Genomic DNA, 56333 nt, shown 5'->3' on the forward strand with positions numbered 1-56333 from the left:
ACTGCAAGGCGCGATAGCCCGAAAAATACAGCAGCGGCGTAAAAGGCTCTGGAATCGCCGCGTCTTCTCGCAGCAATACCTGAAGATCTGCCAGCGCAGACTCGACGATCAGCGGATGGCTTTCTAGTACCGCGTACGCCTGCCAGTGCAGACGCATAAGGTATGTGCGATGACGCCAATGTCTCCGCGATAACAGCGGCTAGTGCCGAAGAAAAATCGCAATGATCAAGCACCGCGTGGCGGTAATAATCGGCGAGCATCGGCTGCGAGTGCGAGGCTTCAAGCGCGGCCGACCGAACGTCTTGCCACAATGCTTCGTGTTGAGCGTTAATGGTTTTGGCGGCTAAGCCTGCATTTGTGACCATCGCTGGCTTCCTCAAGCAGAAATTTGGGAAAAGCGTAGCAGGGTTCCACCTAACACTTCTGGCGGTATATCGATCTCGTTTTCAGTGAGCCGTACAAATGGAAGAGCGTGCTCACTCCAGTGTTGAATAGCCCTCTCGATATCATGACAAGCCAGCGTCAACGCCACGGCTCTGGCAGGTGTCGCGGGGATACCCCTTAATATTTCAAAGTGCTCGCTGATGGCTTGGCAGCTTAGCAAATGGCAGTTTCCCTTTTCCGTTTGAATCTTGAAACCACCTCGCTGAGGAGTCACTGCATCTTCGCCATGAATATGCCGAAAGTGATCTATATCATGGGCTGGATTATCTGAGACATACCAAACATCGGTTATCGACGTTGCCGTATTCGCGTGCTGTTCAAGAGTAGGATCGGTGCGAAACAGCTCAGGGCGTAATTGCTGACATAAAAATTGGGTAAGAAAGGGCTGTGCAGGGCTATGCAGAATATTTAATGCTACGCCCACCTCGACATCGCCACTGTCGAGATGCGCCAGTCGGCGAAACTCAATAGGCGAGTGGCCTTTAAAACCACGCGCAGACAACAGCGCATGATCCGTCGTCATAGCTTCACTCTCTAATGCCAGCATGGCGATCCCTTCGCCTATGGTTAATCGAGCCTCAACCACTTTCGCAAATTGAAAGCCATTAATATCGCGGTAATCCGTTAGCTCTGGATGAGCAATGCCAATCAACTCAATGAAGTTATGGCGTAAAAACAGCAGATGGTTATCGGTGCCCCAGGGATGGCTATGGCGCGGATTTAGGGTAAACCCCAGTGCTGTCGCGCGCTCGGCTGCCACATCTAAATCGGCTACCGCCACTAAGGGATGATCAATACCAAAGCTCATTGCAGTAACTCCTCACAGTGCCGGAGCGAAGCGCCCCAGCAGATTAGCCTAATACCCTCAGGTGCCGCTCGATAATCAACCGACACCACTGCCGTAACCAAACGCGACGCTGGCCTCGGGCGCGGTTTCCACCCAGACGCTTTGTGGCACGGTGTATTCGCGCAGGCCATCCAGGCCGCTGGAGCGGCCAAAGCCGCTGTCGCCAAAGCCGCCGAACGGCGACATGACGCTGATCGCTTTGTAGCTATTAATCCATACCGTACCCGCACGCAGTTGCCCGGCGACGCGATGCGCCCGCGCTACATCTTGGCTCCACACCGCACCCGCCAAGCCAAATCGCGTCTCATTGGCGAGTTGAATGGCCTGGTTCTCATCGTCAAACGCCATGGCGACCAGCACCGGGCCAAACACTTCTTGCTGGGTGATCTCCATATCCGGCGTGACATCAACCAGCACGGTAGGCGCGATAAAGTAGCCCTGGGCTTCATCTGGCAACCCTGCTGGGCGCTTGCCACCCGTCAAGAGCCGCGCGCCCGCGGCGACAGCGGCGTCAATCATTCGCGTCACTTGCTCAAACTGACGGTGGTTCTGCAGTGGCCCCATGCGGGTGCCTTCGTCGCTAGGTAAGCCCACTGGAATCTGCTCTGCTGCACGTGCCAAGCGGGTGGTGACCTGCTCAAACACCGAGCGCTCAATCAATAAGCGCGACCCTGCCACACAGCTCTGGCCAGCGGCGGCAAAAATGGCCGCCTGGGCACCCGCCACCGCTTCATCCAGTTTGGCATCGGCAAACACGATATTAGCCGACTTGCCCCCAAGCTCTAGAACGCTGGGCACCAGCCGCCGTGCGCCCGCCTCGGCAATCATACGGCCACTCTGGGGCGAGCCCACAAACACCAGCTTGCTAATGGCCAGGTGATCGGTCAGCGCCGCACCGGTCGTTTTGCCCAGCCCGTTGACGATATTGATCAGCCCTTTAGGGAGCCCGCCGCTTTCAAGTAACTTGGCAATCACCACTGATGAGAACGGTGTTAACTCAGAGGGCTTCAATACGGCGGCGTTGCCTGCGGCAATGGCCGGGGCCAGTTGCCAGGCGCAGGTAAACATCGGCGCATTCCAAGGAGTAATTTGCCCCACTACGCCGTACGGCACATGGCGCACATAGTTAAGGTGCGAGGTAGGTACCGGAATCACTTCGCCATGCTGTTTGTCGCACCAGCCCGCGTAGTACTCGAACATCTCGCGCACTTTGCCGACTTCAGCGCGGCAGTCTCGAATCGGCTTACCGGCAACGACACTTTCCAACTGCGCCAGCGCCTCTTCATGGCCCTCCAGACCGCGTATGGCGGCATTCATGCGTCGACCGCGCTCGCTGGCGGTCAGCGCCATCCATTCGCGCTGCCCACGCTCAGCCGCTTGGGCGGCACGCTCAATCAACCCAGCGCCTGCGTCTCGATAACTCACCAGCGTTTCGCCGGTGGCCGGGTTAGTCAGGGTGATCGCATCCCCTTCCCCCGCGACTAATTCACCATTAACCCAGTTACTCAGTGGCGTGGCAGCGGCTAACCCGAAACCTTCGAGCAGTTCGGTAAGATGATCACTAGCGTGTTGGCTGAGTGCGTTCATTGGTTGCCCTCCGCTTGAGTAGCACGTGCTAAAATCGGCGTGGTGATATGGTTAAAGTCGTCACTATCGGCGGGGTGATCGGCGTTCCCGTGCCAGGCATCAACAACGGCTTGTAACAGCAGCAGTGGAATACCCAGTTGCTCAGCGGCATCCCGCGCCAGACGCAGGTCTTTACGCATCAAGCCGGTGGTAAAGCCTGAGTCGAAACGTTCACTTAGCACCCACTCGGGGAAATTCACTTCGCTAACCGCGCTGCGTCCGGAGCCACTATTGAGCCCCGCCAAACAGGCGGCGGGTTCAACGCCTGCTTTGGCTGCCATGGCGACTGCCTCTGCTGTGGTCAACAAGTGCGCCGCACACAGGTAGTTATTGGCCAGCTTCACCACATGGCCGCAGCCTGGGCCGCCCACACGGGTGCGCTTGGCCGACATCGCTTCCAGCATCGGCATCACCCGCTTGATGGTAGCTTCATCGCCGCCCAACAACATACCAAGCTTGCCGCTGGCCGCGCCTTTTGGGCCGCCGCTGACCGGGGCGTCCAGCCACTCAAGGCCCGCTGCGATGACGCTTTCAGCCAGTTCGCGACTAACCTGAGGATCACTTGTCGACGTATCCACAATCACACTGCCTTTCGGCGCTAGGCTGAGTAAGCCCGGTGATTGCTCAATCACCTCGCGCACATGGGCGGAAGTCGGCAGCGACAGCAGGTACACATCGCTTGCAGGAAGTTCTTCGGGCGCCACGACTGGTACCCCCTGGGCAGCGAGGCGCGACCGCGCCTGCTCAAATAGATCGCTACCCGTCACTTCAAACCCTGCTGCTTTGAGGGTGAGCGCCATATTGCCGCCCATCTGCCCCAGCCCAATGACCGTAATGGTTAAAGACATCCTAAAACTCCCTATAGCGCTTTTTGGGTAACGTGGCGCCGTGTTCGGTGTTGATATTTGGCGTAGACGCTCCCCTACCCATTGGGCATCAGAGAGCGAATAACGCTGGTTGTTTAGGTTTAACGTTTGATTTAGACGAGCAGTGCGCTTACCAGCTCCACCCAGTAGCGTGCGCCTAGCGGCAATAGTTCATCGTTAAAGTCATAGCGCGGGTTGTGCAGCGACGCAGACGCCTCGCCGTTGCCCATCCAGATATAGGCACCAGGGCGCTCGGTAAGTAGAAACGAGAAATCCTCAGAGGCCATGCTGGGCGGCGGGTTACGAATCACATTCTCGCTACCGAGTATGCTCTCCAGTACCGTGGCGCAGTGCTGCGCGTTTTCAGGGGTATTGATAGTGGCGGGATAGCAGCGTTGGTAATCCAGCTCAACGGCCAAGCCATGAAACTCCGCCAAGCTGGCAATCGCCTGCTTAAAGCGCGCCTCCAAATGCTCTTTTAGCGTCATATCAAAGCAGCGCAGCGTGCCACGCAGCGCTACCTGCTCGGGAATTACGTTGAAGGTGTCCCCCGCATTGATACTGGTAATACTCAGCACGGCAGATTTGTCCGGGGGTGTTTCGCGACTCACCAGCCCTTGCAGCTGGCTGATCAGTTGGCAGCTCGCCAACACCGTATCAGTACCTAAGTGCGGCATCGCCGCATGGCAGCCTTTGCCGGTCAGCGTTAGGCTAAAGATGTCAAAGGCTGCCATCACGTCGGTATCGTGCACCGCGGCAACGCCTACCGGCAGACCCGGCCAGTTGTGTAGGCCGTACACCGCATCCATGGGGAAGCGCTCGAACAGCCCCTCTTCGACCATCACCCGCCCGCCGCCGGCATTCTCTTCAGCAGGTTGAAAGATAAACACCACACGCCCTTTAAAATCAGGCTGCTGCTTTAACGCCCAGGCGGCGCCCAGCAGCATGGTGGTGTGGCCATCGTGGCCGCAGGCGTGCATCTTGCCAGGTGTTTGTGAGGCGTAGGCCAGCGCCGTCTCTTCGCGAATATCCAGGGCGTCAATATCGGCCCGTAGGCCGATCGTTTTACCTTCTCCCTGTTGTCCATCCAGAGTGGCCACCACCCCCGTGCCAGCAATACCGGTGGTCACTTCAAAGCCCCACTCAGTCAGCAACTCGGCAATGCGTGCGCTGGTGCGGTGCTCCTCAAACGCCGTTTCCGGGTGCTGGTGAAAATCATGGCGCCACGCTTTGAGCTCTGCGCTATCCGGTAAGTCTACTGAAGCAGTCATCGTCTTATCCTTAAAGCATCATGTGGGCGACAACGGCAGAGCCAATAAAGGTGCCGGTGAAGACCAACAGGGCCACAATTACCAGCTTCCAGCCGGTTTGCTTGAACATGGCAAACTCACGGCCGGTCAGTGCCAGCCCGGCATAGGCCAATACCGGCGTCACTACCGCTAAGAAATCCACCTCAGCTAGCCGTGCGATGATCCAGCCATTACCCGGGAAGAAGGGCAACGTTGCGATAATGCTCACCAGCGACACCCAAGCCACACTGGGTAGATAAAAAGGGCAAAATCGCCCAATCACCAAACCGATAATGACCATCACATACAGAATCAGCATACCCGGCAGCGCATCTAACAGCGGCGAGCCGTTGACGATATTGCTAAACCACGCCGCCACACACACCGCTGCCAGTACCAACGCGGTTTTACCCAGCTGATTTTCTGGGCGTAGCTCTTTTAACGCCTCAGCGTCGAATTGATCGATCGGGCTCTCATGAGTTTTCATGGCTAACCTCCTGGCGCGAACCTTTTAAGCGCTTGTACATCCACTCGGTGATCGGTAGCGCGATAAATAGCGAGATATACAGACCGGTAGCGTAGGTAAGCAGGTTGCTTGCCCCGGCAAAGGCGAGTAGTTCGTCTTTGGATGCGGGTACCGCTTCGGCCAACGCAGCCGAACACGCCGCCACCATACTGCCGCTGCCCACCCCGCAGGCCATGGCCAAGGCACGAATATCGAGAATATCCAGCGAGGCGATATAGCCCGCCATTAAGGCAAAGTAGAGCGTACCGAACATGGTGCCCACGACGTAAACGCCCATAATGCCAATACCTTCAGGGCTTCTTAGCCCGTAACGGTCTGAAATAATGGCAATATTGGGCTCACGGGCGATAGAGTAGGTGGCACCGATCGCTTCACGGCCCATCTTGAGCACTAATACCGCAAAGGGTAGCGCGATCAGCATGGTGCCCAGATTGCCCAGTTCCTGGAGAATCAGCGCAGGGCCGGCAGCTATGATCTGCTCGATCGCTGGGCCAATGGTGGAACCGAATTTGGCGATAAACGGCAGGATGGCGATCAGGATGATCGGGCCGGCGGCGTTGCTGACCGGCTTGGGAATGACCTTGCCCATTGTCGAGAAAAGGTGGGGGTTAAACAAAACGCCAATCACAAAGGCGTAGAGCAGTGGTAGTAATAGCAGTGTTCCAGGCCCAAGAGGGATACGTACGATGCCGATCCACTCGGCAAACATCGACGTCACGATCACCGTTAGGTGAAGACGCCAGTCCAGCAGCAGTTTGAGATCCATAGGAGTGTCCCTGTTTTTTTTAGAGTCACCCCGAGTATCGAAAGGTTACTGTTTCAATCATAGGGCTTTAGTGCGCTATTTTTTAGAACACTCAACCGTTGAGCGCTGAGGTAGCGACATCCAACGCTCACACATTTATACTAAAGTCTAATAAACACCTATAAGAGCTTTTATGCCCCTATCTTTACCGCTTCGACGCCTTTGGACACTGGATAAATTCGCCTACAGCCTGCGCGTTTTTATAGCGTTCAGCGGGGCGTTGCTATTTAGCGGTTTAATGGGTGATGTGGCGCTGGTCATTCCGCTGTTTCTAGGCATTATCGCCTGTGCGCTGTCTGAAACCGACGACAGTTGGCAAGGCCGCCTTCAAGCGTTGCTGGTAACGCTGGTCTGCTTTACGTCAGCGTCCTTTATCGTGCAGTGGCTATTTCCCTGGCCGTGGCTGTTTGTTATTGGCCTAGGACTTTCCACCTTTACGCTGATTATGCTCGGCGCTATCGGCCAGCGTTACGCCACTATTGCCTCTGGTACGCTGATACTGTCGATCTACTCGATGATCAACATCGAGCAGCACGGCGGGGTGGATGAAGACGTCGCTGCGCGCCAGTTGCTGCTATTGGCGGGAGCGGTGTGGTACGGGCTAATTTCAGTGGTGTGGTGCGCACTGTTTTCGCGCCAGCCGGTCAAGCAGAGCATGGCGAGGGTGTACAAGGCGCTGGGTGAGTTTCTGATACTGAAATCGGCGCTGTTTGAACCGGTACGCGGTGTCGATGTGGAAGCGCGCCGGGTGGCCTTGGCACGCCAGAACGGCAAAGTGGTCGATGCGCTCAATCAAGCCAAAGAGATGATTTTCCGGCGCTTAGAGGGTCAGCGTGGCGACCAAAAACTCAATCGCTACCTGCGCATCTATTTTATTGCCCAGGACATCCACGAACGCGCCAGCTCTACCCACTACCCCTATAGCGCGCTCAGCAAAGCATTTTTCCACCACGATGTGCTGTTTCGCTGTCAGCGGCTGCTGGATCAACAGGGGCGCGCCTGCCGCCAGCTAGCGAAATCGCTGCTGCTCAACCGCCCGTTTGACCACCAGCAGAGCGAAGAGGCGTTGGCCGACCTACACGCCTCGATTGAGAACCTACGTGATCGGGGCAAGCCCGAGTGGCGCCCGCTGCTTTACCCGCTGAGCGCGCTGGCAGAGAATCTGGCCACGCTGGAAAGCCAGTTGGCCAGTGCCCATAACCCCGGCGTCAGCGATGAGCGGCGCGACAGTTCGCTATATGACCGCTCGCCGTCAAGTTTGCTGGAAGCGTGGAAGCGGGTGCGTCTGAACTTTACTCTCGGCTCCCCCACCTTTCGACACGCGACGCGGCTCTCTATCGCGCTGATGATCGGCTATGGCCTCCTTCAGTGGATCGACCCAGAGCAGGGCTTTTGGATTCTGCTAACCACGCTGTTTGTTTGCCGCCCCAACTTTGCCACCACGCGGCGATTTTTGTCACAGCGGATAATGGGCACGATACTGGGCCTGACAGTAGGGTGGGCGTCGATCAGCCTCTTTCCGCACCCGCTTGTGCAGAGCATGATTGCCGTGGCCGCGGGGGTGTCCTTCTTCGCCAACCGCGAAAAGCACTATGTGATCGCCACCGCGTCCATCACGCTGCTCGTGCTGTGCAGTTTCAATCAGGTAGGCGACGGCTATGACCTGATTCTGCCTCGGCTGCTCGACACCCTGCTTGGCTCGCTCATTGCGGGCTTAGCGGTGTTTTTTATTCTGCCCGACTGGCAGGGACGCAGGCTTTACCGCGAGGCCGCCAACGCACTGAATAACCACCGCCGCTATCTTGAAGAAATTATTCACCAATACGAGGAAGGCAAGCAGGACGACTTAGCCTACCGTTTGGCACGGCGCAATGCCCATAACGCCGATGCAGCGCTCTCCACCCTGCTTACCAATATGCTCCATGAGCCGGGGCACTACCGAAAATTGGACGCGGACAACGGGCTGCGCTTTCTGGTGCTCTCCAACACCCTACTCAGCCATCTCTCTGCCTTGGGCGCCCATCGCCACCAGTTAGCAGACGATGAAGATGACGCCACGCTAGTGCCGGTAGCAAAACGTATTGGCGAGCTGCTGGGACAAATCGCCGAGCAATTAAACCAGCGCCAGCCGGTTGAGCCACTAGCGGATCAAGCCGCTGAACTGTTAGCCCAGCTAAATGAACAAAACGTGAAAGCTGAAGACGAACAGGCGGTTTCGCTTTATCGCCCTATCCAGAGTCAGTTACGCCTTATTACCGAGCAACTCGCCCCGCTGGGCGAGGCGGCGAATCGGTTGGTGGGAAGCGAAGATCACACGCCAAGCAGCGCCACCGCAAACGCCTAAACCTGCCCATACCGCCCCCCAGCCTCCCCCAGCCAGCGGCGCACCAATACGGCGGTGATGTCAGGGTTGCCCTGCAGCGTTTGCGCCATGGCCGTTACCCGCTCTAGCAGGTCGGCATCGCGCTCCAGGTCGGCAATTTTCATCTGCGCAAGGCCGGTTTGACGGGTGCCGAGGACTTCGCCGGGGCCGCGGATTTCCAGGTCTTTCTCGGCGATGCGGAAGCCGTCGGTGGTTTCGCGCATGACCGCCAAGCGCTGGCGGGAGCTTTTCGACAGCGGCGGATGGTAGAGCAGCACGCAAAAGCTTTCCGTGCTACCGCGCCCTACCCGGCCGCGAAGCTGGTGAAGCTGTGAAAGCCCTAGGCGCTCGGGGTTTTCGATAATCATCAGGCTGGCGTTGGGTACATCCACGCCCACTTCGATCACTGTGGTGGCAACCAGTAGATCCAGTTCTCCTTCTTTAAAGGCGGTCATTACTTCGGCTTTCTCGCTGGATTTCATGCGCCCGTGAACCAAGCCCACCGCCAACTCAGGTAAGGCGACGGTGAGCTCGTCGCGGGTGACTTCGGCGGCCTGACACTGCAGTACCTCGGACTCATCGATCAGCGTGCACACCCAGTAGGCCTGGCGGCCTTCGCTGCAGGCTAGCCGAATGCGCTCCACCACTTCCGGGCGGCGCTCATCGGGCACCACCACGGTTTTTACCGGCGTACGCCCGGGGGGCAGCTCGTCGATGACCGACACATCCAGATCCGCGTAGGCGCTCATGGCTAGGGTGCGGGGGATCGGCGTAGCGGTCATGATCAGCTGATGCGGCGTCAGACCGCCCGCCTCGCCCTTCTCGCGCAGCGCCAAGCGTTGGTGCACGCCAAAGCGGTGCTGCTCGTCAATAATCGCCAGCCCTAAACACTGGAAGTGAACGTCATCCTGAAACAGCGCGTGGGTACCCACCACCATGCGCGCGCGACCATCGGCGATCGCCGCTTTGGCATCCAGCCGCGCTTTGCCTTTGAGCTTTCCCGCCAGCCACGCCACTTCGATGCCCAGCGGCTCAAACCAGGCTTTAAACGACCGGTAGTGCTGCTCTGCAAGGATTTCCGTCGGCGCCATGATCGCCGCCTGGCAGTTGCCCGCCAGGGCGCTCAGCGCGGCCATGGCGGCGACAACGGTTTTGCCCGAGCCGACATCGCCTTGAATCAGCCGCAGCATCGGCGCCGGTCGGCTTAAATCGTGGCTGATCTCCTCCAGCACGCGGCGCTGTGCGCCGGTTAAGGCAAAGGGCAGTTGGGCCAAAAAGCGCGCCTGAAGACTGCGTCCGGAGGGTAGCGTCGGTGCGCCATCCGCCTGAATACGCAGGCGCACTTCGCGCAGGCTCAATTGGTGGGCGAGAAGTTCCTCCAGCGCTAGCCGCCGAGTGGCCGGGTGCTGGCCGCTGGTCAACTGCTCTATATTCACATCGGGAGGCGGCTGGTGCAGCAAGTGCAGGCTGGCGTGTAGGCCCGGCAGTTGGAAGCGCGTGAGAAGCGCATCGGGTATTACATCGGGCAAGGCCTCGGGGGCGTCATCCAGTAAACCAAGCGCCTGCTGCGCCAGGGCGCGTAGCCGCGGCTGGTTCAAGCCTTCGGTGGTGGGGTAAATCGGCGTGAAGTACTCTTCCACCGGGGTCTCACTACCGCCACTGAGCCGGTATTCCGGGTGGTAGATCTCTAAACCGGTCGCCCCGGCCCGCGCTTCGCCAAAAGCGCGCACCATGGCGCCAGGACGCATCTGTTGCTGCTGGGCCGGTGAGAAGTGAAAAAAGCGCAAGCTCAAAATACCGCTAGCATCACGCAGGCGCACCAGCAGGCTGCGGCGGCGCCCTTTGACCACGTCGCAGGCGGTCACTTCGCCCTCTATCACCGCCTCCTGCCCCGCGCGCAGCAGGCCAATCGGTGTCAGTCGGGTGCGATCCTGATAACGTAGCGGCAGGTGAAACAACAGGTCGCTTACCCGCTCGATACCCAACCGGCCAAGCTTTAGCGCCAGCGCTTCGCCTACGCCCTTCAGCGCGGTAATCGGCGCGGAAAGATCGCTCATGGGGCGCTTTTCACAACTTTGGCAGGTTGACGGCAGTGGCTGATCGCCTGAATCAGTGCCTCAATGGCCTTGGGGCGAGGAAAACTTGCCCGCCAGGCGATCGCCACGGTGCGCGAGGGCGCTGGGTCAACAAAGGGTCGGCTGGCCAGCATGGCATTTTCATACTGGTCGGTACCCAGAGCCGACTGCGGCAGCACCGTGATACCTAATCGAGAGGCCACCATATGGCGAATGGTCTCAAGCGACCCGCCTTCCGCAATCAGCGTATTGTTGGGGCTGTTGAGCTTTTGGGTAATCGCCGGGCAGGCTTCCAGAATTTGATCGCGGAAGCAGTGGCCTTCACCAAGCAGCAGCAGGCGCTCTTCGAGTAAGTCCTCTTTATTGATCGCCTCCCGCTCGACCCAAGGGTGATTGGCGGGGATGAGCACTTCAAAGGCTTCGTCGTAGATCGGCTTGGTCACTACATCGGTTTCGGTAAACGGCAACGCGACAATAATCACATCCAGCTCGCCGCTTCTTAGCTTGCCGCGCAGCGTTCCGGTCATGCCCTCTTCAATATACAGCGGCATTTGCGGGGCCGCGTTCGCCAGGGCAGGCACTAAATGGGGAAACAGGTAGGGCCCAATGGTGTAAATCGCCCCTATGCGCAGCGGGTTGGCCAACTGATCCTTGCCCGCACTGGCGAGCTGAAAAATCAGACTGCTCTGCTCCAGCACACGCTGGGCCTGAGCGACGATCTTTTCACCCAGCGGGGTAACCTGTACGGTGGATTTGGATCGCTCAAACAGCGGCGTTTCGAGCTCTTCTTCCAGCTTTTTTACCGCCACCGAGAGTGTGGGCTGCGAAACGTGGCAGCGCTCTGCCGCGCGACCAAAGTGGCGCTCCTGGGCAAGGGTTACGATGTAGCGAAGTTCTGTTAAAGTCATAGCGGTGCCAGTGGCATCCTCTCGTAGCAGCGTGCGACTAACAAAGTGGCAGTCAGCGGGATGGAAAGGACAAGCAAGCTCTGCCGTCGGTTTTCTTATCCGACAATCTCATATCTAGTAGAGACTTTGCATCTAATAGGGAATATTAATCAAGAGGAGTGAGCACGGTGAAGCTAACCGTACTGATTATCGGCTGTGGCGATATAGGGATCAACCTTGGGCGTGAGTTACTCGAGGAAGGACACGAGGTGATAGGCCTACGGCGTAATGTGGAAGCCTTAAAAGGCACCGGCATTAAACCGCTGGCGTTAGACCTGGATAGCCTTGAAGACGCCGCTGCCAAAAGCCTGCCCCAAGCTGACTACGTGGTTTATACCGTCAGCGCTGACCGTTTCGAAGAGAGCGCCTATCAAAGCGCCTACCCTGAAGGCTTAAAGCGCGTGCTAGGCGTGATGGAACAGCACAAAACACCTCCGCGCCGGGTGTTTTTTGTTTCTTCGACCAGTGTGCACGGCCAGCAGGAGGGCGAAGTAGTCAATGAAGAGAGCCCCACTGACTCCACGAGCTTCTCGGGCATACTGATGCGCGAAGCCGAACAGACGCTAATCAATCACTCCCTGCCCGGCACGGTGATTCGCTTTTCCGGCATTTATGGGCCAGGCCGCGACCGGCTGATTCATCAGGTGGCCGAAGGGCGTGTGGCCGCGATCACGCCTGTGGTTTACTCCAATCGCATTCACCGCGACGACTGCACCGGCATGATTGCGCACCTGATTCGCTATCAGGAGCGCGGTGAAACGCTGGCGGATATCTACCTGGGTAGCGACTGCGAACCGGTCACCATGCATAACGTCATGATGTGGCTGGCCGAGCAGCTCAAAGTAGAGGCCACTGAGACCATGCAGTCGCCTTTACGTCGGCGCACTAGTAAACGCTGTGATAACCAGCGCATATTGAGCACTGGCTATCAGTTCCGCTTCCCCAGCTACCGCGAAGGCTATGCACAGGTGCTAAAAGAGGGCGGTTTTCTAGAGCTAAATAAAGCCTAAATCGACCTAGTCACCGATAACCATTACCGCTTCCGCTTCCACTTGGCTGCCTTTGGGCAGCGCTTTAACGCCAACGGCAGCGCGGGCGGGGAAAGGAGCGGTGAAGAACTCTTCCATGACTTGGTTAACAATCGCAAAGTTATCCAAATCCACCAGATACAGATTCAGTTTAACGATATCACTTAGCGAGCCCGCCGCTTCTTCACACACTGCTTGCAGATTGGTGAAGACCTGGCGCGCCTGGGCTTCAAAATCTTCAGACACAATCGCCATGGTGGCGGGATCAAGCGGAATTTGGCCGGAGAGATACACTGTGTTGCCCGCTTTAATGGCCTGGGAGTAAGGGCCAATAGCCGCGGGGGCTTTGCTGGTGTTGATAACAGCTTTATTGCTCATAGGTTGGTTCGCTCCTGTAGTAGGTAATACTTAATTATTTGATACTGAAAAATAGCGATCGCTGCCAATTTTTTATCGGCATATCGTTATATACGCCGTTAATTGGCGAGTCGGGTTATCTTGCCAACGTTGGGAAGATTACGGATACGCTTAATAATACGCGCCAAATGCACGCGGCCTTTCACCGACAGGGTCAGATTGACGGTGGAAAGGCGGGCATCACGCTCTTCAATGCCAATCCGTTCAATATTAGCATCGGCATCGGTGACCAGCCCGGCAAGCTCTGCGACTAATCCGCGGCGGCTCTCAATCTCGATACGCAACGCAACCGGGAAGTCTTCATCAATAGTGTCCGACCACTCCAGCGCGAAGAGCTTATCCGGATCATTTTTATCGGCGAAGTTCTTATCCACCACGTTTTTACACTCAGCGCGATGCACCACCAAGCCTTTACCCGTGGAGAGGTGGCCAACCACCGGATCGCCAGGGAGTGGATGGCAACAGCGCGCAAAGTTGACCACCATGCCTTCGCTGCCGCTGATCATCACGGCTTTGCTACCGTCAACGCCTGCTGAAGGCTCATAGGTTTCATCACCATGGGCTGCATCCACCAGGCGACGAGCCACCACGTGGGTCATGCGATTACCCAACCCTAACGACTCCAATAGCGACTCTTCGGAAGTCACATCCAGCTCTTTGAAGGCCCGCTTGAGGACACTCTCATCCAGCTCTTCCAGGCTGGTATCGAAGGGCGCCAGTGCTTTATTAAGTAATCGCCGCCCCAGCATGATCGCTTCTGTCTGCTGCTGATATTTTAGCGCGTGACGAATAGCCGAACGCGCCTTTGCCGTGGTCACAAAGTTAAGCCAGGCAAGGTTTGGCTTAGCACCAGGAGCGGTAATAATTTCCAGTGTCTGGCCACTCTCTAAGCGTGTCGAAAGCGGTGCCAAGTGGCGATCAATACGGCAGGCGATGCAGTTATTGCCGATATCCGTATGCACGGAGTAGGCGAAGTCGATTACGGTCGCGCCCTGGGGGAGCTCCATAATGTCGCCTTTAGGCGTGAACACGTAGATATCGTCAGGAAACAGGTCGTTTTTAACGTGTTCGATAAACTCCAGCGAGTCGCCGGCGTGACGCTGCATTTCCAGCAGCCCTTTCACCCAGGCGCGGGCGCGGGCGTGACTGCCTTCGGCAATCGGATGCGAGGTCTGGCCCGCCTTGTAAAGCCAGTGGGCGGCGATGCCGTTATTGGCCATCGCTTCCATTTCGCGGGTGCGTATCTGTACCTCAATAGGCATACCCCGGGAACCAAACAGGGTGGTATGCAGGCTCTGGTAACCGTTAGCTTTGGGGATCGCAATATAGTCTTTAAAACGGCCCGGCACCGGCTTATAGAGGTTATGTACTACGCCCAGAATACGGTAACAGCTGGCCACGTCTTCGGTGATGATGCGAAACCCAAACACGTCCATAATTTCGGCAAAGGGTTTACGCTGATCGCGCATCTTTTTATAGATCGACAGCAGATGCTTTTGGCGGCCTACCACCGTGCCGTTAAGCGCGTCGTCATCCAGGCTCTTTTGCAGCGAAGACTGTATTTCGCGCATAGCGCTGCGCCGATGCCCCCGCGCACTGGCAACGGCGCGTTTGATACGCTCCGCACGCATAGGGTGAATCGCTTGAAAGGAGAGATCCTCAAGCTCAATACGAATCGTATTGATGCCCAGCCGCCCGGCGATTCGGGCGTATATCTCCAGGGTTTCGCGGGCGATGCGGCGCTTCTTATCAGGGCGCAAGGCACCCAGGGTGCGCATATTGTGCAGCCGGTCGGCCAGCTTAACGATGATGACGCGAATGTCCCGCGACATCGCCAGCACCATTTTCTGAAAGTTTTCCGCCTGGGCAACGGCTTTGTCTTCAAAGGTGATCTGGGTAAGTTTGGAGACCCCATCCACCAGCTCTGCCACCGGTTTACCAAACTGGGCCTCCAGGGCTTTTTTGGATACGCCAGTGTCTTCGATAACGTCATGCAGCATGGCGGCCATCAGGCTTTGATGATCCATGTGCATATTGGCAAGAATATTCGCCACCGCGAGCGGGTGGGTAACGTAGGGCTCACCGGAACGCCGCCGCTGGCCGTCGTGGGCCTGCTCAGCGTAGTAAAAGGCGCGTTTGACCTGCTGGATCTCATCCGGGGGTAAATAGCCGCCGAGTCTATCGGCCAGGTCATCAATGGTGAACATCTACCGCGCCTCTATCGGTTTCGTTGAAAACGTTAGTCGTCGATATGAGTAGGCGCCATCGCCGGGCGCGGACGAACAGCGGCTTCAACGGGCTCGTCGAGCACAGTGTGGTCGACCAGGCCTGCGGCAATTTCACGCAGCGCCATCACCGTCGGTTTATCGTTTTCCCAGGGTAGCAGCGCATCACGAGAGCCGCGTGCCAGCTGGCGAGCCCGCTGGGTGGAAATCATTACCAGCTTGAAACGGTTTTCAACATTTTCAAGACAATCTTCAACGGTTACGCGAGCCATGGGAGCCTTCCTGTTATGACGGAACCGGGCCGACGCCGTTAAAAAGTTGAAAACGGCATCGACCCAGCGGAAAAAACGCATTTAAAGCCGTATTAAAAACACGGTAGAACCGAATAGATTACTCGACCGTAGGCGCCTGTGACAAGAGCGCAGCCAACAGCGGCGCGTGACGCTCGCTCATTACCGGTAGGCTTAAGCGACGGCTGATCACCAGCGACTGTAACTCCTGCAGTGCTGTGGTGAAGTCATCGTTAACAACGAGGTAATCATATTCATGGTAATGGGACATTTCACTCACCGCATCGCGCATGCGACGGGCAATAATGGCATGCTCATCGGTGCCGCGGCTAGCGAGGCGCCGCTCAAGCTCGTTGCGGGAAGGCGGCAGAATAAAAATCGACACCGCATCCGGCATTTGCTCGCGCACCTGCTGGGCGCCCTGCCAGTCGATTTCGAGGATGACGTCCTGCCCCGCAGCCAGCAATACCTCTACCGCTTGGCGCGAGGTGCCGTAGTAATTATCAAATACTTTGGCATACTCGAAGAACTCACCCCGCGTGATCATCGCTTCAAACTCGGCCACATTGGTAAAATGGTAATTCACGCCATCCACCTCACCCTCACGCTTGGCACGCGTGGTGTGCGACACCGATACTTGAATCCCATCCAGGCTTTCGATTAGCTCGCGCACCAAGCTAGTCTTGCCAGCACCCGACGGGGCAGAAACGATAAACAGCGTACCTTGGGACATGAAGTACTTTCCCTTCAGTTAGCGAAAAATAAGTGGCGGAATAGAAGTAAAAGCAAGTTGAGCGACTGCATCAGAGCAGTAAAGCTGCGCAGTATCGCACACCCAGCGCGACGACTGTAGCGTTTGGCGATGACATACAGGGAGGTAGGCATGCGCAGTACGCTGTTTATTTTAGCCTTGATTGGCTTGGGCGTAGCCCTGCAAAAAGGCGTCATAGAGATTCCTCGCCACTGGGCGCCCTGGGCACCGCTGCATATTGATGACCCTATCACTCCGGTCACGCAACTTAAGCTAAGCCGCTTGGCGGATGACCGGGCAGGCTGTTTAGCTGCGTTAGATACCGCTCCCGAAGGCGAGTTACGCTACACGCCGCTAGCTGATTACAACCCCACAGCGAGTTGTCCGCTTTCCAATGTCGTGCGCATGCAGTCAAGCGATGTCGCGTTTAACCAAAGCTTCGTGGCTTCCTGCCCCATGGCACTGGCCTGGGTCATGTATGAGCGCCATGCGTTACAGCCTGCCGCCGAGGAGATTATGGGCAGCCGAGTAAGTCAGGTTAATCACGTGGGTAGTTTTGCCTGTCGTAATGTTTACGGACGCGAAACCGGACGACGTAGTGAACACGCTACTGCCGAAGCGTTGGATGTCGTGGGATTTCAATTTGAAAACGGCCAACGTATTACGCTGATTAATGACTGGGATGATAACGGCGAGGTGGGGGAGTTTTTACGCGCCGCACGGGATGGCGCCTGCGATACCTTCGGTAATGTATTGGGCCCTGATTACAACGCCGCGCATGCCGATCACTTTCATATGGGCATGCGCGGATTTCGGCTGTGTCGTTAATCGCTCAACCTCAACTTATTCGAGGTTGATGTCATCTTCGTCTGTGGCGGCACCGGTGGCAGCACCAACGCCACCGCCGATAACAGCGCCTTGAACGACGCTCCCCCCCGTTACCGCGGCGGCACCCGCTCCCACGGCAGCACCGACACCGGCGCCGCTCGTCGCGCGCTCGCCAGTGGAGGTACCGCAGCCTGCCAAGCCAATGGTTAACGCCATTACCGCGCCAAGTGTCACTATACGCATCGAATTCAATACCTGAATGTGCATGATCATCTCCTTATGGGGTTCTGCTCTTACACAGTAGAAAGGATTCAACGTTTTAGCCATATTAATTATCACTGTTCGATAACTAGGCAACGTCAGGCACGCTGCGTCACGGCGCCATAGGTGCGCTTTTCCAGCCAGCGCCCGCCGGCGAAAATCACCAGCCCGCAGAGCGCCAAACTAGCGCCTACTAAGCCGGTGCTGGACCAGCTAAAGCCCGCACTGATGGCCAACCCCGCCAGCCAAGCGCCTAACGCATTGGCACCGTTAAAGGCTGCGTGGTTAAGCGAGGCCGCCATGGTTTGGGCATCTTCCGCCACATCCATTAAGCGGGTTTGTAAAGAAGGCGCCAGCGCCATACTGGTACCCACTAGGCCGACGAACAGCAGTCCTGTCCAAACGTTATTGGCGGCAAAGTAAAACAGTCCCTGAACCACCCCACACCAGAGCAGGATGGTCGGAATCGCGCGCATCAGGTTTTTATCCGCCATGCGCCCGCCGATTAAATTCCCGGCAATCGAGCCCAGGCCGAAGATCACCAGTACCAACGGCCCCAGGGCTTCGCTCATACCTGCTTGCTGGGTCAATGTCGGCATCACATAGCTAAAAATAGCGAACATACCGCCGCAGCCAATGCAGGCGAGCGCCAGCGTAACCAAGACACGCTGCTTAAGCAGCGCTGTCAGCTCACGTACCGGGCTTGCGAGGTCATCAACGGGCTGCACCGGTACATATAGGCGAATCAACAGGGCGGTAAGCAACGCAATGCCGCCAACGCCTGCAAAGGCGATCTGCCAGCCAAACAGATTGCCCGTCCAGGTGCCTAGCGGTGCGCCAATCAAAATCGCCACGGTTAAACCCATCATCACGCGAGAGATAGCCCGCGCCCGTTGGTCTATCGGTACGGCGCCCGCGGCCACTAGCGCCGCGATGCCAAAATAGGCGCCATGGGGCAGGCCAGCCAGAAAACGCAGACCCACAAACGACCAGAAACCCGGCGCCATGGCACTGGCAATATTGCCCGCTGCAAACACCAGCATCAGGATAATTAATAGCAGCCGCCTTGGCACTCGTGCGGCCAGCGCTGAAATCAGCGGCGCGCCGACCACCACGCCCAGGGCATAGCTGCTTATTGCATAACCCACTTGAGGCACGGTCACCGCTAAATCACCCGCCACACGGTTCATCAAGCCCATAATAACGAACTCGCTGGTGCCAATCCCAAAGCCACCTAACGCCAACACAAACTCGGCCAACCGCGGGTTACGCGCCAGCCCTTGAGACGACGCCTGATCTTGAGATAACGATGTTGTCGAATCCTGCATGCTTAACTCCTTGGGATACCGCCCTGTCGGTATCTCGATTAGCGCTAAATGATCGCAGGATTAGACGAAAGTAGAAACACGCTGCGTTTAAAAAGTTAGCGGGCGAAGGGGCTCATCCAAATGGGTTTAATCCCATTAGTGTTCTAGCTTTGTTAGTGTGCTTTTTTATTTCTCAATACCCGAGACGTTCATGAACCTAGATGCCATTGAGCACGCCATGGCGGCACTTGCCAAGGCCGACCCGGATATCGCCCGTGCCCTGCCTCTAGTGGGGGCGCCCTCGCCTCGCCAGCGCGACCAGGGTTTTGCGACATTTTTCTCAACCATCGTTAGCCAACAGCTATCCACCGAAGCGGCCCGTGCGATTATGGGTCGTGTCAATACACTGCTGCCCGAGCTGCATGCCAAGGCAGTGATGGAGGTAGAGGATCAAGCGCTGCGCGATGCGGGGCTCTCCTGGCGTAAAATCGAGTATGCCAAAGGGCTGGCAGAAGCAGAGTTGGCAGGCACTTTTAGCGCCGCGGGGCTGGAACAGCTAAGCGACGACGAGGCGATTGCCGCGATTACCAAGCTGCGCGGCTTTGGCCGCTGGAGTGCGGAGATCTACCTAATGTTCTCGCTAAAACGCCCGGATATATTCCCCGCTGATGATCTTGCTCTGCGAGTGGCGCTTGGCCGCTTAAAAGGCATGGACAACAAACCCACGCCTAAGCAAGCCCGCCAGTTGGTGGAGCACTGGTCGCCCTGGCGCAGCGTGGGTTCGCTGTTTCTGTGGCACTACTATCGCGGCGAGCCGCTTTAAATACTAGGCATCCAGCCCGCCGAACTTACCGTTCTGATAGTCTTCGACCGCCTGAACGATCTCTTCGCGGGTGTTCATCACAAAGGGGCCGTGGGAGTAGACCGGCTCATCGATCACCTCGCCGTGGCCAAACAGCAAGCGCGCGTCGCTGCCGGCTTCAATGTCGAGGCTATCGCCGTCGCGATCTACTTCAATCAGGTGATGCGGCTTGACTGGCTTGCCGCCTACTGAGACATCGCCGTCTACTACGTAAAGAAATACCTGCCGTCCCGGTGCCACCGGTAGCTGTGCATGGCTACCGGCAGGCAGCCGCAACGTCGACATAAATATCCCCGTCAGCGTTTCAATCGGGCCTGTATCGCCCTGCCACTCCCCGGCGATCAGGTTTAGCTCACCACCACCCGGTAGCTTAATAGCGGGAATGGATTCTTGTTGCAGCCCTACGTAGCGCGGCTCGCTCATTTTCAAGTGCGACGGCAGGTTGACCCACAGCTGCAGAATCTCCAACGGGCCACCGTCGCGTAGAAACTCCTCCGGCGAAATTTCCGCATGCACAATGCCGCTGCCAGCGGTCATCCACTGAACCCCACCTTTATGGATCACGCTTTGATGTCTGGCGCTATCCGCATGGGCAAGCGAGCCTTCCAGAATAAAGGTCACCGTTTCAAAGCCTCGGTGCGGATGCGGGCCAAACGGTAGACCCTGATTGTTAGCCGGGTAGGTTTGAGGGCCATGGTGATTAAGAAACAGAAAGGGGTCTAGCTGCTCCAAACCAGGCCCCGGTAGCGGCCGACGAGTGGTTAAATCGCCAATATCATCGCGCTTGGCCGAGTGCTGGGCGATTACGCGACGCACTGCTTGGTTAGTATCTGATGGCATCACTTACTCCTTATCAATACCGACCAGCGTAAAACCTATAGCCGCGGATGAGGAGCGAATAATTTGCCCTGTTTCGTTGAAGTAAATTGTTATTAAACGTCTCAGCGGTTCCCTCAAAACTCGGTCACCACCGTCACGCCCGCCCCTTCGAACTTATCCATGTTCATTAACGCATCAATCGACTGCTCAAGATTGATTCGTTTGCCGATCAGCTTCTCAGGCGCCAGCTTGCCAGACTGGATCATCGCCAGCATGGCGTCATAACGGTGGGCCTGCATGCCATGACTGCCCAGAATCTCCAGCTCGTTGGCAATCACCTTGCTCATCGGTACAGCGGGGGTGCTGTGATCCGCCAGCATCAGTCCCACCTGGACATGCTTGCCACGCTTACGCAAATTGCTGATGGAGTTAAAGCAGGTCGTTGGGTGACCTAGCGCATCCAGCGAGAGATGGGCGCCCCCTTGGGTGATCTCGACCACGGCCTCGACCACATCGGCTACCTGGGTGGCATTCACCGTGGCCACAGCCCCCAACTGGCACGCCAAGGCCAGGGCCTGATCGGAAATATCCACCGCGACCACGTTCGCACCGGCCGCGCTGGCGATCATGATAGCCGACAACCCGACACCGCCGCAGCCGTGCACGGCTACCCACTGCCCGGCGGAGACGCGGCCCTGATCCACCACTGCCCGGAAAGAGGTCACGAACCGACACCCCAAGCTGGCGGCAGTGGCAAAATCCAGGGTGTCGGGCAGGGCGACCAGGTTCACGTCAGCGTAGTGAATGCCCACGTACTGGGCAAAGGAGCCCCAGTGGGTAAACCCCGGCTGGAACTGGCTATCGCACACCTGGTGGTGGCCTGCGTTACACTCCGGACAGGTACCACAGCCGCCTACGAAGGGTACCGTTACACGGTCACCGACCCGCCACTTAGCCACGTCTTTGCCCACCGCCTCCACCACCCCAGAAAGCTCGTGTCCGGGTACATGGGGCAGGCGGATATCTGGGTCGTGACCCATCCAGCCGTGCCAATCACTGCGACATACTCCGTTGGCCATCACCTTGACCACCACCCCATGAGGCGCTGGTGAAGGGTCGGGCACCTGCTGGATGCTGGGCGGGGCGGAAAACTGCTCAAACACAACGGCTTTCATGGGTGACTCCTGCGCGGTATTGATCTTTTTTAACTATAACCAACCACACCTGAAATTACTTTTCGAATCAATGGACATACACGCCAATTTTGCATCACTCTTTCTTTTATACGCATAAACATGAAAGAGATTTTCAAATGATCCCACTGGATAACGTAGACGCCCACATCATCGATAGCCTTCAAGCCGATGGACGGCTATCCATCGCCAAGCTGGCCGAGCGGCTGGGGATGAGCGAAGCCACCTGTTGGCGGCGCCATAAACGCCTGGAGGAGCTGGGCGTGATCGAAGGCTACCAAGCCACGCTGAACCGGCGAAAGCTTGGCGGTAACGTGCTGGCATTTGTGCAGATCACCTGCACTCAGCACAGCGAAGCGGCCACTGCAGAGTTTGAACGTATTATTCAGGCCAGCTCCCGGGTACTCAGCTGTCATAACACCACCGGCGAGGCGGACTTTCTCTTGCAGGTAATCGCCCGCGACCTCGATGACTACAGCCGCTTCGTGGAAAAAGTACTACGCCAGCTGCCGGGGGTATCGAGTATCCGCTCGAATATTTCCCTGCGGGAAATGAAGGCGACCAGCCACTTGCCGGTTGAGGAGTTACTGGGGCTATAAGCGAGCCAGTTAACGTGGGCTTTTTACCTGGTTCATTCCGCCAGAAAAAACGGCAACTGAACAACAGACTATTGAACGCTAACGCTAAGCCGCCCCACGACCTGAAACGAACCACCCGTTGGGCGTAACACAATCATCTCGCCAGAGCCCACACCACCGCCAACCAGCGCAGTGATATTCACTTGGTGGGTGACCAGCAGCAGGTTGCCCTCCCCCTGCCATGCTGCAATCTGTTCCTGGGCGGTCTGGGTAATTAGCGCCTGATCACCCTGCCCGCGAAAGAAAGAATCCAGCCAGGGGACAGGTTCTACACTGCCTAACGCCATTAGTTCAGCGGTATCCAACGCCCGGCACCAGCTTGATGAATACACCGCCGCAATGGGGATATCCCGCTCACGAAACGCGCGACCAGCAGCTTCTGCCTGAGTACGCCCAGCCGCAGAAAGATTACGCTGAGTCTCGCAGCGGCCACGCTCAAAGCCCGGCGGGTCGCCAATGCCAGGCGCCAGGGAGTGGCGCATTAGAATCACCAAGCCATCCTCTTTAAGCGCTTGCCAAGTGGCTTCGTTTGCCTGGGTGCTGATGGGCAGCAGCATACCCAGCACGCCGAGCAGCAAGATTAAGGTGAGGTGGCGTAGGGTGGGCATGGAGAGGCGTCCTTAAATCGGCAAAATTTGATATTGTTAGACCTAAGCCAGCCGCCATTCCGCTATGACGCCAGGGGGTAAGCCTATGACGGAGCAAAACCCAACCGCTTTTAGTCGCCTGGTTAACGCGATTACCCAACAGATAGAGCAGGCCCGTGGGCAGGTACGCCAAGCCGTGAATACGGCCATGGTACAAAGCTATTGGGAAATAGGCCGTTTAATTGTCGAGCACGAACAGCAAGGTAATCGCCGTGCCGAGTATGGTAAGCAGCAGCTACAGCAGCTCTCGCAACAGCTAACCGAGCGGCTCGGCAAAGGCTTTGATGTTCGCAACCTACGCAATATGCGCCAGTTTTATCAAAGCTTTCCAAAACGGAACGCAGTGCGTACCGAATTGAGCTGGACTCACTATCGCACCCTCCTGCGAGTGGAGAATCCCCAAGCTCGCGACTGGTATTTGCAAGAAGCCATCAACCAAAGCTGGAGCGCCAGAGCTCTAGAGCGCCAGATTAGCACCCTCTACTACGAGCGACTCCTGGCCAGCCAGGATAAATCCCTAGTGGCGGCAGAAGCCCAACAAAACACTCAGCCACTGGCGGAAAGCGCCAAAGAATACCTGCGTGATCCCTACATTCTGGATTTTCTTAATCTGCAGGATAAAACCTATCAGGAAAGCCAGCTAGAGCAGGCCATTATCAGCAACCTGCAGCAGTTTTTATTGGAGCTGGGCAAAGGCTTTGCCTTTGTGGAGCGCCAGCAGCGCATCCGCTTTGATGACGAGGATTTCTATATAGATCTGGTGTTCTACAACTTCAAACTGAAATGCTTTTTACTGGTGGATCTAAAGCTCGGCAAGCTCAGGCATCAGGATATCGGCCAGATGGATACCTACGTGCGCTTATACGATGAGCAGCGCAAGGGCAGCGACGATAACCCCACCATCGGCTTGGTGCTGTGCAGTGAAAAAAGCGAAGCCGTGGTGAAGTACTCAGTGCTGGCCGAACAAAAGCAGCTGTTTGCGGCGAAATACCTGCCGTATTTACCCTCAGAAGATGAGCTCAAACGCGAGTTAGAGCGTGAACGGGCTCAGGCAGTGGAACAGCTTCAGCAGCAGGGACTGGGCGATGAGTGATCAATAGCACACCCCCAAAAGTAGACTTAGCTAAGCACACTCTATTTCATTAGTATGGGGGTGATGAAGCAGCCGCGACAAAGCCAATTGGCAAAGATGTGGAGAGTAAATCTAATGACATCGCCCTATCCTCCCAGCAACTTTGGCTTTCTAGCAGAGCATGACGCGCTATTTGTCGAACTGGCCGCCGCAGCTGAGCATGCCTTTGTCAGCGACCCCAACACCACCTTGATCAAACTGCGCCAATTGGGGGAAGCGCTGGCCCAGCATATGGCGGCGCTCTCTGGGGTTGAGTTTGATAACCAAACCAGCCAGGCAGATCTGCTCTACCGCTTAAACCGCGAGCTGCACCTGGAACCCCAGGTAAAAGAACTATTCCACACCCTGCGTATTGAAGGCAATAAAGCCACCCATCAGTTTCGTACCCGTCACAAAGAAGCCATGGATGGCCTAAAGCTGGCCCGCGAACTGGCTATCTGGTTTCACCGCTCGTTTGGTAAAGCAGGCACCGCCTTCAAGCCCGGCCCTTTTGTACCGCCCGCCGACCCCAGCGCACAGCTGCGCCAACTTCAAAGCGATATTGAAAAGCTCCGCCACGAGCTTCAACACGCCAATAAAGCGCTGGATAGTAGCCAGCAGCTTAGCCAGCTGGTCGAGCAAGAGAAGCAGGAGTACGAGGCGCTGGCTTTGGCCATGGATGAAGAGTCCCGCGCCCTGGCAAAACAGGCACGAAGCCACGAACAGGCACTAGCCCAGCAGCAACAGGCTTACGAAGCCAAAATCCGCGCCCTGCAAACGCAACTCACCGCCCAGGGTGAAAGCAGCGTTAATCAGCAGCGCCAGCAGGTAGCCAGTAACACCAAAGCAGCCAGCGACACATTAGTACTGAGTGAAGAGCTAACACGCATACTGATCGACCAGCAGCTCAATGAAGCAGGCTGGGAAGCCGATAACCAAGAGATGACCTATCAAAAAGGCGCTCGCCCCGAGAAAGGCACTTACCGCGCTATTGCCGAATGGCCCACTCAGCCAGCGCATCAAACCCATGGCCCAAAGGAACGAGCAGACTACGTGCTGTTTTGCGGCTTAACGCCGATTGCCGTCGTAGAAGCCAAAAAAGAGAACACCAATGTCGCGGGCAAGATTGATCAATCCGAGCGCTATAGCAAAGGCCTGAAGGTTGAGCCACCACTGGTCGGAGCCTGGGAACTCGCAGGGCGAACCATTGCATGGCCCGCTGATGAAGAAGGACACTTCAAAGTACCTTTTGTGTACTCCTGCAACGGACGCCCCTATCTGCCGCAACTTGCTGAGCAATCGGGCACCTGGTTTCGCGATACAAGAGACCCCAGCAACACCCGTCGCGCTTTACCCCACTTTCATACTCCCGGTGGCCTATTAAACCTGCTGGAACGCGATATGGAAAACGCCGACAAGCTGCTCAAACAAGAGCCTTTCGGTTACCTGCGGCTCAGGGAGTACCAGCAAAAAGCAATTCTGGCGACGGAACACGCCTTGGCCCACGGCACCCGCGCTGCGCTGCTCGCCATGGCCACGGGCACTGGCAAGACCCGCACCATTATTGGCCTCATGTACCGGTTTTTAAAAACCGAACGCTTTCATCGCATCCTGTTTCTGGTCGATCGTACCGCCCTTGGTGATCAAGCGATTGATGCCTTCAACGAAGCCCCACTGGAGCAGAACCAAACCCTGAGTAAGATCTACAACGTGGCAGAACTGGGCGATATGGCAGCAGAAGCGGAAACCCGCGTGCAGGTCGCCACCGTGCAAGCCATGGTGAAGCGCATTTTTATGAGCGACCAGCCGCCGCCGATTGATCAATTCGACTGCATCATTATCGACGAAGCCCACCGCGGCTACACGCTGGATCAGGAGATGACTGAAGGCGAGCTGGCCATCCGCGACGCTAGCCAGTACCTCTCCAGCTACCGCCGGGTGCTCGACTACTTTGATGCGGTTAAAATCGCGCTCACCGCCACCCCGGCCAAGCACACCAGCGAGATTTTTGGTAAGCCGGTGTACACCTACTCCTACCGGGAAGCGGTGGCGGACGACTGGCTGATCGACCACGAGCCACCGATTCGCTATGAAACCCTACTGACTCAAGAAGGCATCGAGTTTGAGAAAGGTAAGCCCATCGAGATGGTCAACACCCAAACCGGCGAAGTCGATACCACCGAGCTAGAAGACGAGCTGCGCTTCGATGTCGACGCCTTCAATCGCCAGGTCATCAACGAAAACTTCAACCGCGTGATCTGTGAGCAGTTGGCCGAAGAGTTAGACCCTTTTGGCGACGAAAAAACGCTGATTTTCTGCGCCACCGACCTCCACGCGGACATGGTCAAACGCCTATTGGATGATGCCTTCAAAGCGCTTTATAACGGCAGCTATCAGCAAGCCGCGGTGGCTAAAATCACCGGCAAAAGCGACAAGGTCGACCAACTGATCCGCCGCTATAAAAACGAGCGCTACCCCAATATTGCGATTACTGTGGATCTACTCACCACCGGCATCGACGTGCCCAAAATTTGCCACTTGGTGTTTATGCGCCAGGTGCGCTCGCGAATTCTTTTTGAGCAGATGATTGGCCGCGCTACCCGTCGCTGTGACGAGATTGGCAAGACCGTATTCACCATCTACGACCCGGTAGATATCTACGCCGCTCTGGCGGAGGTCAACACCATGAAACCCCTGGTGCGCGACCCCAGTATCAGCCTTGAGCAGTTGGTAGATGAATTGACCGATGAGCACCAGTTGGAAAATGCGCTCAATAGCCCCGGCGAACAGCAGGGCGAAAGCCAAGCCGATGTCGTGTTAAGCCAGCTCAGTCAGAAAGTCATGCGCGTACTGCGCAAAGCCGAGACCAAAGCGGAAAACAAACCCGCTCTAAAACAAAAACTTAATGACTTACAAAACTTGTGGGGCGTGGAGCCGAACAAGCTCCATGAACATTTACATAAGCTGGGGCCAAGGGAGGCATCCAAGTTTCTTCGCCAGCATAGCGGCTTGATACACCAGCTAGCCGAGGTGAAGCACCTAGTGGGCAGCGAACGTATGCCGGTGATTTCCGAGCACGATGATGAGATACGCGAGCGTAGTCAGAGCTACGGCGTTCATAAACGCCCGGAAGATTACCTGGATAGCTTCAATGCGTTTATCAAAGAGCAGATCAACCAATCTGCTGCCTTAGCCGTGGTGGTTAACCAACCCCGCGACCTGACCCGCCAACAGTTGAAAGACGTCAAAGTGCTGCTGGATAACCACGGCTACTCGGAAGCTAACCTGCAAAGCGCCGTGCGCAACCACACCAACCAGGATATTGCCGCCAGCATCATCGGCCATATCCGCCGCGCCGCCCTGGGCGAGCCGTTAAAACCGTTTGAACAGCGCGTCGCCGATGCCATGGATCGCCTCTACACCCAGCACGACTGGACGCCCAACCAACGCAAGTGGCTAGGAAAGCTGGCCAAGCAGCTCACCAAAGAAGTGATTCTCGACCGGGACACCGTTAACCAGCTTCCCGCCTTTCAGGGCGGCGCCAAACAGTTGGAGAAAGTGTTGGGGGAGCAGTTGGATAGCGTATTAGACGAGTTGAATGAAGCGATGTGGCCAGAAACCGGCTGATTCCTCCTTGATACCACAACGCCAAAAGCGCAGAATCAACAAAATTCTGTTGAATATTGAAGAATATGATCAAAAACCTGAGCTTCAGAAATTTCCACAGCTTTGCCGATGATACCGTCATCGACTTTGCCTTGGGCAAAAAACCCACGCCGTCTGGCTACGATATCGATATCAATGGCGAACGCTACAACAAAGCCATTGCGGTCGTTGGTGCCAACGGCTCAGGTAAAACGCAACTCCTTAAACCGTTGGCATTTCTGAGCTGGTTTGTCTCTAAGTCTTTTCTAGGCAGCGACCCTGATCTTGATATTCCCTTTGCTGTCCATCGGTTACATGCTGACGAACCATGCCGCTTTGAGCTTGAGTTTATGATGGGCGGCATCGACTATCGTTACCAATTGGAACTGACGCCTAAAGAGGTCATTTTCGAAGCACTCTATGCAAGAACGAGTGCCCAATACAGCTATTTATTCAAGCGTGAAAAAACACAGCAAGGGTACAGTTTTAAACAACAAGGCTTTCCGTTTCCTAAAGCCCAAGCCGAGAAGCTGCGTGGCAATACGTCACTGATCAGCGCTGCCCACAGCTACGATATCGCTGAAGCGAAGCCCTTCATCGAGTTTTTTGACCGCTTTGAAACCAATGTGGTCAGCACGGGACGCCGCCATTTTCAGCACGGAGAGGTGATAGGGGCCGCCGCCAATTTTCAGAAAGCCCCCGAATTGCTCCAGCGCATGTCCGATGCCATGAGTACGTTTGATCTCGGCTTAAGCAGTGTCGAGATACGTAAGGAAGAAAACGTGTTTGTCCCTTTTGGCCTGCACAAAACGGATGATGGCCAAGCGTTTGAACTGCCTTTCTTCGAGGAGTCCAGTGGCACTCAGTCTGCGTTTGTGCTGCTTCAGCCCATTTTGAACGCCCTACACAAAGGTGGCATTGCCGTTATCGATGAAATCGACAATGACCTACATCCGCACTTGGTACCGCATCTACTGGGGTGGTTTGAATTTGACCACACTAATCCTCATCAAGCGCAGTTGATCTTTACCTGCCACACGCCAGAAGTATTGAATCTGCTGCAAAAGCATCAGGTCTACTTGGTCGAGAAACGCAACCAAAACAGCGAAGCTTGGCGATTAGACGATATGACAGGGTTGCGTGCCGACGATAATCTGTATGCCAAATATATGGCCGGGGCCCTTGGCGCCACCCCGGAGCTGTAACTGATCATGGCAAGGAAACATACTCCCCAGCGGCGCCATCGTCAGGCAAGTAAAACAGCCCTGTTGATTATCGGCGAAGGCCCAGACGATCAAGCCTTTATCAAACATATGCATCAGCTGTTTCGATCCGACTATTCAGACGTGAAGACGACGATAGAAAAGCAGTCAGGGGGCTCGCCCGGTAATATCATTACCAATGCCACCCGAAAATATGGACACCTGGCATTCGACCAACGCTTTCTTGTGCTGGATGCCGATGTGCCGCCTACCCAGCAGGATCACGACAAGGCCTTAAAATACGGCTACCAGATTATCCTCTGGTTGCCCACCTGCCTTGAAGGAGCCCTGCTAGAGGTACTGGGTGAACGAGTCATCGGCCATGAGACCGCTCAGCAGCTAAAAAACCGTTTACACCCTCGACTGGCTGGCCATCACACCCAGCCAGCAGCCTACGCGGTGCTATTTACCAGAGCCGTGCTTCAGGCATCAGACAATATCTCGGTCAATACCGTCCGCAACGCCCTTGCCGGACAACTTATTTAATCTCTCCGCTCATTCTTAAAGCGGGTTAAAAGGCGCCTTCATGACCCACAACGACATCGTTCAAAAACTCTGGAACCTGTGTGACGTACTGCGTGATGACGGCATCAACTACTCCGACTACGTCACCGAGCTGGTGCTGCTGCTATTTATCAAGATGGTGCATGAGAATACCGAAGCGGGCACCCTGAAGAAGCACCCGCTGCCGGAAGGGTGTCGCTGGACAGATCTGAACAATAAATCCGGCATTAACCTGCTGGACGACTACAAGCGCATTCTGCTCAGCCTCTCCAGCGGCCGCGATGGCACCGGCCGCTTGGTTCATACCGACCCGCTGATCAGCGCCGTGTACGCCGATGCGCAAACCCGCCTACGGGAGCCGCGCCATTTAGAGCAGATGATCAAAACCCTGGATCAGATCGACTGGTTTAGCGCGCAAAAAGATGGCCTGGGCGATTTATACGAAGGCCTGTTGGAGAAGAACGCCAACGAAACCAAATCCGGCGCGGGCCAGTACTTTACGCCCCGCGCGCTGATCAACAGTATGGTGCGCTACCTCAAGCCCCAGCACAGCGAACTTATTCAAGACCCAGCAGCGGGCACGGCAGGCTTTTTGACCGCTGCCGACCAATACATTAAAGAGCACACCGACGACCTCGCCGACCTGGACGCCCAGCAGCAGCTATTTCAGCAAAACAAAGCCTTTGTCGGCATTGAGCTGGTGCCCGGCACCCGTCGCCTGGCGTTAATGAACTGCCTGCTACACGGCATGGAAGGCGATGACGAAGGCGTGGTGCATCTCGGCAACGCCCTGGGCCAAGCGGGCGCAAGCCTCGCCAAAGCCGATGTAATACTGGCCAACCCGCCCTTTGGCACCAGCAAAGGCGGCGACGCCAGCATTACTCGCGACGACCTGACGTTCAAGACCAATAACAAGCAGCTCGCCTTTCTGCAGCACATCTACCGCAACTTGAAACCCGGTGGCCGCGCCGCCGTGGTACTACCGGATAACGTGCTGTTTGAAGCGGGCGTGGGCACCGAGGTGCGCCGCGACCTGATGGATAAATGCAATCTGCACACCATTTTGCGCCTGCCCACCGGCATCTTCTACGCCCAGGGTGTGAAGACCAACGTGCTGTTCTTCACCAAAGGTAGCGCCACGGATAAGCTCCAGGAAGAAGGTTGCACCGAGAACCTCTGGGTGTATGACCTGCGCACCAATATGCCGAGCTTCGGCAAGCGCACCCCTTTTGGCGAGCAGCACCTGAAGCCATTCGAGGCGGTTTTTGGCGATAGCTCTAACGGCCAAAGTGAACGCCAGGAAGGCGAGTGGTCGTTCAACGCCGACGAGATCGCCGTCGATGCCGAGGCCTCGGAAGAAAACCAGGGGGTGAGTGACGACCGCCTCGCCAAATCCCGCTGGCGTTGCTTCAGCCGCGAGTGGATTCGTGACACCAAGGGCGACTCGCTGGATATCAGTTGGCTCAAGGACAAGAACAGCGTGGATGCCGCCAACCTGCCCGAGCCCAGTGTGCTAGCCAGCGAAGCGATGAGCGAGTTGGTTCAGGCGATGGGAGAACTGGATAGCTTGATGCGGGAATTGGGCGCTGAGGAAGAAGCGGATGGGCAACGGGTGCTTTTAAAGGAAGTGCTGGGGGAAGTTAAGTGATGGAGTTTTCGCAAACACCTCCTAATTGGTTGCAGGTCAAGCTAGTCGAGATTGCTACCCTGAATATGGGCCAATCGCCGTCAAGTTCGGACGTAAATGATTTTGGAGAAGGTATAGCTTTTTTCCAAGGAAAGGCTGACTTTGGGAAGCTGCATCCCACCGCACGAAAGTTTTGTACCGCTCCAAAGAAAACTGCAGAATCCGGCGATATTCTGCTGTCGGTTCGAGCACCTGTCGGGCCGACAAATGTCGCAAATCAAAAAACCGCTATTGGCCGCGGGCTGGCTGCGATTAGAGCAGAAGCAAAATATGTCGAACCAAAATTCCTGATTCATTATTTCCGTTGCATTGAGCCGTGGATGAGCCAGCAGGGAACGGGAACTACATTCAAAGCAGTATCTGGAGCTTTTTTAAAAGAGCTCGATACTGTTTTCCCCCCGCTCATCGAACAAAAAGTCATCGCCAACAAACTCGACACCCTCCTTACTCAGGTTGAAAACACCCAGGCCCGCCTTGATGGCATTCCCAAAATCCTCAAACGATTCCGCCAATCCGTGCTGGCAGCTGCGGTGAGTGGGCGGTTGACGGAGGAGTGGCGCAAAAAACACTCAATTCATGACAAATGGCAACAAGTATCTCTCGGAGATCTTATTGAAAACGGCCCTCAGAATGGGATCTACAAGCCAAACAATCTTTATGGCTCTGGTTGCTTAATTATTCGAATTGATAGCTTTTATGATGGCCTAATTGCTAAATGGGAAGGATTGAAACGAGTTCAAGTGGAGCCTTTAGAGATTCAAAAATGGGGAGTTCGTCAGGGTGACATTCTGATTAACCGTGTAAATAGCATCGAATATCTTGGAAAGAGTGCACTCGTTTCTGAATTGATAGAACCAGCCATATTTGAAAGCAATATCATGCGACTGTCCCTTAGGAGAGAGCTGGCAGAACCCAGCTTTATCTCTCTATTTCTGAGAAGCCCAGTCGGGCTGGAGCGGCTAAGGGCCAATGCCAAACTTGCAGTAAATCAAGCAAGCATCAATCAAAACGATGTAAAAAGCTGCCTTTTGAAGTTACCGAAACTCGCTGAGCAAACCGAAATCGTCCGCCGAGTCGACCAACTCTTCGCCCACGCCGACCGCATCGAGCAGCAGGTCGATCAGGCCCTGGCGCGAGTCAATAACCTCACCCAATCCACCCTCGCCAAAGCGTTTCGCGGTGAGCTCACCGAGCAGTGGCGCAAGGATAACCCCGAGCTGATCAGCGGCGAGAACAGCGCCGAGGCGTTACTGGAGAGGATCAAGGCAGAACGGGCGGCGAAAGCGCCAGCAAAACGTACAAGGAAGAAGGCAACGGCATGACGTCCCACCCTACGGCTTCAACCACACAGGCCGAGCGCATACTTTCGTTCTGGCACAAGGTCGAGTTTTTCGAATCCGCCGAGCTCAAGGGCATCGACCACGGTAAGGGCGCCATTCACTACCGCAGTGATGAGTTGCTGGAAGCACCGACCTGCCTGCCGTGGCTGGACTCTGAAAAGGTCAGGCGCGCAGGTAAGGAGTACTGGCCCGGGAAAGCGTATCGCTTCAAACTCTACCTGGGCGTGTTTGCGCGCAGCGAAATTTTCCGCGTGGCCCGCGAAGCGTACCCAGAGAAAACCGACGCCTGGGTGGAGCGCAGCCGCGATGAGGGGCTAACCTGCTCGATGAGCGTGGCGGTGAAAGAAGATGGCTGCATCGATCAAGAAAGTTTTGAGATATCGACCGCCCCCTGGATGCTAGGCGCATTGCAGCAAGGCACGCTGGATGATGCCACGCTGGATGCGTTTGAAACGGCCACGGAGCTGTTTCGCGAGCGGCTCACCACGATTCTCACCGTGGCCGATAACCTCAAACGCGAGCACGGTCTACCGCCCAAGCTCACGACGTTCGAGCTGATCGAACTCCTCAAGGCGATGCAGCGCTGGACTACCTTTGCGCCGGAAAGCGAGTCGCCAGCGTTGGTCGTGCAGCTGTTTTCGTCCACCAAGAACGTCACCGAAGACCCGCCCCAGAGCGAGGTTTTAGAGTGGTCTGCGCTGGGCGATCTTACCCATCGGCTGGAAACGCCAACTCACGACGCTGCCGTTGCGACAGAAGTGTCTGCCGAGTCAGGCGACGCAGCGGTGTCGATCAACGAGATCGCCATTCTCAACAGTTTCTTTATTCGTGACCTAGAAGCGGTTATGAAACATATGAAGACTCAGGGGCTTGCCCCCGGTTCGCCCCTGGCGTGCTATCTGACAGGGGAGAGCCAGCGCCACCCAGACCTTCTGCGACCAGAAGGACGTGAGCTGCTGATGAGCACATTGGCTCCCGAGCGCATGCCTGATGGCCGTTGGCCGGATAAAGACGAGCATTCAATGAGTCTGATGCAACAGTTCGCCATCAACACTATCGATGACACGCTGGCAAAGACCGGGCTTTACTCCGTTAACGGCCCACCTGGCACCGGCAAGACTACCATGCTGCGCGACCTAGTTGCCCGTAACATGGTCAAGCGTGCCGAGGTGCTGGCCTCTCTTTCGTCACCAGAGGCAGCGTTCGGCGAGAATCTGCATGCCAACATTGATGGCGACACCATTATTAAAACGCTGATCCCCGAGCTGACCGGCTTCGAAATGGTGGTGGCTTCCAGCAACAACGCGGCGGTAGAGAACGTCACGCGAGAATTGCCGCAAACCAAGGCGTTGGGCGAGGCCTATCGGGACTTAGCCTTTTTGAAGCCGGTGGGCCAGAAGCTCGCAGCCCCCCACACGCAAAAAGCGGGGACTGAGTTGCATGTTAAAACACTTCCGCCAGAGAAAGATTGCTGGGGACTGATCGCCACATCACTGGGCAAGAAGCGCAATCGCAACACGTTTGGCGAGCGGGTCTTTTTCAAGAAGATTGATCAATGTGTGGCGGAAGGCGAAGCGGCAGACTACTCAACGTTAGTGCCTATGCTCAAGGCACGTGCCGAAGGGCGGGATACCCAGCAGGATTTCCGTGCGGCGCAGCGTGCTTTCCAAGCAGCGTATCAAAGTGTTCAGGCCATTCAAGCCGACCTTGAACGCTTGCAGGCACTGAAACGCCTGGAGGCACAAACCGACGCCGCGCGACGTCAGCTCGAGCACCACAAAGGCGTTGCCGCCCGGCTATCGCTTTGGTTGAGCAACCAGCAGGCCAAGCGGGTGCCCTTCTGGCCGCTAAACGGCTACTGCGCACATCGAGAACGCATCAAGCAAATCAAGCAGCGTGTACAGCGAGCCGAACGGCAGCTGGCCGTCAGCCAGCAGCGCCAGGACTCCTTGGAACGTCGCCTGGAGGCAGAACATCGCGAGTGCGCCCCGCTGAAAGAGCAGTACCGCGACGTGCGATTAGCGGATGACACGCCGGATTTGGAAGCCCCCGACGTGCAACGCACCTCGTTTGGTCACGGCTACGTGTTAAACCAGGCCCGTTCGCAGCTAACGGCACGAGCATTTGAGCTACACGAAGCTTGGCTCGTGGCCGCTTATGATGGTGGCAACAAGCTTTGGCCAACGTTGAAATCGCTCATGCCGGTACTCAACGGCGGCGTTCAGGATCGCGAAGCCGCCAAAGCCGTGTGGCAGATGCTTTTCATGATCGTGCCAGTGGTGTCATCTACGTTTGCTTCGGTGGCCAATCAATTCAAAGCCCTCAAGGAAGGTGAGATAGGCTGGCTGTTTATCGATGAAGCCGGGCAAGCAACGCCGCAACAGGCGGTTGGGGCACTATGGCGAGCCAAGCGCGCAGTAGTCGTAGGCGACCCGCTCCAGATCGAGCCGGTATTTACCGTACCAGCAGGCCTGGTCGAAGCGATGGCGAAGGGCGAATTTGACCGTGATTGGTACAAGTGGTCGCCCACGGTATCGTCGGTTCAAGTCGTGGCAGATCGTGCCAACCCTTACGGCACTAACGAGATCTCTGAAGCATTCTGGGTAGGCAGCCCGCTGCGCGTGCACCGGCGCTGCGATGAGCCGATGTTTAGCATTGCCAATCGCATCGCCTACAACGACAAAATGCTTCACGGCAGCGACACTCTATCGCCCGGCCCAGGCGACAGTCGCTGGTTTGACGTCGAGGGCGACCTTGAAGGCAAGCACTTTGTCCCCGCACAGGCCGAGCGGGTCGCGCGCATGTTGAACCGGCATATGAAAGATAAAAATGAACTGCCCAGCGTCTACATCATCTCCCCATTCAAAGCGGTGGCCCAAGGCCTTCAAGACCACTTATCCAAACACCTTGATGCCAATGCTTTCGGCGACCGTGACGCGCTGAGGGAGTGGCTGAAAGAGCGCGTGGGTACGGTGCATACCTTCCAGGGCAAGGAGGAAGACAATGTCATCATGGTACTGGGGCTATCCGCAGAAGACCCCGGCGCCGCCGAGTGGGCATCCAGCAAGCCCAACTTGCTGAACGTCGCCGTGACGCGCGCTAAAAAGCGCGTATACGTCGTCGGCAGTACCGATATATGGGCAGGTAAGCAGTATTTTTCCGATGCCAAGGAGCTGCTGGCCCAAGAAACGGCATAAATGCTCAGGGCATGGTTCTATTGGACACCTGCCATGCCCCCTCTTCGAGTCGCTACGATCATCTTACTGCGGGAATGGCAATACATCCGCTCGTCTCGACCGTCCAGACCTTGCCGTCTCACGCTTGAGCTTGAGCGGCACTACGTTATCTCCGGCGTCAGGGTGAACGCTTAGGTAACCTGGGCGTAAATTACACAGCATCTCAATCGTCTCTGGCGGCAAGCCAGTCTGGTGAACTAGCTCAGTTCGTTCAAAAATGCCGCTATCTACCAGAAGGTGCGCGCCACGCATCATCAGCTTGGGTTGCTCAAAATCGAGGGCATCATCGCCTGGCTCGCCTTTCGTCCATTTGCGTGCCGAGCGCCCTTTCCATACCCTTAGCTCTAGCTGTTCAGTCAGCAATGACAAATCACGGCAGCGCACAATCATTGATGCTACCGAGACTTTCCAGCGCGATTTGAGTGAAAGCAGGTTATCCAGCGTTGGCCATACGACCTCTTGGGCAAAGCTCTCAGGCGGCATCAAGAAAGCACTGGCAAAGCGCTTGCGCTTCGAGCAGATCATAAAGCTCTTTTTTAGCGTATTGCGCGGCCGGTATTTTGGAGTGCAGCACTACATGCCCAAGTTCGTGCGCGGCGTCAAAGCGGTTACGGATCGCATTGGCTTTGTCTTCAGCGATTAGCACATAGGGTCGGCCATCCAAAACGGAGACATGGGAAACACCGTCCATTTTGACGTGCCCCAGGGTGGCGCGAGTGCAAATAATCCCCGCATTTTCCATTACTTGGATCACGTTTGGGATAGGCGCAGAACCCAACTTCCAAGCCTCTCTGCACTCTCTGGCGATGTCTTCTATTTCTTCATCGCTGATCAACCGGCAGTCGTCTGCATCCAACATCGGGACATTGACTTCTGGCCACTCCATCGCATCCTGGAAGAAGTCAGACCTCTCTTGCAGCCACACTAAATAGAGCTGTGGTCTGTCACGCGCCTGTTTGTGAACAGAGGCTTGAGAACGGAAAAAATAAGGCCGCAGGCTTTCCTGAACGGTAGAAGGAACAGGCTTCAAAAACCACATGCGCGATACTTGAAACACGTGACAAAGGCGCTCAAACGACTCGGCCTCCGGTAGCTGGGTGCCTTTTTCCCAGGCCGACACCGTGCTGGAAGAGCGCCCTAATTGCTCTCCCAGCTCCGCGAGGGTCAGATTTTGGGCCATGCGCAGTTGGTTCAACCGCTGACCTTGAAAGCCATCCCCCCCTGTTCTCATGTCACTCGTTTCCACCTTCACGTTGATCCAGACTCTCGGCGCGACGCATCCTATCACGCAGGGTCGGATAGGCAATATCAACTACCTCATCGCCTGCTTCACTGTAGTACTGCCACAGCTGGCCTACCTCAATATACAAATGAAACCCTGCTGTGGGATCGCTATAGGGAACTGCTATCGTCACACCGATTGGGCTACTGTGATCACTTTTTGACCATTTTTTTGTGTGTGGCAGTAATAAAGCATGTAGAGCGTCTTGGCTTGGCCCTAAAGGTGACGCTGAAATCTCAGAAAGGTCACGTTGCTGCCTTCAAGTTTGGCCAAAATATCATCTTATAAATTGCTTTTAAAGAAAATAGCAACTAATGTGTTGCCATAGACTAAAAAGCAACTTATTTGACGACATCACTATGCCGCTACTGGATCAGATCAAAACGCGCCGTGTTGAGCTGGGTTTCAAGCAGAGTGACATGCAGATGCGGGTGGGAATGTCGCGCCAGCAGTATCAGCGCCTTGAAGCCAGTGGTAACCCACGCCTCAGCACGTTAGAGCTGGTGGCTAAAGGGCTGAATAGCGAGATTATGCTGATCCCCCGTGAGAAGCTCGACGCCGTGTTGGCTCTACTCGCGAGCCATACAACAGACGCAGCGGCTCCCAGTGAGGAAGATACCCGCGATAGCGTCATCGATAATCCATGGAAAGGCTTACTAGAGGATGATTAACCGTACGAAGGGAGCTAAATGGATCGTTTGAGCATTCTGCAGCTTTCTCTGCATGAGAGCGTGGTGGGTCATCTTGCGGGTTACTCCCATGGCAAGAATATCCTGCTGTTCGATGATGAGTTTCGCCACAACCCTGAGCGTCCAACGCTCAGCCTGATTACGCATCCTAATTTCCCTAACGCTGAGGAAATTTTAGCGAGAGACTGGTCGAAGCACCAACGGTTGCATCCTCTGTTATCTAATCTGCTGCCTGAAGGTGCACTGCGTGAACTGCTCGCGCATAGCTTGAAAACCCATATTGACCATGAGTTCTCGCTTCTAGCATGGCTTGGTCTTGACCTCCCCGGCGCACTCATCGCGCGTCCACTCTCGCCAGATAACATCCCCGCGAAGGTACTGGCTCGGTTGCCACACGCACGGCCTGAAACAATTGAATATCCGTCGGTACTAATGCCTGGTAATAAATTCTCGTTGGCTGGCGTACAGATGAAGTTCTCCATGAAGGAGAAAGATGGCCGTTACAACCTGATCCATAGCGCCGTTAATGATGGCAATGAGGAGTTGGGTGAGTGGATTATCAAAACGCCCTCCACCCAGCACGCTTACGTTCCCTTGAACGAATTCTCGGCAATGAAACTGGCGTCCCTTGCAGGCATCGATATGCCGGAAACACGCTTGGTCGCGCTTGATACGTTAGACAACCTGCCTGCTATCCAATTGCCAGAAGACCCCCTGGCGTTTGCTATCAAGCGTTTTGATCGCCAGCGCGGCGTGCAAGGTACCGAGCGCGTTCATATGGAGGATTTTGCTCAAGTCTTGGCGAAATATCCCCATGAAAAGTATGGCTCGGCTAGCTATGATCAAATCGGCCGTATTTTGTACCAGTTTTCCGGTGATGCTATTGCGGATGTCCAGCAGTTTGCCCGACGCCTGCTGGTAAACATTTTGCTTGCCAATGGCGATGCTCACTTAAAAAACTGGAGCCTTTTGTACTCTGATCGCTACACGCCAAGGCTATCACCCGCTTACGACATTGTGACTACCAGCGTATATATGGAAAACGAACGTACTACTGCGCTCAATTTGGCGGGCCAAAAAGTGTGGTATCAAACCTCCATGGAAAGCTTTCAGCAGTGGGCCAAAAAAGCCGATATTCCCTGGCGCTTAATCAAGCCTCACTTGGATGACACCCTTGATAAAGCCCGCACCTTATGGCCTCAAGCACTGACGGAGCTACCAATGCATGAGCCCCACAAGCAGGCACTGCGCGAACATTGGCAGCGTCTTCATACTGATTTTCGTCTGTCTAGCGGTTAACGGCGATTTTTAATAGCGGGAAGCATCACTCAATATTCTGAATCTGCTCCCGCATCTGCTCAATCAGCACCTTCAACTCCACCGCGCAGCGGGTCGTCTCAGCGACCACAGATTTTGATGAAAGGGTGTTAGCTTCGCGATTGAGTTCCTGCATCAGGAAATCCAGCCGGCGGCCTTTGGGGCCTTTCTGGGCGAGCTGGTGGCTAACTTCTTCGATATGCGCCGTTAGGCGATCCAGCTCTTCATCCACGTCGGCTTTTTGCGCCACGAGTACCAGTTCAGCTTCCAGACGCTGAGGGTCGAGTTCAGTTTTGGCGATCTCAAGGCGCTCCAACAGCTGGGCGCGTTGGCGCTCCAGAATCTGTGGCAACAGGCTGCGCACGGTAGCGACCTGTTCACTTACAGCTTCCAGGCGGGTAGTAATCATCTCAGCCAGCTTTTCCCCTTCACGGGCGCGGGCGTCAATTAGTTCATCCAGTGCTTGGTCAAACAGCGTTTTGGCGGCGGCTTTTATGGCGTCTTGGTCAAGGTGCTGGGTTTCCATTACACCGGGCTGGTTGAGAAGCGCAAGTGTGGTGGGCGGCACGGCGCTGGGCACTTGCTGCTGAATGGCGGTTAGCGCATCCGCAACGGCGGCTAGGCGGACGCTGTTAACGGCGGGGGCTTGGGCGGTTTCGGCGCTCTCAAACCTTACGCTGCACTCCACTTTTCCACGGGCCAAGCGGGTGCGTAGCGCTTCACGCAGCACCGGCTCTAAGTCACGCAGGCTTTCATGCAGGCGGAAGTGAGGCTCTAAATAACGCTGGTTCACCGAGCGAATCTCCACCTGCAGCGTGCCAAACGGGGCTGCCTGCTCGATTCGGGCAAAGGCGGTCATGCTGTGTACGCGGCTGGAAGTGGCCATGGCTCATCCTAATAAAGAGTAACGGTGTATAAAGCATTACCAACAGTCTACCCGATAGGCCCATCAGAGCACGCCTAGACGTGTACAATGGAGGGCTTTTCCTTGTTACGTGTTAATTGAGAGGTACTATTTGTGAGCAGTGCTAAGCGTCCTGATGTTGTGCGCCCCAGCGGCCGCGAAGCCGACCAGCTCCGTGAGATTCGCCTGACTCGCGACTATACCCGCCATGCGGAAGGCTCGGTGCTGGTGGAGTTTGGCGATACCAAAGTGCTGTGCAATGCCAGTGTAGAAGTCGGTGTACCGCGCTGGCTACGCGGTAAGAATCAGGGTTGGGTCACCGCTGAGTACGGCATGCTGCCCCGCGCGACCCACACCCGGAGCGGCCGTGAAGCGACCCGCGGTAAGCAAGGCGGCCGTACGCTGGAGATCCAGCGTTTGATTGGCCGCAGCCTGCGCGCGGCGGTTAATTTGAAGAAGCTGGGCGAGTTCACCATTACCGTGGATTGCGACGTGATCCAGGCCGACGGCGGTACCCGTACCGCAGCGATCACCGGTGGCTGCGTGGCGCTGATGGATGCGATCCGTTACTTGCAGCGCGAGAAGAAGATTAAAAGCGATCCTTTCAAGCAGCTGGTAAGCGCCATTTCCGTGGGCATTTATAAAGGCGTGCCGGTACTGGATCTGGACTACCCGGAAGACAGCAAAGCCGATACTGACCTAAATGTGGTAATGACCGAAAGCGGCGAGCTAATCGAAGTACAGGGTACCGCCGAGGCCGGCGCCTTTACCCGTGTGGAGCTGAACGCAATGCTTGATCTGGCCGAAAAAGCCGGTGATGAGCTGCGCGAGAAGCAGCGCGAAGCGCTGGATATTCGCGGGTAATGAAAGTGAGGTGTGAGGTGTAAAGCGTAAAAAAACAACAGGCCAGCACTTAGCTGGCCTGTTGTTTGTCACCCCGGCTAATCAGCAAGGGTGACAGGCGACGCGGGAAAAGTTCGTTGCCTAACGCTTAAAGCGCCAGGTCGTACTCAACGATTAGCGGTGCAAACTCTGAGAAGGTCGCATCGTAATCGATCCACGCGTCGACCACATGGCGGCGGAAGTTGGGGCCGACTAATTGATAGTCGATCCGCCAGCCTTCCTGACGCTCACGGGGTACGTCTTGGTCAAGCTTCGGCCACCAGGTGTATTCACCTGCATCGCGGTTGATTTCGCGGAAGGTATCGATAAACCCGGTAGGGCCAAGCACCTGATCCATCCAGGCGCGCTCTTCCGGGCGAAAACCCGAAGTGAGCTGATTGTCCGACCAGTTGGCCAAATCGACGGTTTTATGGGCAATATGCCAAGTACCGCAGAGGATGTATTCGCGACGTTTGCGCGACATCTTCGTCAGGTACTCTTGGTACTGATCCATAAATGACTGTTTGGCTTTTTGGTCACTTCCATCAGGCATCAAGAAAGAAACGATACTGAAGCGTTCATAATCCGCCTGCAGAAAACGTCCTTCATGGTCACACTGAGGAAACCCCAGGCCATACATAATCGCCTTGGGAATTTTGCGGCAATAGAGTGCCACACCGGAGAAACCATCCTCTTCGGCATCCAGGAAGTAGCCTTCATAGCCTTCCGGATAGAGAATGTGGTCACCCAGTTCAAAACTTTTTGCCTTGATGTTCTGCACGCAGACCACGTCGACATCCTGCTGAGCCAGCCAGTCCAGGAAGCCACGATCGACGGCATCACGAATACCATTGACATTGATGCTGGCAATTTTCATAAATCGTCCCTTTTGCGTCGCTGCTGTATGATACCCGACGTTTAGACGTTTGGGTAAAGGCAGCAGCTAAAACTTGCCATTTACCCTACTTTTATTGTTGCTTTCGTGCCGATTTAAACCTAAGGAGCCTCTGATTAATGTAATGAGCGCAGGCCAGACAAGGCAAAAATCAACGAAAAAGCGGAGTTTACGGGGTGTAAATGAGCATTTTGAGGCGATTTTTAACGCCGTATGGCCAAGCGTAATAGTTAATCAGAGGCTTCCTACCGCCTAGTGAGGAATACCGTGGCTACCACTCTACAACCCTACCAGCGCGATTTCATTGCCTTTGCCATTGAGCAGGGCGTGCTTAAGTTTGGCGAGTTTACGCTTAAATCCGGCCGTGTTAGCCCCTACTTTTTCAACGCCGGCTTGTTTCAGACCGGCCGCGCGCTGGCCAAGCTGGGTCGTTTTTACGCCCAGGCGATTGTCGATAGCGATTTGAACGCCGATGTGCTGTTTGGCCCAGCCTATAAAGGTATTCCGCTGGCGGCCGTTACAGCGGCGGCCTTGGCCGATCATCACGATCTGGATATGCCCTACTCATTTAACCGTAAAGAGGCCAAAACCCACGGCGAAGGCGGCAATATCGTGGGTGCGCCCTTAACAGGTAATATTTTAATCATTGATGATGTGATTACTGCAGGCACCGCGATTCGCGAAGTGATGACGTTGATTGAACAGAGTGGTGCCCATGCCGCGGGCGTTATTATCGCCCTGGATCGCCAGGAGCGCGGTCAGGGCGAGCAGAGTGCTATTCAGGAAGTCCAGGCTCAGTACGGCATGCCGGTGGTCAGTATCGTCACCTTAGAGCAAGTGCTCACTTACCTTGAAGAGCACGCTGGAGGTGAAATGCTTGCCTACGCTGAAGCGATCAGAGCGTATCGCGACCGCTACGGCATTACTCACTGATTAGGCTTGCCCTGCGCCAGCAAAACCTTGCTGGCGCCACGCCTCGTAGCTCACAATAGCCACGGCGTTGGAGAGGTTCAGGCTACGGTTGTTGGGCTGCATGGGCAGGCGCAGTTTGTGCTCAGCGTCTAGCGCTTCGTGTACCTGGGGTGAAAGCCCGCCGGTTTCCGAGCCGAACAGCAGTACATCGCCTGGGGCAAAGTCAGCATCGCTGTAGGTGCGCGTACCTTTGGTGGTGATCGCCCAGATACACCGCCCCTGCATCGCCGCTTGAAAGGCGCTAAAATCCGCGTGGCGAGTGACGTTGTCCAGGTCGCGGTAATCCAGCCCGGCGCGACGTAGCTTCTTCTCTTCCAGGTCGAAGCCCAGCGGCTCAATCAGGTGTAAACGGCAGCCATTATTGGCCACCAAGCGCATGATATTGCCCGTATTGGGCGCCATGCGCGGTTCAAAAAGCGCTACTTCAAACATCGCCACCTGCCTATTGTTCGCCCATTATGCATTGACCAAGCGCCGCCGATTGTAATCGAAAACGCCTAGCAACACTCGCAGAGGATCATCTTCGCCATGACGCCCCCAACGCCCAAGAGCATTCTTAGTCGCATTAAAGGGCTAAACCCACGCCAGCAGGAAGCGGTGCGCTATATCGATGGCCCCTGCTTGGTATTGGCGGGTGCAGGCTCCGGTAAAACCAGCGTGATCACCACCAAGATTGCCTACCTGGTTCAAGAGTGTGGGATGAGCGCGCGTAAAATCGCCGCGGTGACCTTTACCAACAAGGCCGCCCGTGAGATGAAAGAGCGTGTGGGTCAGATGCTTCACGGCAAAGAGGGCCATGGGCTAACGGTCTCCACCTTCCACACCCTGGGGCTGAACATTATTCGCGGCGAGCTGAAAACCCTGGGCTACAAACCGGGCTTTTCCCTGTTTGACCCGGAAGACGCCAAGGCGCTGCTGCGCGATTTGATGAACAAAGACGCCCAGGTGGACGCCGAACAGATCAACGCCGTGCAGAGCAAAATCTCCACTTGGAAGAACGACTTAGTGCTGCCCAGCGATGCGCTCTCGTTTGCCTCGGATGACGATGAGCACTTCGCTGCCCGGGTGTACGAAGCCTACGTGCGCCACCTTAAAGCTTACAACGCGGTGGATTTTGACGATCTGATTTTGCTGCCAGTGGTATTGCTAAAAAACGATGCTGAGGCGTTAGAGCGCTGGCGACGCAAAATCCACTACATGCTGGTGGATGAGTACCAGGACACCAACGTTTCCCAGTACCTGCTGGTGAAGCTACTGATGGCGGAGCGCTCCACCTTTACCGTGGTGGGTGATGATGACCAGTCGATTTACGCTTGGCGTGGCGCCCGGCCTGAAAACCTGATTACCCTGGGGAAAGATTTCCCGCGCTTGAAAGTCATCAAGCTAGAGCAGAACTACCGCTCTACCGCCACAATACTGCGCGCCGCCAACACGCTGATCGCCAATAACCCCCACGTTTACGAAAAGACCCTGTGGTCCGATATGGGTGACGGCGCGCCGATTCGGGTAATCGTGAACCGTCATGAAGAGGCCGAGTCTGAGCGAGTCGCCAGCGAGATGCTTACCCGGCGTATCAAAGAGAAGGCCGAATGGCGGGACTTTGCAGTGCTGTATCGCGGTAATTTCCAGGCCCGTTTGCTGGAGCTTAAGCTGCAGCACTACCAGATTCCTTACAAGCTCTCCGGCGGCACATCTTTTTTCTCGCGCAACGAGATCAAGGACACCATGGCTTACCTGCGTCTGCTAATTAACCCCGCCGACGACAATGCTTTTTTGCGCATCGTGAACGTGCCGCGCCGTGAAGTGGGCCCAGGCACGGTAGAGAAGCTTGCCAACTACGCCACCGAGCGCTCGATATCACTGTTTGCCGCCTGCCACGAGCTGGGGTTGGAACAGGTATTACCGACCCGAGCCGTGGAGCGGCTGTCGCGCTTTACCCACTTTCTCGACAGCGTGCGTAAACGCATGGATCAGGGCGATGCCATTGCCGCCATACGCGACATGCTGCGGGATATGGATTACGAAGCGTGGTTGTATCAAAACGCCAGCGCGCCCACCGTTGCCGAACGCCGCATGGCTAATGTATGGATTTTGATCGACCAGTTAGAGAAGTCGCTTAACCGCGACCCTGAAGAGAGTACCGACGCCACAGAGACCGAAACCGACAGCGTGGAAGCGGCTATTTCACGCCTGGTGCTGCGCGATATTCTCGAGCAGCAGGCGGAAGAGGATGACTCCGATCGCGTGCAACTACTCACCATGCATGCCTCCAAAGGGTTGGAGTTCCCCCATGTCTATTTGATGGGCTTAGAGGAGGATCTGCTGCCCCACCGCAACGCCATCGAAGTAGGCACCGTGGAGGAGGAGCGGCGGCTGGCCTATGTGGGCATTACCCGTGCGCGGCGCACGCTAACCTTGACCCTTGCCCGCCAGCGTAAAGCCTACGGTGAACTAATGGACTGTGCGCCCAGCCGCTTTTTAGACGAGCTGCCTGGTGAGGATTTGGAGTGGGAAGGCCGTGCAGATAAAGAGGATCCGGATAAGAAGCAGGCCCGTGGCAAAGATGCCATTGCCGGGCTGCGCTCGCTACTGGGCTGATTAAGCAGAAGTTATAAACGCAGGTTTTAGAAATGAGGCTTTAAAACAAAAATATCCACAGGGCGATCACTAAAACACCCTGTGGATAAATTTACCAAGCTAAATCAGTGCTGCTAAATGAAACGAATGAGTGCTACTGCGCTTCAGCCATTAAATAATCAACAACGGCCATCACCTCTTCATCGGAAAGATTGGGATTGCCGCCTTTGGCTGGCATAGCGCCAATGCCGTTAATGGCGCTGGCATAGAGCTCATCAGCCCCCTTCTCTAAACGCGCCGCCCAAGCTTCTGAATCGCCTTTGGTCGGGGCTCCAGCGACACCATTGTCGTGACAAGCCGCGCAGCCAGAGCTTGCGTATAGGGCTTCACCGTCTAAATCGCTACCGCCACTTGTCTCTTCAGAGGCGGCCACGCCCTCTTCACTCGCTGCGTCGTCATTTGAAGCCACTGCTTCTTCACTTGCCGCTTCTTCGCCCTCAGCAGCAGCGGTCTCTTCGCTAGCAGCCTCATCGGCGGCACCTTCGTCGCTAGACGCTTCGTCGTCTGCAGCAGCTTCGTCACCACTACTCAACTCGGGTACTTCCATCACCGGCTCAACCATATAGGCAACCGCCGCTTCCACTTCCTCATCGGAAAGGTTGGGGTTACCGCCTTTGGCTGGCATGGCGCCAATACCGTTAATGGCGTGGTCTAGCAGCGTGGCGAAGCCTTGTTCAGCACGTTCAGCCCAGGCCTCTTCATCACCACGAATAGGTGCTCCCGCAGCGCCCGATTCGTGGCAAGCGCTACACACATTGCCGTAGATGCCCTCACCGTCGATATCACCGCCACTGCTGCTATCGCTAGGAGGTGCCGCCGCGGTACCACAGTCTTGGCCTTGTAAACAGAGTTGCCCTACCGGCGCCAAACGCTCGGCAATCGCATCACGTGCGGCGTCATCTTGGGCATAAACACTGGATGTGCCCGCCATGAAGCCGAGGGCCGCCAGCCCGCTCATGATCAGCTTAGCTTTCACTCTCACCACCTCTTGAGTATTGTCATAAAACGTTTTTTATCAATCTCTGTCTCAACTGCTGTCTCAAACCCTATGTGCGGTAACGCCAACATCGATGATGCACCGCCGAGACGCCAAGACGTGCGTATAGAACTAGTATACCGGCAACGTAAAGCGCAAGAAAATGCTACTAAGCGCGCTTATGTGATCCATAGGTACTATCTAAGCCCTATTTTGGCTCTTCGCTCCTCTCTCCACCACCTTTCCACGCTAATAAACGCTGCTGGGCGTAACACACAAAACCGGCCTGCTGATAGAGCCGCTTGGCTGGTAAATTAACGTCATCAACTCCCAGCACTATTTCCGCTGCTCCAGCCTGCTGGGCAAGCTCCATGGCTGTGTTTAGTAGCGAACGGCCCAGGCCTATGCCGCGCCAACTCGGTGTTAGCCCCATTAACATTAGTTCCCAGCGGCCCAACGCCGGGCGAGGCGCCAGGAGTAGTACTCCCACTACGACATTTTGGAAACTAACGGAGTACCAGTGCTGTGGCGCTTGGGGAGCCTGCTGATAAAACCCGGCTAATAACTCCTTAATTGAAAGTATGTCGCGTAGGGGGCGACTATCCAGCGAACCCTCTCCCACTTCGGCCAACAGACTCAGTTGCTCCGCCTGAGAAAGCTCGCCAAACGGCTGCAGGGACAGCGGCATCGCTCCATTCATCGCTAAGCGGCGGTGGTTGCTAGCGTTTAAATACTCCAAACAGACTAGCTGCTGCATACCGTTTTTAAGTAACAGCCCTTGCGTTTCGGCGGCTTCGGAAGAAAGCTCCAGATGACATAGACGAATATTTTGTGTTTTCACCCACTGGCGAGCCGTATCTAACAGTAAAGGTGCGGGATCTGCCGCTTTTTGCGGTAGCCCTGTTTTTGGTAGCCATAGCTGCGCCATATTCATGGGCAGACGTTGTACCCAGATAGCGGCCGTTACCTGCCCCGCCTCAAGCGTTACCCATAGTCCTTCCCACTGAGTATCTGGCTGATTGTACATTGCCTTTACGGCAGCGCTCAGGGCCGATTGCTGAGCGGGATCATGGGCAGCAGCAAGCTTTAACAGTGCCTCGCGACGCTGGGAGGGTGGGCACTGCACGGTTTGAAGAGGCGTTATCTGCGCTGAAGTCATCAATACGTTACCTATTTAATGCTCGGTCAAACCGGGGATAAATATTTACCCAGCTTAAGTTCCCGTTAAGTTATCCCGCCCAGAGTGTCGGAAAACATGATGGAGATCATCCGATGGCTCGCCTACGTTCACTCCCCACAGCGCTAACAAGGCTGAATTGGCACGAGGCCCTCAATTGGCAGGAGCAAGCGGCGCTTCAGCAACTGATTCAGCAACGCTTTGCCCAGCAGCACAGCGCTCATATCCAGCATTTTCTGCCGCGCCTGTTTGGGCTCTGGCAAGCGGAACAGCCGCAAGCGGCAGTGGGACTGCGTCTTGCCAGCAGCGGGCCGCTCTTTCTGGAGCGCTACCTGGATGGCAAGGCCGAACAGGTTATTAACCATGGGTTTCAGCAGACACTTGCCCGTCGGGAGATTGCCGAAATAGGCAACTTGGCTAGCCTGCGCCCCGGCTTGCAGCGCCAACTGTTTATCTTCCTGGCCCATCAATTGGCGACTGAAGGTATCGCCTGGCTACTGTTTACCGCTACTCCCGAGGTTGCCAACGGGTTGCGCCGCCTAGGGTTATCCCCACAGCCTATCACCCCTGCCGACCCTACCCGACTGGGCGAAGAGTCGCATCTTTGGGGGCGCTATTACCAGCATCGCCCATGGGTCATGGCAGGCGATCTACGCAGTGCCATGCAGACACTTCAAGCGCAGCCAATCCTGGCTGACATGGTGGCAGCGGAGATGATGCATGCTCGACTTGCCTAACGCGCTGATGGTACGCCTCGACCACCACGCTAACCATGCTCCCCAGCGTACCGCACTTAGCGATGGCGAACAGCGTCTCTCGTATACCGCGGTCATTCATCACATTGCTCAGCGACGCCAACGGCTACGCACTGCTGGCGCACGGCGTGTTGCACTGGCGCTAGATAATGGGCTGGAGTGGGCTCTATGGGATTTGGCACTGATGATGGAAGCGTGTGTCGCGGTGCCTATTCCTGACTTCTTCAGCGACCAGCAGCGCCGCCATATCGTTGACCAGGCAGGCCTGGATAGCTGGATTGGCCACGGTGGAGAGGCCTACGGTTTTCAGCCCATTGGTGATGCGGTAATTGCCCAGCGCCAGGTCGAACTGCCGCCCCAGTTACCTACAGGCACCACGCGAATTACATTTACCTCCGGTACCAGTGGCTCCCCCAAGGGCGTGTGCCTGGATAATGCAGCGCTGCTAACGGTGACCGAGAGCCTGGCGGCGGTGGTCGAACCGCTCGCCATACACCGCCATCTGGCCATGCTGCCGCTCGCAACTCTACTCGAAAACATCGGTGGGCTCTATCTGCCACTGTGGTTAGGTGCATGCAGCGTGCTACCCAGTTTGACCTCACTAGGCTGGCAGGGCGCCAGCGGCTTCAGTGCTCCTATCGCCCTGGAATCTATCGCCCGCTACCAGCCTAACAGCATGATTCTGGTGCCACAGCTGCTGCAGGCGTTAGTTAGCCATGCTCCGACCTCCCCCCATAGTCTGAGCTTTGTGGCGGTGGGCGGGGCACCGGTAGCCAATACCCTGCTCGCCCATGCTCAGGGGGGAGGTTGGCCAGTGTTTGAAGGCTACGGTTTGTCTGAGTGCTCTTCGGTGGTGTGCCTTAATCGCCCTGGAGAGCCAAGCTGCGGCGTTGGCCGCCCATTGCCCCATGCTCAGGTACGTATTGATCAAGACGGCCAACTACACGTGAGGGGCGCCCTGATGCTGGGCTATCTCGGTGAGCCTCCCAGCGGTGATTGGCACGCTACCGGGGATACCGGCCAGTGGCAGGGCGATACCATCACCCTTAGCGGTCGTCAGCGGGAGGTGTTCATTACAGCCTATGGCAGAAACATCAACCCGCAGTGGGTAGAGGGCGAGCTCTGCACTCAGCCCGCCATTGCCCAGGCCATGGTATACGGCGAGACCCTGCCTGCTAACCGGGCGCTGATTGTTCCCGCCACGACCCAACTGACCGATGCTCAGATTGATGCTGCCATTCAGGCAGTAAACCTCACTTTGCCCGACTACGCCCAGGTACATGAGTGGCAGCGCGTGCCCCCCTTTACCCCCAATAACCAGCAAGTTACGGCCAATGGCCGCCTACGTCGCGAGGCCTTGCTAGCCGCTTATGGCCACTGGCTAACGGCTGCCGCGACTCTCTCACAAGAAGGAGCAATATCATGACCGCTTACCAACAGCTGCAAGACGCTACCCATGAAGCACGTACCTGGCTACTGGCGACCCCCATCGTCAACCGTGCCTTGGCGGGCCGTGTCACCCTGGAGGAGTATCTCGAATTTCTCGGTCAGGCCTACCATCACGTCCGTTTTACTGTGCCGCTAATGATGGCCTGCGGCGCACGGCTTCCCGACCGGCTCGACTGGCTACGCACGGCGCTGGTGGAGTACATCGAAGAGGAGCACGGCCACGAGCAGTGGATTCTGGACGATATCCGCGCTGCGGGGGGGGATGCTGAGGCCGTAACCACTGCCACGCCAGACCCAGCCACGCGATTAATGGTGGCCTGGATTCGCGACGCGGTCGAGCATGGCAATCCAGTAGCGTTCTTCGGCATGGTACAGGTACTGGAAGGCACCAGCACAGCGCTTGCCACCCAGGCCGCCGAGCACCTCCAGGCCAGCCTGTCGCTGCCTAAGAGCGCCGTGCGCTACCTTACCTCCCACGGCAGCCTGGATATTGGTCATCTGGCCTTTTTCGAAGAGCAGATAAACCAGTTAGGCGAGGATGATCTCGCCGTGGTGATTGATAGCGCCAACATGTTCTATCGCCTGTATGGCGCGATGTTTAGAGGTATAGAAGCGCGTTGCTCAGGCAGCAGTGCGGTGGAGGAGCTTAGCCATGCACTGGCCTAGCAAACGAGTTTTTCCTGGCGGGTGGGCGGCACAGCGGGTGCTGATCACCGGTGCCAGCGGCGGCATCGGTCACGCTCTTGCTGAAGTGTTGGCACAGCGCGGCGCACAGTTGCTGATCAGTGGGCGTAAGCAAGAGGTGCTGACGGCTCTGGCTGACCGTTTTCCCGACCACATCACTGCCGTTAGTGCCGATTTGACCAGCACAGACGACCGTAATCGCCTGATAAATGCAGCCCAGTTGGCGGACTGCAACATGCTGATTAATGCCGCCGGCAGCAATCAGCAGGGCTTCTTCGACTCCACCAGCGACAGCGATATCGAAGAGTTGGTAGCGATTAATCTGACTGCCACACTGCAGTTGACTCATGCGCTACTTCCTCAACTGATGGCCTGTTCCCAAGCAACGATTATCACCATTGGCTCGACCTTTGGGCGACTGGGTTATCCAGGCCAGGTTACCTACTGTGCAACCAAGTTCGCGCTACGCGGTTTTAGCCAGGCGTTACGCCGTGAGCTGGCCGATACCCGCGTGCGCGTCATGTATATCGCCCCCAGGGCAACCCGTACTGCCATGAACTCAGCACAAACCGAGGCGCTCAATGCAGCGCTGGGCAACACTGTCGACTCTCCTGACGCCGTCGCCCTAGCGATTGTTAGCGCCGTAGAGAAGCAGCGCGAGGAGTTGCAGATTGGACTGCCGGAACGTTTTTTTACCCTTCTCAATACACTATGGCCAGGCGCTGTTGACCGCGCCCTGTTACGTCAACTGCCTGTCATTCGCCGGTTCGTTGCCACCAAGGAGTCTTCCTCATGATCATGCCAGCTTTCAAAACGCTGCGTACTGCGCTATTGGCTAGCGCCATTGGCTTGGCTAGCCTTCAGGGCGTCGCCAGTGACGGTGACAGCGCGACGGCTGCCGCATCGCTTGCTCAGCTGCAGCAGCGTTGGGCGGAAATTAACTATACGCTGCCACCAGGCGAGCAGGCGGAAGCCTTCAGCCGCTTGGGTGACCAAGCTGAACAGCTCGTCGAACGCTACCCAGACGCCGCCGAGCTGCATATCTGGGCCGGTATTATCCGCTCAACAGAAGCAGGTGCCAGCGGCGGGCTGAGCGCGCTGGGGCTGGTAAAAAAGGCTAAAAAGGAGCTTGAAATTGCGCTGGAATTGAACCCGCTGGCGCTTGATGGTTCAGCCTATACCAGCCTGGGTGCGCTCTATTATCAGGTTCCCGGCTGGCCACTCGGCTTTGGCGATGAACAAAAAGCTGAGTGGCATTTGCAAAGAGCCCTTGCGATTAATCCTGAAGGTATCGACAGTCTCTACTTCTGGGGCGACTATTTACATGAGCAGGGTCGCGATGCAGAAGCACGCCAAGCGTTGGAGCACGCCTTATTGGCAGCGCCCCGTCCTGGTCGCGAACTGGCGGACAGTGGCCGCCGCGACGACATCCATCAATTGCTGTCAGAACTTCAATAGGAAGGAGCTCTATGCGCATTTTGCTGGTAGAGGATGACCCAAGCCTGGCCTCGGGTATCCGCTTGGCCTTGAAGCCCGAGCACTACACCGTGGATCATCTTAGCGACGGAGCTACCGCGCTGAATGCGCTAAAAGAGGGTGAACCCTTTGATGCGGTGATTCTCGACCTGGGGCTGCCGCGCATGGATGGCATGGCGGTATTGAACGCTGTCAGGCGCCAAGGCAGCCAAGTGCCCATTCTGGTACTGACTGCCCGCGATGCAGTGGATGACCGCATCGCGGGGCTAGACGCGGGCGCCGACGACTATTTAACCAAACCTTTCGAAGTGGCGGAGCTGAAAGCCCGGCTACGCGCCTTGCTAAGGCGTAGCCAGGGCCAAGTCAGCAGTATACTCAGCTGCCGTGGGATTCGCCTGGATCCGCATACCTTAACCGTTAGCTTTCAAGGACAAGATGTCAGTTTATCGCGACGCGAGCTCACGCTGCTGCAAGAGTTTATGAGCCACCCAGGCCGGGTATTTACCCGCGATACATTAACCCTGCTGGTTTACGGCTGGGATGAAGATGTGGAGAGCAATGCCATTGAGGTTCATATCCATCATTTACGCCGCAAGCTATTCACGGAGGTCATTCGCACGGTGCGTGGCATTGGCTATGTCATGGATAAGCCGTCAAAGGATGACGTATGACATCAATTCGACAACGTACCCTGGGGCTATCGCTACTGGTATTTGGCCTAAGCATGCTGTTCATAGGCTTTGTCAGCTACCGTTATGCCGCCCATGAAATAGAAGAGCTTTACGATGCCAGCTTAGCCCAGAATGCACGTCTGCTAGAAGGCTTGTTACAGGCGCCGCTGCCAGATACCGACCGCAATGTGTTAATTAACAGCTTAGAGAGCGCATTACAACGCGCTCGCGATTCTGACAAACGCTTTGCGGGCCATCGCTACGAAAGCAAATTAGCCTTCCAACTGTGGGAGGACGATCGTCTACTACTGCGCTCTGCGAGCGCCCCTGAAACGCCTCTTGCTCAGCAGCCTGTCGGCTACTCAACACTCACCGTGGGGGAGCACGATTGGCGAGTGTATGTCCTTGAGGTGCCGGATTCATTAAATCGCGTGGTAGTGAGCGAGCGCAAAGACGTTCGCGGGGAACTGATCAGAGCCGTCGCGTTGCGCACATTACTACCCGACCTGATTGGCTTGCCGCTACTCACCATCCTGCTGTGGTGGTCTATTGGCTGGGGCTTGGTACCGCTGTTGCGCATGGCCGAGCAAATTCGCAATCGTAATCCGCATAATTTACACCCCCTCACCCTTAGCCCACTGCCCCAGGAACTAGATACTATCGCCGGCGCGCTCAATCGGCTGTTAGAGCGAATCCGCATAATGCGCGTGCGCGAGAAGCGCTTTATTGCCGATGCAGCCCATGAGTTGCGTACCCCTTTAGCAGTGCTTGATTTACACGCCCAAAATGCTCTGACTGCCGATAATCTTGAAGATCGTCAAGAGGCTCTCAACCACCTTCGTGGCGGCGTTGCAAGAGCCACGCGCTTGGTTACGCAACTCTTAACACTGGCTCGCCTGGAGCCTGAAGAGGAAACGCAGCCTGAATACCGCACGAGCCACTTGCTTAGTGAAGTGCGTGAAACACTGGCAAAGCTTTCGCCGCTGGCCGCTGAGCGCGAACAGCAGCTACTGTTAAATGCTGATGAGCAGGCAGATTGGTCGATGTTAGAAGAGCCCGGTGCCATTGAAACCCTGGTACAGAATCTGGTCGGTAATGCCATCCAACACTCGCCTAACCAAAGTGTCATCAGCATCACCCTAGCGACGACCCCACATAGCTTTCAATTGACGGTGGATGACCAGGGCCCGGGGATACCGATTAGTGAACGCAAAAAAGTGGTTGAGCGCTTCCAACGCGCGGGTTCCAGCGCGGGTTCAGGGTTAGGGCTTTCCATTGTTGAGCGATTGGTGACACGTCACGGTGGCACCCTCCAGCTTGACGACGCTCCTAGTCGAGGCTTGCGCGTACGAATTTATCTCCAGCGCCCAAGAGAGGACTAGGGCCTGTTGACATTTCACGCGCGGCCGCGCTGAAACTTTAACAGGCCCTAACACTTTCTTTGTGTACTCAGTGGCAGTTTACGCCTCCCTTAAGGTTGCGATAAGAATTGCGTGCAACTGTGGAGATGCATGGTGAGCCAGATACCCACGGCTCCCCCTTTTCTCCATATGGAGGTTCCCCTGATGAACCAAGTTACCTTTTCACCGAAACCCTTAATTCAACTCGGTTCAGCGCCGCTACTCGCCAAACCTGCGGCGCGTCGGCTACAGCCTACTAGCCCAGCCATGACCGTGCTGACCGACTTTTCCCAAGTAATACCTCAATCCGTCGATGCCGATACCCCCATCGACGAAGCACACCTGAAGATGCGTTATGGCGGCGTAAGACTGCTGTTCGTGATGGATCATCAAGCACACTGTATCGGCATCATTACCTCGAAAGAAGTGATTGGTACTCGGCGTATTAACATCGCCATGCAGCAGCGTAACCTCACCCGCAATGAGGTAACTGCCGAAATGATTATGACGCCGTGGCACAAGCTTAGCGCCATGCCCCTCGCCCAGTTGGCCTCGCTCACCATTGAGGATCTGGTACTGTCGATGGAAGCGGTGACCGATCAGCACCTGTTAATCACTGAGCAAAATGATCACCACGAACTTAGAATTCGCGGCATTATTTCAGCAAGCGATATCCAAAATGCGGTGGGTAAAGAGATTAACCCAGTGCCTATGGCGAAAAGTTTCGCCGACATTTGCCAGGTCATTACCGGTCACGACCTTTAACGTCTCACCGCTAACGGTTGTTAAATTAATCGCTTTCAAATACTGAATACATAAAATGCCAACGCCCTTCACCGATTCCTCGGTGAAGGGCGTTTAAGTTGTTAACGTAACACTATTCTTGGAAACAGATCGCCTAGAACAAACCAGCATTGATCCAAAGATGTGCGGCAATGCTAGCGACATAGCCTAACAATATGGCGGGTACCCAGCGAAGGTGAACGGCAAAGGTATAAATGCCGCGCGCCTGGCCCATAAGGGCAACACCTGCAGCAGAGCCCATGGAGAGCAAACTCCCCCCCACACCTGCGGTTAACGTTATTAGCAGCCAGTTACCCTCGCTCATATCCGGGGCCATGGAGAGTACCGCGAACATCACCGGGATGTTGTCCACCACCGCCGAGATAAGCCCCAAGACCACATTGGCCCACACTGGGTTCCAACTACCGTAAAGCGTTTCGGAGAGCAGACTGAGGTAGCCCATAAAACCCAGGCCACCGACACACATGACAACCCCGTAGAAGAACAGCAGCGTATCCCACTCGGAACGGGCGATACGGCTGAAAATATCGAAGGGTACCACGCTACCCAACTGCTCCAGCTTCTTCCAATCACCCCGGCGAGAGTAGCGCTCCCGCTTGCGCTCAAGGGAACGTGGCAGGCTGCGGCGCAGGTAGTAGCCAAAGAACTGCAGCAGGCCTAAACCAAACATCATGCCCATGGCAGGCGGCAGGTAGAGAATCGAGTGACACAGCACCGAGATCGCTACAGTGATCAAAAACAGTACGATAATGCGCCGAGCGCCCCGCTTGAGCCAGACGTTTTCCTTAAGGGAGGCAGGCTGGCGGTTAACAATAAAGAAGTTCATGATCACCGCAGGCACCATGAAATTAACTATCGCGGGGATCAGCAGCGCGAAGAAGCCTTCAAACGGTACTTGTCCCGCCTGCCATACCATCAGCGTGGTGATATCACCAAACGGGCTAAAGGCGCCCCCTGCGTTGGAAGCCACCACGACGTTGACACAGCAAAGCCCAATGAACTTATTATCACCCTCAGCCACTTTGAGCACTACAGCGCACATCAGCATGGCAGTGGTCATATTGTTGGCGATCGCCGAAATACCGAATGCCATGACACCGGTAATCCAGAACAGAGTGCGATAGCTAAAGCCTTTGCGCACTAGCCAAGAACGTAGCGCATCAAATACACGGCGCTCTTCCATGGCGTTGATATAGGTCATTGCCACCAGCAAAAACAGCAGCAGCTCAGCGTACTCAAGCAGCGTTTCGCGGAAGGCGGTTTCCGCCTCTTCCGGCATCCCCGCTTGTACGTAGACCCAGGCCACTAGCGCCCAGATAAGCCCCGCCGCGACCAGTACCGGTTTAGACTTACGCATATGCAGTAGCTCTTCACTCATCACCAACGCATAGGCGAGTACGAAGATCACGACAGAAGAGATACCGGCAAGCGAAAGAGTAAGATCAAGGGGCCCGGCGGCGGCATAAGAGAGAGAAGGAAAGACAAAAAGCGTGCAGGCGAGCAACAGCCAAGCGACCCGGCTAGC

52 protein-coding genes and 1 pseudogene (2 of these 53 cut by a window edge) are annotated in these 56333 nt (G+C 56.0%); 25 read left to right on the forward strand and 28 right to left on the reverse strand.

Annotation, left to right across the window (positions count from 1 at the left end; genetic code table 11):
- The 8 genes and pseudogenes from epsC to ACFIOZ_RS21710 form a co-directional block, all read right to left on the reverse strand.
- Positions 1–157: the start of a serine O-acetyltransferase EpsC gene (gene epsC, locus ACFIOZ_RS21675; protein WP_386081232.1), read on the reverse strand. It extends 398 nt beyond the left edge of the window; only the first 157 of its 555 coding nucleotides appear in the window; the start codon lies at positions 155–157; its stop codon lies off the left edge, out of view.
- Between the two features lie 58 nt (positions 158–215).
- Positions 216–365: pseudogene (locus ACFIOZ_RS21680) on the reverse strand (hypothetical protein); the annotation flags it as partial.
- Between the two features lie 11 nt (positions 366–376).
- Complete coding sequence (locus ACFIOZ_RS21685) at positions 377–1252, reverse strand: VOC family protein (RefSeq protein WP_386081234.1); 876 nt, start codon at positions 1250–1252, stop codon at positions 377–379.
- A gap of 75 nt (positions 1253–1327) precedes the next feature.
- Entirely contained in the window at positions 1328–2878 is a 1551-nt protein-coding gene (locus ACFIOZ_RS21690; protein ID WP_386081235.1) for an aldehyde dehydrogenase family protein, read from the reverse strand.
- Positions 2875–3765 carry an NAD(P)-dependent oxidoreductase gene (locus ACFIOZ_RS21695; protein WP_386081237.1) on the reverse strand — a complete coding sequence of 297 codons (891 nt, stop codon included), beginning with the start codon at positions 3763–3765 and terminating at the stop codon, positions 2875–2877. Before ACFIOZ_RS21695 ends, ACFIOZ_RS21690 begins: the two co-directional genes overlap by 4 nt.
- Before the next feature lie 131 nt (positions 3766–3896).
- Positions 3897–5054, reverse strand: a complete 1158-nt coding sequence (locus tag ACFIOZ_RS21700; protein ID WP_386081239.1) for a M20 aminoacylase family protein — start codon at positions 5052–5054, stop codon at positions 3897–3899.
- A gap of 10 nt (positions 5055–5064) precedes the next feature.
- The gene (locus ACFIOZ_RS21705; RefSeq protein ID WP_386081240.1) at positions 5065–5559 is read right to left on the reverse strand and encodes a hypothetical protein; all 495 of its coding nucleotides are present in this window, start codon (positions 5557–5559) and stop codon (positions 5065–5067) included.
- On the reverse strand, positions 5546–6364 hold the full coding sequence (locus ACFIOZ_RS21710; RefSeq protein WP_386081242.1) for a DUF3100 domain-containing protein: 819 nt from the start codon (positions 6362–6364) through the stop codon (positions 5546–5548). The genes ACFIOZ_RS21705 and ACFIOZ_RS21710 overlap by 14 nt, the downstream gene beginning before the upstream one ends.
- A gap of 172 nt (positions 6365–6536) precedes the next feature.
- Here ACFIOZ_RS21710 and yccS point away from each other — a divergent pair, with 172 nt between their 5' ends.
- Positions 6537–8747 (forward strand): YccS family putative transporter, encoded by a 2211-nt coding sequence (yccS, locus tag ACFIOZ_RS21715; RefSeq protein ID WP_386081244.1) that lies wholly within the window; start codon positions 6537–6539, stop codon positions 8745–8747.
- Here the strand turns inward: yccS and recG are convergent.
- Positions 8744–10822, reverse strand: a complete 2079-nt coding sequence (gene recG / locus ACFIOZ_RS21720) for an ATP-dependent DNA helicase RecG (protein ID WP_386081246.1) — start codon at positions 10820–10822, stop codon at positions 8744–8746. The two genes, yccS and recG, sit on opposite strands and share 4 nt — an antisense overlap.
- A complete protein-coding gene (locus tag ACFIOZ_RS21725) occupies positions 10819–11748 on the reverse strand; it encodes a hydrogen peroxide-inducible genes activator (RefSeq protein WP_386081248.1) in 930 nt (309 codons plus the stop codon). Before ACFIOZ_RS21725 ends, recG begins: the two co-directional genes overlap by 4 nt.
- Before the next feature lie 167 nt (positions 11749–11915).
- On the opposite strand from ACFIOZ_RS21725, the gene ACFIOZ_RS21730 reads away from it, so the two are divergent.
- Positions 11916–12797, forward strand: a complete 882-nt coding sequence (locus tag ACFIOZ_RS21730; RefSeq protein WP_386081250.1) for an SDR family oxidoreductase — start codon at positions 11916–11918, stop codon at positions 12795–12797.
- Positions 12798–12803: 6 nt separating this feature from the next.
- On the opposite strand, the gene ACFIOZ_RS21735 is transcribed toward ACFIOZ_RS21730, so the two are convergent.
- The 4 genes from ACFIOZ_RS21735 to gmk form a co-directional block, all read right to left on the reverse strand.
- Entirely contained in the window at positions 12804–13193 is a 390-nt protein-coding gene (locus ACFIOZ_RS21735) for a RidA family protein (protein ID WP_022521094.1), read from the reverse strand.
- A gap of 98 nt (positions 13194–13291) precedes the next feature.
- A complete protein-coding gene (locus ACFIOZ_RS21740) occupies positions 13292–15439 on the reverse strand; it encodes a RelA/SpoT family protein (RefSeq protein WP_386081253.1) in 2148 nt (715 codons plus the stop codon).
- 32 nt (positions 15440–15471) lie between these two features.
- The gene (rpoZ, locus tag ACFIOZ_RS21745) at positions 15472–15729 is read right to left on the reverse strand and encodes a DNA-directed RNA polymerase subunit omega (protein WP_007112267.1); all 258 of its coding nucleotides are present in this window, start codon (positions 15727–15729) and stop codon (positions 15472–15474) included.
- 118 nt (positions 15730–15847) lie between these two features.
- The gene (gene gmk, locus ACFIOZ_RS21750; RefSeq protein ID WP_386081255.1) at positions 15848–16480 is read right to left on the reverse strand and encodes a guanylate kinase; all 633 of its coding nucleotides are present in this window, start codon (positions 16478–16480) and stop codon (positions 15848–15850) included.
- 150 nt (positions 16481–16630) lie between these two features.
- Here gmk and ACFIOZ_RS21755 point away from each other — a divergent pair, with 150 nt between their 5' ends.
- On the forward strand, positions 16631–17326 hold the full coding sequence (locus tag ACFIOZ_RS21755; RefSeq protein WP_386081257.1) for an extensin family protein: 696 nt from the start codon (positions 16631–16633) through the stop codon (positions 17324–17326).
- A gap of 15 nt (positions 17327–17341) precedes the next feature.
- On the opposite strand, the gene ACFIOZ_RS21760 is transcribed toward ACFIOZ_RS21755, so the two are convergent.
- Entirely contained in the window at positions 17342–17593 is a 252-nt protein-coding gene (locus ACFIOZ_RS21760; RefSeq protein WP_386081259.1) for a hypothetical protein, read from the reverse strand.
- A gap of 92 nt (positions 17594–17685) precedes the next feature.
- Entirely contained in the window at positions 17686–18915 is a 1230-nt protein-coding gene (locus ACFIOZ_RS21765; protein ID WP_386081260.1) for an MFS transporter, read from the reverse strand.
- A gap of 190 nt (positions 18916–19105) precedes the next feature.
- Between ACFIOZ_RS21765 and ACFIOZ_RS21770 the strand changes: the two genes are divergently transcribed.
- Positions 19106–19717 carry a DNA-3-methyladenine glycosylase family protein gene (locus ACFIOZ_RS21770; RefSeq protein ID WP_386081262.1) on the forward strand — a complete coding sequence of 204 codons (612 nt, stop codon included), beginning with the start codon at positions 19106–19108 and terminating at the stop codon, positions 19715–19717.
- Positions 19718–19720: 3 nt separating this feature from the next.
- Here the strand turns inward: ACFIOZ_RS21770 and ACFIOZ_RS21775 are convergent, their stop codons facing one another.
- Positions 19721–20596: a pirin family protein gene (locus ACFIOZ_RS21775; protein ID WP_386081264.1), complete on the reverse strand. Its 876-nt coding sequence runs from the start codon at positions 20594–20596 to the stop codon at positions 19721–19723.
- A 113-nt stretch (positions 20597–20709) separates the two neighbouring features.
- The gene (locus tag ACFIOZ_RS21780) at positions 20710–21750 is read right to left on the reverse strand and encodes a zinc-dependent alcohol dehydrogenase family protein (protein ID WP_386081265.1); all 1041 of its coding nucleotides are present in this window, start codon (positions 21748–21750) and stop codon (positions 20710–20712) included.
- Positions 21751–21887: 137 nt separating this feature from the next.
- On the opposite strand from ACFIOZ_RS21780, the gene ACFIOZ_RS21785 reads away from it, so the two are divergent.
- Positions 21888–22367 (forward strand): Lrp/AsnC family transcriptional regulator, encoded by a 480-nt coding sequence (locus ACFIOZ_RS21785; RefSeq protein WP_386081267.1) that lies wholly within the window; start codon positions 21888–21890, stop codon positions 22365–22367.
- Between the two features lie 68 nt (positions 22368–22435).
- On the opposite strand, the gene ACFIOZ_RS21790 is transcribed toward ACFIOZ_RS21785, so the two are convergent.
- Positions 22436–23014, reverse strand: coding sequence for a histidine phosphatase family protein (locus tag ACFIOZ_RS21790; RefSeq protein WP_386081269.1), 579 nt, complete (start codon positions 23012–23014; stop codon positions 22436–22438).
- 85 nt (positions 23015–23099) lie between these two features.
- On the opposite strand from ACFIOZ_RS21790, the gene ACFIOZ_RS21795 reads away from it, so the two are divergent.
- The 7 genes from ACFIOZ_RS21795 (at position 23100) to ACFIOZ_RS21825 (ending at position 35799) form a co-directional block, all read left to right on the forward strand.
- Positions 23100–24146, forward strand: a complete 1047-nt coding sequence (locus ACFIOZ_RS21795; protein ID WP_386081271.1) for a PDDEXK nuclease domain-containing protein — start codon at positions 23100–23102, stop codon at positions 24144–24146.
- A gap of 114 nt (positions 24147–24260) precedes the next feature.
- A complete protein-coding gene (hsdR, locus tag ACFIOZ_RS21800) occupies positions 24261–27791 on the forward strand; it encodes a type I restriction-modification system endonuclease (RefSeq protein ID WP_386081273.1) in 3531 nt (1176 codons plus the stop codon).
- Positions 27792–27856: 65 nt separating this feature from the next.
- A complete protein-coding gene (locus tag ACFIOZ_RS21805) occupies positions 27857–29014 on the forward strand; it encodes an AAA family ATPase (RefSeq protein WP_386081274.1) in 1158 nt (385 codons plus the stop codon).
- A 6-nt stretch (positions 29015–29020) separates the two neighbouring features.
- The gene (locus tag ACFIOZ_RS21810) at positions 29021–29557 is read left to right on the forward strand and encodes a hypothetical protein (protein WP_386081276.1); all 537 of its coding nucleotides are present in this window, start codon (positions 29021–29023) and stop codon (positions 29555–29557) included.
- Positions 29558–29597: 40 nt separating this feature from the next.
- Positions 29598–31223, forward strand: coding sequence for an N-6 DNA methylase (locus ACFIOZ_RS21815; protein WP_386081277.1), 1626 nt, complete (start codon positions 29598–29600; stop codon positions 31221–31223).
- Positions 31223–32584 carry a restriction endonuclease subunit S gene (locus ACFIOZ_RS21820; protein ID WP_386081279.1) on the forward strand — a complete coding sequence of 454 codons (1362 nt, stop codon included), beginning with the start codon at positions 31223–31225 and terminating at the stop codon, positions 32582–32584. Before ACFIOZ_RS21815 ends, ACFIOZ_RS21820 begins: the two co-directional genes overlap by 1 nt.
- Positions 32581–35799 (forward strand): AAA domain-containing protein, encoded by a 3219-nt coding sequence (locus ACFIOZ_RS21825; protein WP_386081281.1) that lies wholly within the window; start codon positions 32581–32583, stop codon positions 35797–35799. Before ACFIOZ_RS21820 ends, ACFIOZ_RS21825 begins: the two co-directional genes overlap by 4 nt.
- 63 nt (positions 35800–35862) lie before the next feature.
- Here ACFIOZ_RS21825 and ACFIOZ_RS21830 read toward each other — a convergent pair whose 3' ends face one another.
- From ACFIOZ_RS21830 to ACFIOZ_RS21840, 3 genes are read right to left on the reverse strand one after another with little or no spacing between them, the layout of a single operon-like run.
- A complete protein-coding gene (locus ACFIOZ_RS21830) occupies positions 35863–36363 on the reverse strand; it encodes an ImmA/IrrE family metallo-endopeptidase (RefSeq protein WP_386081283.1) in 501 nt (166 codons plus the stop codon).
- A complete protein-coding gene (locus ACFIOZ_RS21835) occupies positions 36311–37069 on the reverse strand; it encodes a helix-turn-helix domain-containing protein (protein WP_386081285.1) in 759 nt (252 codons plus the stop codon). The genes ACFIOZ_RS21830 and ACFIOZ_RS21835 overlap by 53 nt, the downstream gene beginning before the upstream one ends.
- A gap of 1 nt (position 37070) precedes the next feature.
- Entirely contained in the window at positions 37071–37208 is a 138-nt protein-coding gene (locus ACFIOZ_RS21840) for a hypothetical protein (RefSeq protein WP_386081287.1), read from the reverse strand.
- Positions 37209–37479: 271 nt separating this feature from the next.
- Between ACFIOZ_RS21840 and ACFIOZ_RS21845 the strand changes: the two genes are divergently transcribed.
- Both ACFIOZ_RS21845 and ACFIOZ_RS21850 read left to right on the forward strand, forming a co-directional pair.
- Positions 37480–37791 carry a helix-turn-helix domain-containing protein gene (locus ACFIOZ_RS21845; protein ID WP_386081289.1) on the forward strand — a complete coding sequence of 104 codons (312 nt, stop codon included), beginning with the start codon at positions 37480–37482 and terminating at the stop codon, positions 37789–37791.
- A gap of 18 nt (positions 37792–37809) precedes the next feature.
- Positions 37810–39108, forward strand: a complete 1299-nt coding sequence (locus tag ACFIOZ_RS21850) for a type II toxin-antitoxin system HipA family toxin (protein WP_386081291.1) — start codon at positions 37810–37812, stop codon at positions 39106–39108.
- Positions 39109–39133: 25 nt separating this feature from the next.
- Here ACFIOZ_RS21850 and ACFIOZ_RS21855 read toward each other — a convergent pair whose 3' ends face one another.
- Positions 39134–40012 (reverse strand): YicC/YloC family endoribonuclease, encoded by an 879-nt coding sequence (locus tag ACFIOZ_RS21855; protein ID WP_386081293.1) that lies wholly within the window; start codon positions 40010–40012, stop codon positions 39134–39136.
- Positions 40013–40171: 159 nt separating this feature from the next.
- On the opposite strand from ACFIOZ_RS21855, the gene rph reads away from it, so the two are divergent.
- Entirely contained in the window at positions 40172–40894 is a 723-nt protein-coding gene (gene rph, locus ACFIOZ_RS21860; protein ID WP_386084158.1) for a ribonuclease PH, read from the forward strand.
- A gap of 127 nt (positions 40895–41021) precedes the next feature.
- Here the strand turns inward: rph and ACFIOZ_RS21865 are convergent, their stop codons facing one another.
- The gene (locus ACFIOZ_RS21865; RefSeq protein ID WP_226249025.1) at positions 41022–41789 is read right to left on the reverse strand and encodes an exodeoxyribonuclease III; all 768 of its coding nucleotides are present in this window, start codon (positions 41787–41789) and stop codon (positions 41022–41024) included.
- 285 nt (positions 41790–42074) lie between these two features.
- On the opposite strand from ACFIOZ_RS21865, the gene pyrE reads away from it, so the two are divergent.
- Positions 42075–42740: an orotate phosphoribosyltransferase gene (pyrE, locus tag ACFIOZ_RS21870; protein WP_386081295.1), complete on the forward strand. Its 666-nt coding sequence runs from the start codon at positions 42075–42077 to the stop codon at positions 42738–42740.
- On the opposite strand, the gene ACFIOZ_RS21875 is transcribed toward pyrE, so the two are convergent.
- Complete coding sequence (locus ACFIOZ_RS21875) at positions 42741–43211, reverse strand: tRNA (cytidine(34)-2'-O)-methyltransferase (protein ID WP_386081297.1); 471 nt, start codon at positions 43209–43211, stop codon at positions 42741–42743. It abuts the gene before it with no gap.
- A gap of 96 nt (positions 43212–43307) precedes the next feature.
- Here ACFIOZ_RS21875 and rep point away from each other — a divergent pair, with 96 nt between their 5' ends.
- Complete coding sequence (gene rep, locus ACFIOZ_RS21880) at positions 43308–45377, forward strand: DNA helicase Rep (RefSeq protein WP_386081298.1); 2070 nt, start codon at positions 43308–43310, stop codon at positions 45375–45377.
- Between the two features lie 133 nt (positions 45378–45510).
- Here rep and ACFIOZ_RS21885 read toward each other — a convergent pair whose 3' ends face one another.
- Positions 45511–46392: a c-type cytochrome gene (locus tag ACFIOZ_RS21885; RefSeq protein ID WP_386081299.1), complete on the reverse strand. Its 882-nt coding sequence runs from the start codon at positions 46390–46392 to the stop codon at positions 45511–45513.
- 208 nt (positions 46393–46600) lie between these two features.
- Positions 46601–47551: a GNAT family N-acetyltransferase gene (locus tag ACFIOZ_RS21890; protein WP_386081300.1), complete on the reverse strand. Its 951-nt coding sequence runs from the start codon at positions 47549–47551 to the stop codon at positions 46601–46603.
- Between the two features lie 113 nt (positions 47552–47664).
- On the opposite strand from ACFIOZ_RS21890, the gene ACFIOZ_RS21895 reads away from it, so the two are divergent.
- The 8 genes from ACFIOZ_RS21895 (at position 47665) to ACFIOZ_RS21930 (ending at position 54769) form a co-directional block, all read left to right on the forward strand.
- Complete coding sequence (locus tag ACFIOZ_RS21895) at positions 47665–48306, forward strand: thermostable hemolysin (RefSeq protein ID WP_386081301.1); 642 nt, start codon at positions 47665–47667, stop codon at positions 48304–48306.
- Entirely contained in the window at positions 48290–49750 is a 1461-nt protein-coding gene (locus ACFIOZ_RS21900) for an AMP-binding protein (protein ID WP_386081303.1), read from the forward strand. The genes ACFIOZ_RS21895 and ACFIOZ_RS21900 overlap by 17 nt, the downstream gene beginning before the upstream one ends.
- On the forward strand, positions 49747–50439 hold the full coding sequence (locus ACFIOZ_RS21905) for a TenA family transcriptional regulator (RefSeq protein ID WP_386081305.1): 693 nt from the start codon (positions 49747–49749) through the stop codon (positions 50437–50439). The genes ACFIOZ_RS21900 and ACFIOZ_RS21905 overlap by 4 nt, the downstream gene beginning before the upstream one ends.
- The gene (locus ACFIOZ_RS21910; protein ID WP_386081306.1) at positions 50426–51253 is read left to right on the forward strand and encodes an SDR family oxidoreductase; all 828 of its coding nucleotides are present in this window, start codon (positions 50426–50428) and stop codon (positions 51251–51253) included. The genes ACFIOZ_RS21905 and ACFIOZ_RS21910 overlap by 14 nt, the downstream gene beginning before the upstream one ends.
- On the forward strand, positions 51250–51915 hold the full coding sequence (locus ACFIOZ_RS21915; protein WP_386081307.1) for a hypothetical protein: 666 nt from the start codon (positions 51250–51252) through the stop codon (positions 51913–51915). Before ACFIOZ_RS21910 ends, ACFIOZ_RS21915 begins: the two co-directional genes overlap by 4 nt.
- 11 nt (positions 51916–51926) lie before the next feature.
- Positions 51927–52604 carry a response regulator transcription factor gene (locus ACFIOZ_RS21920; protein ID WP_386081309.1) on the forward strand — a complete coding sequence of 226 codons (678 nt, stop codon included), beginning with the start codon at positions 51927–51929 and terminating at the stop codon, positions 52602–52604.
- Positions 52601–53986 (forward strand): ATP-binding protein, encoded by a 1386-nt coding sequence (locus ACFIOZ_RS21925; RefSeq protein WP_386081311.1) that lies wholly within the window; start codon positions 52601–52603, stop codon positions 53984–53986. Before ACFIOZ_RS21920 ends, ACFIOZ_RS21925 begins: the two co-directional genes overlap by 4 nt.
- 183 nt (positions 53987–54169) lie before the next feature.
- Positions 54170–54769: a CBS domain-containing protein gene (locus tag ACFIOZ_RS21930; protein ID WP_386081313.1), complete on the forward strand. Its 600-nt coding sequence runs from the start codon at positions 54170–54172 to the stop codon at positions 54767–54769.
- Positions 54770–54902: 133 nt separating this feature from the next.
- Here ACFIOZ_RS21930 and nhaD read toward each other — a convergent pair whose 3' ends face one another.
- Positions 54903–56333, reverse strand: the 3' portion of a protein-coding gene (gene nhaD / locus ACFIOZ_RS21935; RefSeq protein ID WP_386081315.1) for a sodium:proton antiporter NhaD. The gene runs 36 nt beyond the window's last position; the window shows 1431 of its 1467 coding nt (coding positions 37–1467); its start codon lies off the right edge, out of view; its stop codon occupies positions 54903–54905.

Origin of the sequence: Vreelandella sp. F11, assembly GCF_042466685.1 — a bacterium.
Classification (GTDB): Bacteria; Pseudomonadota; Gammaproteobacteria; order Pseudomonadales; family Halomonadaceae; genus Vreelandella.

What these genes read in the sequence shown, in the direction of transcription:
- ACFIOZ_RS21685 (WP_386081234.1), bottom strand. Translation starts at nt 1,252, where the DNA reads ATGAGCTTTGGTATTGATCATCCCTTAGTGGCGGTAGCCGATTTAGAT.
- ACFIOZ_RS21690 (WP_386081235.1), bottom strand. Translation starts at nt 2,878, where the DNA reads ATGAACGCACTCAGCCAACACGCTAGTGATCATCTTACCGAACTGCTC.
- ACFIOZ_RS21695 (WP_386081237.1), bottom strand. Translation starts at nt 3,765, where the DNA reads ATGTCTTTAACCATTACGGTCATTGGGCTGGGGCAGATGGGCGGCAAT.
- ACFIOZ_RS21700 (WP_386081239.1), bottom strand. Translation starts at nt 5,054, where the DNA reads ATGACTGCTTCAGTAGACTTACCGGATAGCGCAGAGCTCAAAGCGTGG.
- ACFIOZ_RS21705 (WP_386081240.1), bottom strand. Translation starts at nt 5,559, where the DNA reads ATGAAAACTCATGAGAGCCCGATCGATCAATTCGACGCTGAGGCGTTA.
- ACFIOZ_RS21710 (WP_386081242.1), bottom strand. Translation starts at nt 6,364, where the DNA reads ATGGATCTCAAACTGCTGCTGGACTGGCGTCTTCACCTAACGGTGATC.
- yccS (WP_386081244.1), top strand. Translation starts at nt 6,537, where the DNA reads ATGCCCCTATCTTTACCGCTTCGACGCCTTTGGACACTGGATAAATTC.
- recG (WP_386081246.1), bottom strand. Translation starts at nt 10,822, where the DNA reads ATGAGCGATCTTTCCGCGCCGATTACCGCGCTGAAGGGCGTAGGCGAA.
- ACFIOZ_RS21725 (WP_386081248.1), bottom strand. Translation starts at nt 11,748, where the DNA reads ATGACTTTAACAGAACTTCGCTACATCGTAACCCTTGCCCAGGAGCGC.
- ACFIOZ_RS21735 (WP_022521094.1), bottom strand. Translation starts at nt 13,193, where the DNA reads ATGAGCAATAAAGCTGTTATCAACACCAGCAAAGCCCCCGCGGCTATT.
- ACFIOZ_RS21740 (WP_386081253.1), bottom strand. Translation starts at nt 15,439, where the DNA reads ATGTTCACCATTGATGACCTGGCCGATAGACTCGGCGGCTATTTACCC.
- rpoZ (WP_007112267.1), bottom strand. Translation starts at nt 15,729, where the DNA reads ATGGCTCGCGTAACCGTTGAAGATTGTCTTGAAAATGTTGAAAACCGT.
- gmk (WP_386081255.1), bottom strand. Translation starts at nt 16,480, where the DNA reads ATGTCCCAAGGTACGCTGTTTATCGTTTCTGCCCCGTCGGGTGCTGGC.
- ACFIOZ_RS21755 (WP_386081257.1), top strand. Translation starts at nt 16,631, where the DNA reads ATGCGCAGTACGCTGTTTATTTTAGCCTTGATTGGCTTGGGCGTAGCC.
- ACFIOZ_RS21760 (WP_386081259.1), bottom strand. Translation starts at nt 17,593, where the DNA reads ATGCACATTCAGGTATTGAATTCGATGCGTATAGTGACACTTGGCGCG.
- ACFIOZ_RS21765 (WP_386081260.1), bottom strand. Translation starts at nt 18,915, where the DNA reads ATGCAGGATTCGACAACATCGTTATCTCAAGATCAGGCGTCGTCTCAA.
- ACFIOZ_RS21770 (WP_386081262.1), top strand. Translation starts at nt 19,106, where the DNA reads ATGAACCTAGATGCCATTGAGCACGCCATGGCGGCACTTGCCAAGGCC.
- ACFIOZ_RS21775 (WP_386081264.1), bottom strand. Translation starts at nt 20,596, where the DNA reads ATGCCATCAGATACTAACCAAGCAGTGCGTCGCGTAATCGCCCAGCAC.
- ACFIOZ_RS21780 (WP_386081265.1), bottom strand. Translation starts at nt 21,750, where the DNA reads ATGAAAGCCGTTGTGTTTGAGCAGTTTTCCGCCCCGCCCAGCATCCAG.
- ACFIOZ_RS21785 (WP_386081267.1), top strand. Translation starts at nt 21,888, where the DNA reads ATGATCCCACTGGATAACGTAGACGCCCACATCATCGATAGCCTTCAA.
- ACFIOZ_RS21790 (WP_386081269.1), bottom strand. Translation starts at nt 23,014, where the DNA reads ATGCCCACCCTACGCCACCTCACCTTAATCTTGCTGCTCGGCGTGCTG.
- ACFIOZ_RS21795 (WP_386081271.1), top strand. Translation starts at nt 23,100, where the DNA reads ATGACGGAGCAAAACCCAACCGCTTTTAGTCGCCTGGTTAACGCGATT.
- hsdR (WP_386081273.1), top strand. Translation starts at nt 24,261, where the DNA reads ATGACATCGCCCTATCCTCCCAGCAACTTTGGCTTTCTAGCAGAGCAT.
- ACFIOZ_RS21805 (WP_386081274.1), top strand. Translation starts at nt 27,857, where the DNA reads ATGATCAAAAACCTGAGCTTCAGAAATTTCCACAGCTTTGCCGATGAT.
- ACFIOZ_RS21810 (WP_386081276.1), top strand. Translation starts at nt 29,021, where the DNA reads ATGGCAAGGAAACATACTCCCCAGCGGCGCCATCGTCAGGCAAGTAAA.
- ACFIOZ_RS21815 (WP_386081277.1), top strand. Translation starts at nt 29,598, where the DNA reads ATGACCCACAACGACATCGTTCAAAAACTCTGGAACCTGTGTGACGTA.
- ACFIOZ_RS21820 (WP_386081279.1), top strand. Translation starts at nt 31,223, where the DNA reads ATGGAGTTTTCGCAAACACCTCCTAATTGGTTGCAGGTCAAGCTAGTC.
- ACFIOZ_RS21825 (WP_386081281.1), top strand. Translation starts at nt 32,581, where the DNA reads ATGACGTCCCACCCTACGGCTTCAACCACACAGGCCGAGCGCATACTT.
- ACFIOZ_RS21830 (WP_386081283.1), bottom strand. Translation starts at nt 36,363, where the DNA reads ATGATCTGCTCGAAGCGCAAGCGCTTTGCCAGTGCTTTCTTGATGCCG.
- ACFIOZ_RS21835 (WP_386081285.1), bottom strand. Translation starts at nt 37,069, where the DNA reads ATGAGAACAGGGGGGGATGGCTTTCAAGGTCAGCGGTTGAACCAACTG.
- ACFIOZ_RS21845 (WP_386081289.1), top strand. Translation starts at nt 37,480, where the DNA reads ATGCCGCTACTGGATCAGATCAAAACGCGCCGTGTTGAGCTGGGTTTC.
- ACFIOZ_RS21850 (WP_386081291.1), top strand. Translation starts at nt 37,810, where the DNA reads ATGGATCGTTTGAGCATTCTGCAGCTTTCTCTGCATGAGAGCGTGGTG.
- ACFIOZ_RS21855 (WP_386081293.1), bottom strand. Translation starts at nt 40,012, where the DNA reads ATGGCCACTTCCAGCCGCGTACACAGCATGACCGCCTTTGCCCGAATC.
- ACFIOZ_RS21865 (WP_226249025.1), bottom strand. Translation starts at nt 41,789, where the DNA reads ATGAAAATTGCCAGCATCAATGTCAATGGTATTCGTGATGCCGTCGAT.
- ACFIOZ_RS21875 (WP_386081297.1), bottom strand. Translation starts at nt 43,211, where the DNA reads ATGTTTGAAGTAGCGCTTTTTGAACCGCGCATGGCGCCCAATACGGGC.
- rep (WP_386081298.1), top strand. Translation starts at nt 43,308, where the DNA reads ATGACGCCCCCAACGCCCAAGAGCATTCTTAGTCGCATTAAAGGGCTA.
- ACFIOZ_RS21890 (WP_386081300.1), bottom strand. Translation starts at nt 47,551, where the DNA reads ATGACTTCAGCGCAGATAACGCCTCTTCAAACCGTGCAGTGCCCACCC.
- ACFIOZ_RS21895 (WP_386081301.1), top strand. Translation starts at nt 47,665, where the DNA reads ATGGCTCGCCTACGTTCACTCCCCACAGCGCTAACAAGGCTGAATTGG.
- ACFIOZ_RS21900 (WP_386081303.1), top strand. Translation starts at nt 48,290, where the DNA reads ATGCTCGACTTGCCTAACGCGCTGATGGTACGCCTCGACCACCACGCT.
- ACFIOZ_RS21905 (WP_386081305.1), top strand. Translation starts at nt 49,747, where the DNA reads ATGACCGCTTACCAACAGCTGCAAGACGCTACCCATGAAGCACGTACC.
- ACFIOZ_RS21910 (WP_386081306.1), top strand. Translation starts at nt 50,426, where the DNA reads ATGCACTGGCCTAGCAAACGAGTTTTTCCTGGCGGGTGGGCGGCACAG.
- ACFIOZ_RS21915 (WP_386081307.1), top strand. Translation starts at nt 51,250, where the DNA reads ATGATCATGCCAGCTTTCAAAACGCTGCGTACTGCGCTATTGGCTAGC.
- ACFIOZ_RS21920 (WP_386081309.1), top strand. Translation starts at nt 51,927, where the DNA reads ATGCGCATTTTGCTGGTAGAGGATGACCCAAGCCTGGCCTCGGGTATC.
- ACFIOZ_RS21925 (WP_386081311.1), top strand. Translation starts at nt 52,601, where the DNA reads ATGACATCAATTCGACAACGTACCCTGGGGCTATCGCTACTGGTATTT.
- ACFIOZ_RS21930 (WP_386081313.1), top strand. Translation starts at nt 54,170, where the DNA reads ATGAACCAAGTTACCTTTTCACCGAAACCCTTAATTCAACTCGGTTCA.